42 protein-coding genes and 1 tRNA gene (1 of these 43 only partly in view) are annotated in these 47,285 nt (G+C 57.5%); 29 read left to right on the top strand and 14 right to left on the bottom strand.

Annotation, left to right across the window (positions count from 1 at the left end; genetic code table 11):
* Window positions 1-18: 18 nt before the first annotated feature.
* The 5 genes from ACP2AU_RS12395 (at window position 19) to ACP2AU_RS12375 (ending at window position 8,463) form a co-directional block, all read left to right on the top strand.
* Window positions 19-2,139 carry a type VI secretion system Vgr family protein gene (locus tag ACP2AU_RS12395; protein WP_426376517.1) on the top strand — a complete coding sequence of 707 codons (2,121 nt, stop codon included), beginning with the start codon at window positions 19-21 and terminating at the stop codon, window positions 2,137-2,139.
* Complete coding sequence (locus ACP2AU_RS12390; protein ID WP_426376514.1) at window positions 2,136-5,459, top strand: hypothetical protein; 3,324 nt, start codon at window positions 2,136-2,138, stop codon at window positions 5,457-5,459. The genes ACP2AU_RS12395 and ACP2AU_RS12390 overlap by 4 nt, the downstream gene beginning before the upstream one ends.
* Window positions 5,456-6,529 (top strand): hypothetical protein, encoded by a 1,074-nt coding sequence (locus ACP2AU_RS12385; protein WP_426376513.1) that lies wholly within the window; start codon window positions 5,456-5,458, stop codon window positions 6,527-6,529. The genes ACP2AU_RS12390 and ACP2AU_RS12385 overlap by 4 nt, the downstream gene beginning before the upstream one ends.
* A 776-nt stretch (window positions 6,530-7,305) precedes the next feature.
* Window positions 7,306-7,899: a hypothetical protein gene (locus tag ACP2AU_RS12380; RefSeq protein WP_426376512.1), complete on the top strand. Its 594-nt coding sequence runs from the start codon at window positions 7,306-7,308 to the stop codon at window positions 7,897-7,899.
* A gap of 39 nt (window positions 7,900-7,938) precedes the next feature.
* Window positions 7,939-8,463, top strand: coding sequence for a hypothetical protein (locus tag ACP2AU_RS12375; RefSeq protein ID WP_426376511.1), 525 nt, complete (start codon window positions 7,939-7,941; stop codon window positions 8,461-8,463).
* 92 nt (window positions 8,464-8,555) lie between these two features.
* Here ACP2AU_RS12375 and ACP2AU_RS12370 read toward each other — a convergent pair whose 3' ends face one another.
* A complete protein-coding gene (locus ACP2AU_RS12370; RefSeq protein WP_426376510.1) occupies window positions 8,556-8,996 on the bottom strand; it encodes a VOC family protein in 441 nt (146 codons plus the stop codon).
* Between the two features lie 64 nt (window positions 8,997-9,060).
* On the opposite strand from ACP2AU_RS12370, the gene ACP2AU_RS12365 reads away from it, so the two are divergent.
* From ACP2AU_RS12365 to ACP2AU_RS12355, 3 genes are all read left to right on the top strand, one after another.
* Entirely contained in the window at window positions 9,061-9,972 is a 912-nt protein-coding gene (locus tag ACP2AU_RS12365) for a DUF1853 family protein (protein ID WP_426376509.1), read from the top strand.
* Between the two features lie 133 nt (window positions 9,973-10,105).
* The gene (locus tag ACP2AU_RS12360; protein WP_426376508.1) at window positions 10,106-11,509 is read left to right on the top strand and encodes a hypothetical protein; all 1,404 of its coding nucleotides are present in this window, start codon (window positions 10,106-10,108) and stop codon (window positions 11,507-11,509) included.
* Entirely contained in the window at window positions 11,481-11,855 is a 375-nt protein-coding gene (locus tag ACP2AU_RS12355) for a hypothetical protein (RefSeq protein WP_426376507.1), read from the top strand. The genes ACP2AU_RS12360 and ACP2AU_RS12355 overlap by 29 nt, the downstream gene beginning before the upstream one ends.
* Window positions 11,856-11,928: 73 nt before the next feature.
* On the opposite strand, the gene ACP2AU_RS12350 is transcribed toward ACP2AU_RS12355, so the two are convergent.
* A complete protein-coding gene (locus ACP2AU_RS12350) occupies window positions 11,929-12,468 on the bottom strand; it encodes a cold-shock protein (protein WP_426376506.1) in 540 nt (179 codons plus the stop codon).
* A gap of 121 nt (window positions 12,469-12,589) precedes the next feature.
* Here ACP2AU_RS12350 and ACP2AU_RS12345 point away from each other — a divergent pair, with 121 nt between their 5' ends.
* A complete protein-coding gene (locus ACP2AU_RS12345; protein ID WP_426376505.1) occupies window positions 12,590-12,808 on the top strand; it encodes a SlyX family protein in 219 nt (72 codons plus the stop codon).
* Window positions 12,809-12,841: 33 nt separating this feature from the next.
* Here the strand turns inward: ACP2AU_RS12345 and dapE are convergent, their stop codons facing one another.
* From dapE to map, 6 genes are all read right to left on the bottom strand, one after another.
* Complete coding sequence (gene dapE, locus ACP2AU_RS12340) at window positions 12,842-13,972, bottom strand: succinyl-diaminopimelate desuccinylase (protein ID WP_426376504.1); 1,131 nt, start codon at window positions 13,970-13,972, stop codon at window positions 12,842-12,844.
* An 82-nt stretch (window positions 13,973-14,054) separates the two neighbouring features.
* Window positions 14,055-15,083, bottom strand: a complete 1,029-nt coding sequence (dapD, locus tag ACP2AU_RS12335; RefSeq protein ID WP_426376503.1) for a 2,3,4,5-tetrahydropyridine-2,6-dicarboxylate N-succinyltransferase — start codon at window positions 15,081-15,083, stop codon at window positions 14,055-14,057.
* Between the two features lie 41 nt (window positions 15,084-15,124).
* Window positions 15,125-15,466, bottom strand: coding sequence for an ArsC family reductase (locus tag ACP2AU_RS12330; RefSeq protein ID WP_426376502.1), 342 nt, complete (start codon window positions 15,464-15,466; stop codon window positions 15,125-15,127).
* Window positions 15,463-16,665, bottom strand: a complete 1,203-nt coding sequence (gene dapC, locus ACP2AU_RS12325; RefSeq protein WP_426376501.1) for a succinyldiaminopimelate transaminase — start codon at window positions 16,663-16,665, stop codon at window positions 15,463-15,465. Before dapC ends, ACP2AU_RS12330 begins: the two co-directional genes overlap by 4 nt.
* The gene (locus ACP2AU_RS12320) at window positions 16,662-19,307 is read right to left on the bottom strand and encodes a [protein-PII] uridylyltransferase (protein ID WP_426376500.1); all 2,646 of its coding nucleotides are present in this window, start codon (window positions 19,305-19,307) and stop codon (window positions 16,662-16,664) included. Before ACP2AU_RS12320 ends, dapC begins: the two co-directional genes overlap by 4 nt.
* Window positions 19,308-20,078, bottom strand: coding sequence for a type I methionyl aminopeptidase (gene map, locus ACP2AU_RS12315; protein WP_426376499.1), 771 nt, complete (start codon window positions 20,076-20,078; stop codon window positions 19,308-19,310). It abuts the gene before it with no gap.
* Window positions 20,079-20,352: 274 nt separating this feature from the next.
* Between map and rpsB the strand changes: the two genes are divergently transcribed.
* From rpsB to ACP2AU_RS12230, 17 genes are all read left to right on the top strand, one after another.
* Window positions 20,353-21,105 (top strand): 30S ribosomal protein S2, encoded by a 753-nt coding sequence (rpsB, locus tag ACP2AU_RS12310; RefSeq protein ID WP_426376498.1) that lies wholly within the window; start codon window positions 20,353-20,355, stop codon window positions 21,103-21,105.
* A 93-nt stretch (window positions 21,106-21,198) separates the two neighbouring features.
* Window positions 21,199-22,068 (top strand): translation elongation factor Ts, encoded by an 870-nt coding sequence (gene tsf / locus ACP2AU_RS12305; protein ID WP_426376497.1) that lies wholly within the window; start codon window positions 21,199-21,201, stop codon window positions 22,066-22,068.
* Window positions 22,069-22,248: 180 nt separating this feature from the next.
* Window positions 22,249-22,977 (top strand): UMP kinase, encoded by a 729-nt coding sequence (pyrH, locus tag ACP2AU_RS12300; RefSeq protein ID WP_426376496.1) that lies wholly within the window; start codon window positions 22,249-22,251, stop codon window positions 22,975-22,977.
* Between the two features lie 67 nt (window positions 22,978-23,044).
* Window positions 23,045-23,602 (top strand): ribosome recycling factor, encoded by a 558-nt coding sequence (gene frr / locus ACP2AU_RS12295; RefSeq protein WP_426376495.1) that lies wholly within the window; start codon window positions 23,045-23,047, stop codon window positions 23,600-23,602.
* A 62-nt stretch (window positions 23,603-23,664) separates the two neighbouring features.
* A complete protein-coding gene (locus tag ACP2AU_RS12290) occupies window positions 23,665-24,435 on the top strand; it encodes an isoprenyl transferase (protein ID WP_426376494.1) in 771 nt (256 codons plus the stop codon).
* A 19-nt stretch (window positions 24,436-24,454) separates the two neighbouring features.
* The gene (locus ACP2AU_RS12285; RefSeq protein ID WP_426376493.1) at window positions 24,455-25,300 is read left to right on the top strand and encodes a phosphatidate cytidylyltransferase; all 846 of its coding nucleotides are present in this window, start codon (window positions 24,455-24,457) and stop codon (window positions 25,298-25,300) included.
* A complete protein-coding gene (gene ispC / locus ACP2AU_RS12280; RefSeq protein WP_426376492.1) occupies window positions 25,297-26,481 on the top strand; it encodes a 1-deoxy-D-xylulose-5-phosphate reductoisomerase in 1,185 nt (394 codons plus the stop codon). Before ACP2AU_RS12285 ends, ispC begins: the two co-directional genes overlap by 4 nt.
* A 49-nt stretch (window positions 26,482-26,530) precedes the next feature.
* Complete coding sequence (gene rseP / locus ACP2AU_RS12275) at window positions 26,531-27,880, top strand: RIP metalloprotease RseP (protein ID WP_426376491.1); 1,350 nt, start codon at window positions 26,531-26,533, stop codon at window positions 27,878-27,880.
* Between the two features lie 45 nt (window positions 27,881-27,925).
* Window positions 27,926-30,244 (top strand): outer membrane protein assembly factor BamA, encoded by a 2,319-nt coding sequence (gene bamA / locus ACP2AU_RS12270; protein ID WP_426376490.1) that lies wholly within the window; start codon window positions 27,926-27,928, stop codon window positions 30,242-30,244.
* Between the two features lie 40 nt (window positions 30,245-30,284).
* Complete coding sequence (locus ACP2AU_RS12265; RefSeq protein ID WP_426376489.1) at window positions 30,285-30,782, top strand: OmpH family outer membrane protein; 498 nt, start codon at window positions 30,285-30,287, stop codon at window positions 30,780-30,782.
* A gap of 42 nt (window positions 30,783-30,824) precedes the next feature.
* Window positions 30,825-31,850 carry a UDP-3-O-(3-hydroxymyristoyl)glucosamine N-acyltransferase gene (gene lpxD, locus ACP2AU_RS12260; protein ID WP_426376488.1) on the top strand — a complete coding sequence of 342 codons (1,026 nt, stop codon included), beginning with the start codon at window positions 30,825-30,827 and terminating at the stop codon, window positions 31,848-31,850.
* An 11-nt stretch (window positions 31,851-31,861) separates the two neighbouring features.
* Window positions 31,862-32,299 carry a 3-hydroxyacyl-ACP dehydratase FabZ gene (gene fabZ / locus ACP2AU_RS12255; protein ID WP_426376487.1) on the top strand — a complete coding sequence of 146 codons (438 nt, stop codon included), beginning with the start codon at window positions 31,862-31,864 and terminating at the stop codon, window positions 32,297-32,299.
* Entirely contained in the window at window positions 32,299-33,090 is a 792-nt protein-coding gene (lpxA, locus tag ACP2AU_RS12250; RefSeq protein ID WP_426376486.1) for an acyl-ACP--UDP-N-acetylglucosamine O-acyltransferase, read from the top strand. Before fabZ ends, lpxA begins: the two co-directional genes overlap by 1 nt.
* Before the next feature lie 18 nt (window positions 33,091-33,108).
* Window positions 33,109-34,287 carry a lipid-A-disaccharide synthase gene (gene lpxB / locus ACP2AU_RS12245; protein ID WP_426376485.1) on the top strand — a complete coding sequence of 393 codons (1,179 nt, stop codon included), beginning with the start codon at window positions 33,109-33,111 and terminating at the stop codon, window positions 34,285-34,287.
* Complete coding sequence (rnhB, locus tag ACP2AU_RS12240) at window positions 34,287-34,973, top strand: ribonuclease HII (protein ID WP_426376484.1); 687 nt, start codon at window positions 34,287-34,289, stop codon at window positions 34,971-34,973. The genes lpxB and rnhB overlap by 1 nt, the downstream gene beginning before the upstream one ends.
* A 69-nt stretch (window positions 34,974-35,042) precedes the next feature.
* A tRNA-Met gene (locus ACP2AU_RS12235) sits at window positions 35,043-35,119 on the top strand.
* Between the two features lie 271 nt (window positions 35,120-35,390).
* Window positions 35,391-35,828 (top strand): fibronectin type III domain-containing protein, encoded by a 438-nt coding sequence (locus tag ACP2AU_RS12230; protein WP_426376483.1) that lies wholly within the window; start codon window positions 35,391-35,393, stop codon window positions 35,826-35,828.
* Window positions 35,829-35,846: 18 nt separating this feature from the next.
* Here the strand turns inward: ACP2AU_RS12230 and ACP2AU_RS12225 are convergent, their stop codons facing one another.
* The 4 genes from ACP2AU_RS12225 to ACP2AU_RS12210 form a co-directional block, all read right to left on the bottom strand.
* The gene (locus ACP2AU_RS12225) at window positions 35,847-38,411 is read right to left on the bottom strand and encodes a CHASE2 domain-containing protein (RefSeq protein WP_426376482.1); all 2,565 of its coding nucleotides are present in this window, start codon (window positions 38,409-38,411) and stop codon (window positions 35,847-35,849) included.
* Window positions 38,412-38,432: 21 nt separating this feature from the next.
* A complete protein-coding gene (locus ACP2AU_RS12220; protein WP_426376481.1) occupies window positions 38,433-40,067 on the bottom strand; it encodes a FecR domain-containing protein in 1,635 nt (544 codons plus the stop codon).
* Window positions 40,060-40,788 (bottom strand): response regulator transcription factor, encoded by a 729-nt coding sequence (locus ACP2AU_RS12215; protein WP_426376480.1) that lies wholly within the window; start codon window positions 40,786-40,788, stop codon window positions 40,060-40,062. Before ACP2AU_RS12215 ends, ACP2AU_RS12220 begins: the two co-directional genes overlap by 8 nt.
* Window positions 40,789-40,900: 112 nt before the next feature.
* Entirely contained in the window at window positions 40,901-43,069 is a 2,169-nt protein-coding gene (locus ACP2AU_RS12210) for a DNA topoisomerase III (protein ID WP_426376479.1), read from the bottom strand.
* Between the two features lie 135 nt (window positions 43,070-43,204).
* Here ACP2AU_RS12210 and ACP2AU_RS12205 point away from each other — a divergent pair, with 135 nt between their 5' ends.
* Window positions 43,205-43,561 (top strand): BolA family protein, encoded by a 357-nt coding sequence (locus ACP2AU_RS12205; RefSeq protein WP_426376478.1) that lies wholly within the window; start codon window positions 43,205-43,207, stop codon window positions 43,559-43,561.
* Window positions 43,558-44,181, top strand: coding sequence for an L-threonylcarbamoyladenylate synthase (locus ACP2AU_RS12200; RefSeq protein WP_426376477.1), 624 nt, complete (start codon window positions 43,558-43,560; stop codon window positions 44,179-44,181). The genes ACP2AU_RS12205 and ACP2AU_RS12200 overlap by 4 nt, the downstream gene beginning before the upstream one ends.
* Before the next feature lie 20 nt (window positions 44,182-44,201).
* Here the strand turns inward: ACP2AU_RS12200 and ACP2AU_RS12195 are convergent, their stop codons facing one another.
* Window positions 44,202-44,861 carry a hypothetical protein gene (locus ACP2AU_RS12195; RefSeq protein ID WP_426376476.1) on the bottom strand — a complete coding sequence of 220 codons (660 nt, stop codon included), beginning with the start codon at window positions 44,859-44,861 and terminating at the stop codon, window positions 44,202-44,204.
* A 268-nt stretch (window positions 44,862-45,129) separates the two neighbouring features.
* On the opposite strand from ACP2AU_RS12195, the gene ACP2AU_RS12190 reads away from it, so the two are divergent.
* Entirely contained in the window at window positions 45,130-46,746 is a 1,617-nt protein-coding gene (locus tag ACP2AU_RS12190) for a methyl-accepting chemotaxis protein (protein WP_426376475.1), read from the top strand.
* A 23-nt stretch (window positions 46,747-46,769) separates the two neighbouring features.
* Here ACP2AU_RS12190 and ACP2AU_RS12185 read toward each other — a convergent pair whose 3' ends face one another.
* On the bottom strand, window positions 46,770-47,285 hold the 3' portion of the coding sequence (locus tag ACP2AU_RS12185) for an MBL fold metallo-hydrolase (RefSeq protein WP_426376474.1). It continues 132 nt past the right edge of the window; only the last 516 of its 648 coding nucleotides appear in the window; its start codon lies off the right edge, out of view; its stop codon occupies window positions 46,770-46,772.

Below are 47,285 nucleotides of genomic sequence, written 5' to 3'. Positions count from 1 at the left end.
TCTTCAGGGACCGAAGTCATGCCCCAGGCAAGCGGATTGCAGTTCACCGCCCGTGTAGGCGAATTCCCCTCCGATCATTTTGTCGTGGTTGGCTTCGCGCTGACCGAACGGCTGTCTGATCTGTTCCATGGCCGGTTACAGCTGGCCAGCACCGACCCGGATGTAGCCGCCGCCGACGTACTGGAACAACCGGTCGACCTGGTGGTGTGGCAGAACGGCCAGCCCCTGCGCCGGTTCACCGGCGTGGTGAACGAATTCGTTCGGGGCGACACCGGCCACCGCCGCACCCGCTACGAAGTGGTGATTCAGCCGCCGTTATGGCGCCTGGGCCTGATGCACAACAGCCGCATCTTCCAGACCCAGGCCACCGACGCCGTCGTGCGCACCCTGCTCGAAGAGCGGGGCATTGTGGATTCCATCTTTGACGTCAAACGCCCACCGGAAGAACGGGAATACTGCGTCCAGCACCGGGAAACCGACCTGCAGTTTCTGGAACGGCTGGCCGCCGAAGAAGGCTGGCACTACCGCTACCAGCACGGCAGCGTGGATGGCGAAGAACAACCGGCGTTAATCCTCGCTGACCACCATGGCGACGCCCCGAAACTGGACCCGGTTACCTGCAACACCAAAGCCGGTGGTAGCACAAAGCAGGCCTGCGTGTTCCAGTTCGCCTACCAGGAACGGGTGCGGGCTTCATCGGTGGCGATGAAAGACTACACCTTCAAAAACCCCGCCTACGCCCTGATGCATGAACACAGTGCTGCCAACGCGAATCACCGGGAAGACTACCAGCACTACGACTACCCCGGCCGCTACAAAGCCGACGCCAGCGGCCAGCCGTTCACCCAGAACAAACTGGATGCCTTGCGAAACGATGCGTCTATGGCCAACGGCAAAAGCAACCGCCCGGACTTCACCCCCGGCGCCAAAGTGGCACTGCAGGGCCACGACAGCCAGACCCTGAACCGGGAATGGCTACTGACCGCCATCACCCACACCGGCAAACAGCCCCAGGCCCTGGAAGAAGAGGGCGGCAGCGAACCGACCAGTTATGCCAACGAATTCACCGTCATCCCGGCGGACAAAACCTGGCGGCCGTTGTGCAACCACAAACCGCTGATGGACGGCCCCCAGATGGCGCTCGTCACCGGTCCCGAGGGTGAAGAAATCCACTGCGACCAGTATGGCCGGGTGAAGGTAAGATTTCCGTGGGATCGATACTCAAAGAACGATGAACACAGCAGTGCTTGGCTGCGCGTGACCCAGGGCTGGGCCGGTGGCCAATATGGCTTCATGGCCCTGCCCCGAATCGGCCACGAGGTCATCGTCAGTTTCCTGGACGGCGATCCGGACCAGCCCATTATCACCGGTCGCACCTATCACGCCACCAACACACCGCCGTACGCGCTGCCGGAGCACAAAACCCGCACAACATTGAAAACCAAAACCCACAAGGGCGAGGGCAGCAACGAACTGCGCTTTGAAGACGAAGCCGGCGAAGAGCAGATCTACGTGCACGCCCAGAAAGACCTGGACCTGCTGACGGAAAACAACCGCACCGAAGTCATCAGGAACGACAGCCACCTGACGGTGGAAAACAACCGCTTCAGCCACACCAAAGCGGCAGACCATTGCACCACCGACGGCGAAAACCGGCTGTCCGTTGGCGCAGACTGCAGCCAGACCGTGGGCGGCACCTACCATCAGAAAACCGCCCGTACCATGGCCTCGGAAGCCGGCACCGAAGTGCATCACAAGGCCGGTGCCAAGGTTGTGCTGGATGCAGGTGCTGAGCTGACGATTTCCGGGGGTGGAAGCTTTATCAAGCTGGACCCCAGCGGCGTGACCTTGAGTGGGCCGGGGATCAAGATTAATTCCGGGGGCAGCCCGGGGAGTGGTTCGGGGCAGAGTTCAGTTGCTCCGGAACTGCCTGCAGTGCTTGATAGAGATCGGGCAGCAATGCAGCAGTCTCCTGAACTGGCAATGGTTCGTCAGCGTAAAGGTGCCTCTCCCGAGCAAACGGAGTTTGAACAGTTACCGGGCTCTGATCGAAAGCTGATTATTGATGTGATTGGTGGGCACTTGGAGCGGGATTCAGTAGAGGCGGTGAAAGGAAGCGAAGGAGGGGAGAGCGTATGACGGACACGGTGGATTTCTCAGATGAGTCTCTGGATCGCTCAATTCTCAGAAGAGCGGATTATGACGATACAGATCCCAAAGACCTGGTGCTGACGATCCCCAAGCGTGACGGCGGCAAGATATCTGTTCCTCTTCTCAAGCAGGCAAGATCCAATATTGAGCGGGACGATTATCAGGAAAATACGCTGCTTCGAGTAAAGCCTCTGGCGGAGATCGCCAGTAATCTGCCGGTCAACAGTGGCGGCGTTAACGTTTATCAGGGCAAAGCTGTGGCAATGCTTCGTCCCGGGTATTTGTACATTTTTCGCAAAGGCCGACTCTGGCGAGAGCTGGAGATCGACGAAAAATCGCGTTTTAGTGACGTGGATCTTGAGGCCGTTCGCGCGGAAGTGATGGACCCTGGCTCTGGTCTTCGGATTATCAGGCCCTCCAGTGGCGATTGGCTCGACGATCTATTGATACCGGTTTTCCTCCAGGGACAGGCTGTCATGCACGACTTCCGCATGGCGTACAGCGAAGTTCAGTGGGATTGGTCCTATATCGAGCAGCTTGAACAGAACGAACCCGCCTGCAAGGCTAGAACAACCGGTGTAGGTCCAGCCTGGGCTACATCCAGTGTAGAGGGCCTGAACTTCGAAAGCGGCTTTGTGGCGTCCAGGGTTGAGGATGTATCGGAACTTAGGGAGAGGGACCTTGGCATCGAGTTGATGCTGGAGAACCCGAGTAATTATGTGTTGGGTTTTGACGGTCCGGCAGACGTTGAACTTTGCGTCAAGCTCGGCCGGCTGCTTGAAGCACCGTTCGACCTAAGTTGTGAGCCAGGCGAGGACCAGTTGGGCGCTTTGAGACAGCAACCGGGGATTGCCTGCCTGGCGCTGCCAGATCCTTTGTTCGAGGTCCGGCACTCCTTGTCGCAGCTTCATCTTGCCCTGCATTATATGGATGCCGTGGATGCCTCCATTCGGGACAATCCGATGGCGCACTCTGCAATGCTTATCCGCCAGGCGATTTTCGACCCTCGACCCAATGGCCAAAACCCCTTCGCCCAATATGCATCGGCTGTCGACCGCTCCAAACTGGATCAAACCCTTAAAACTGAAGAAAAGCAGTATGCCATCGCTGTGATTGACCGGCACCTCGACACGCTCCGCCGACTGCTGAGCAGCGGCGATTACGATGCAGTGCTCGAGGATTACCGGACCTGTCAGGATGTAGCAATTTGCGAGGGATACCTGTTGGTTGCGGATAACCTTAATCTGCTTCAGCAAATTCCGGGCGTGCTCCAGGCCCAGGGCGTTGTCGGTAGGGACTGGGTTCTGCAGGAGCTCCGCCGCTGGGTTCTTGAGGGCGCATTTTTGAGTAAGTGGGCTCCTGAAACTGCAGAAGAAGGTGCCGAACCTTTGATGCAAAGCCTTGAAAAGCTGGTTCAGGATACGGCAGACATCGATGAAGAGCGGTTGAATCGGCTGAATATGCAGTCTTTGGTTTACCTTGAGAAACAGTTAAACGAGCAGCACAGTGAGACCGAGTCCGGGATCAGAGGCGTCGCTAATGCGGGTAAAGTGAGCGGTATGATCGCAGGCTCACTCAACGAGTGGAGTTCGGCACTGCTTGCAGTTGGTAAGCGCCTGATGGAAGGCGGGCATATTCAGGAAGTTGAGCTCCCAAGAATCATGCAGGGAGCCCGCTCAAACTTCGCACTCGGGGACCCCAGCCTGAGGCGCATCGATGTAATGACGCGGGCGGATGCGACCCTTTCCGGCTCTATCGTCGGTGTTTACAGCAACGGAATGAAACGCGGTCTGACAGACTTTGATCGAACTGAGGGTGTTCTCACAAGAGCCAAGGATTACCTGTACGCCGACTTGATGGATGATTCTGGCCGGATGGTAGGCTCCACAAGCCCCGCGCGGATGTCCGACGAGATCGAGGAATCGATCCAAAGGGTCGCTGGCACAAGCTCGGTATTCGTAGCACCAGATGATCATCCAGAGGCTCGAAAGTTGAGTTTGTTGAAGGTTGATTTTGCGAAGCGCGCAAATGAGGTGGTTGACGGGCCTGCGGTGTCTAGAGGGTTGGTGGTTTTAGCGGCTTTTAACGTTTTCCTTGAATTTCAATCCTTCTTGAAGGCTTACGATTCAGAACAAAGAAATGCCACGTTGTCTTTTGCAAAGGCAGCAGGCGGCGCAGGATCAGATTTGATTGCCGCGTCATTAAAACTCAGTGAAATACTAGGTCGATCCGCTGCGGCAAACGGTGGAACTACGGGACTAGCCTACAAAATAGCGTCTCGCCCTTTGTTCGATATGAAAAATTGGCTTTTAGTAGGAAAACGGCTCAGGGCTGTCAAAGCCGGAACTTTGGTTAGAGTTGCAGGCTTAGCTACGTTCGTCGCAGGCGCGATCGGCGCCGGATTGAGTTTCTGGGAGATGCGCATCAGTCTTTCAAATCGGGATTTCGATGCTGCCACAGGACACGCCATCGCAATGACTGGTAGTTTAATTGTCCTTGCCTCCCCGCTCATGCACACGTTGTTGGCAATTCCCGGCTGGGGATGGGCTATTTTTGGTCTAGCTATGGCGGTTGGTGGTGGTCTCTATGCAGGTTCAGTAACTGACAACACCTTCGAACAGCTGATCAAGCGAGGTCCCTGGGGAACTCATCCTGACGACTCGCTGCCTGGCCGGGACGATAAAGCGTATTATAGTCAGTTGCTTGCGTTGCTCTCACCAATTGAAGTGGTAGCGCATCGATATGCTGACGTGGAGCCGGACCCAGGGTTGGTGCATCAGGCCTATCCACCAGAGCCAGAGGACTACGTAATTACTATTCGCCTACCGCTAGTCAGCCGTCTTAGGTTGCAACAGGAATGCACTGAGGGCCTACCTGCTAGCCCCTTCAGATTGGTGGTTCAGGAAATCGCATACCTATCAACGACAACTACTGTTCCCTCTCAAGGATTAATGAATTCACACACCACCACCAAGGTGGTTGATGCAACGCCCCTCATTAAAGTAACTGCCCGTCAGTCGCTGCCCCAGCAATCAGCGGTGCGTTTCTTGGTCAAGCGTGAGATTCAAGATAGCCATTACCAGCGTCCCTATCTTGAAGAATCTGTGACTACCCGCGTTAGAGTGGGACTACAGGCAACACTCGACACAGAGTTAGGGCCACTGGTTTTTCCCGCACCTCTGTTTGAGAATTATGAGCCGTTCGACGTTGCACGGCACGGCCAGCCACCTTCCAAAGAAATGAACGTTTGGAATACCGATATCCAACCACAATCTCCGTATTGGTACTTTGCTGAGGTCACTGCATGAGTGAGGGTTTGAATATCTCCTCGTATTCTAGCGAGGCATTTCGCGCCAAAAATATTAACCCCCTGCCGGTATCTCCTGGCAGTCGGGAGAGGATTGGAGAAGAATTGCAGCCCATTGGTGTCTATGCGGGCGCAATCCCTTATCTTGGAACCATTCAGGACGTCGCGGCGCTTCAAGATCATGAGACGTCTGATCCGGAGTTTACGTCAAGTGACTGGTGGTGGAACCACCAACGCATTCGGTTTCTGAATGAGAAGTTTGGGTTTAAACTTTTACTGTTAATCGTTCCTTTTGTCTGGATCTTGACGCTGGTCATTGGTGGGATGGCATTAATCGGGTGGGGTGTGCTCACGATTGCCGGTGTGTATGACCTACCAGGCCTCCTTGTTGGTATTTTAGGTTTGATACTCGTACCAGGATGGATGTTGATCTCGTTCTGGATCGCGAGGCCAACCACAAACTGGCTCATGAGCACCGGAATGGGCTTCGTATTGAAGCCCTTCGAAAAAGCCATCAACAAAAGCCTGGACAAGACCCTTGACGACGGCTGTAGCGAATTCAACCGAATCACCGGCCAGGTTCAGCTGGCCCTGGGAGGAGGGCGCTTTTTCCGGGCGCCGTTCGTGGAGTTTGATGCCTATGTTGACCGTGTTATCCAACAAAGCGGTGTCTTCTACCGTCTGATTCTGGTGCATCGTTACACCCAGAAGTCCTTTCATAAGATGGCGTTCAGCTCCATTGAGCCCAGCAAATCAGAGGTACTGGCCACCTGGGATATGCTGCAGACCTACATGGATGTGACGCAGCCCCTGCCAGATGTACCACGGCTGGAACCATTCCGACACCTGGATCCTGTCACCGCTGAACATGACCTGCACACCTGCCGTAACCCTCGCTTCTGGCGCGATCTGGATTTGGAAGCCTGGAGGGAAGGAGAGGGCAAGGAATGGCTGAAGCGGCAGGAGGAATATCCCTGGAATAAGCGCAAGTGCCGGCTCACGCCGCAACTCGGTAAGATCTCGATGGCGGAATACCGAAAGCTACGCCCGGCAGATGCCTGGCCGGTTTGAAATGCTATGGCGAGGCAGTCCCTGCCTCATGAATCCGCCGTGCGTTTTTTGGTTAAACGAGAACTCCAGAGCAGCAGCTTCCAGAGTTTTGGGTATCAGGAGGAGGTCAGCACAGTGGTACGTGTTGGCTTGCAGGCCGTGGTGGATACGGAACTGGGCCCCGTAGTCTTTCCCGCGCCTGTCACGGGGAATTACGAGCCCTATAATGATACCCGCCATGGCCGTGCACCAGATAAACCCAGCCGTATTGTTAATCCGCGTTCTGAGCCATTAGCACCGTATTGGTTTTTTAGGGAAGTTTCTGTATGACCATGCCAATGGAGACACAACATTACGCTTCGACTGCCTATCGGTCTGATCAGGTGATCGAGCTACCGGAAACTCGGACTAAACGAGAACGAACGGGTGACGAGCTTCAGCCGTATGGTGCTTACGCGAACGTTAATCCGTATCACCGAATCGTGGGGGATATTGATACCGTTCAGTCCAGTGAACGAGACGATCCAGAATTCTATAAGGAACACTGGTGGTGGGATCACCAGCGATTGCGTTTCCTAAATGAAAAAATGGGGCTCAAATTTCTGATATTGCTGGTGCCATTTACTTGGATATTTACACTTCTTATCGGGGGGGTGGCTTTAGTTGGTTGGAGTATAATTAGTGTTTCTGACTATTTTGAGTTGCCAGCCTTTCTTTTCACGCTATTGCTCGTAGTCTTAGTGCCTTCATGGATTTTCTTTGCATTCTGGATCATCCCCCCTACCACCAATTGGCTTATGACCAACGTCGTTGGCGCCCTCCTGAAACCCTTTGAGAAAACCCTGGAAAAGAAGTTAGACGAAACTCTGGAAGACGGCTGCAGCGAGTTCAACCGGGTTGCCGGGCAGGTAAAGTTTGCCTTGGGCAAGGGGCGTGTTTTTGAGGCCCCGTTTGTGGAGTTCGATGCCTACGTGGAGCGCGTGGTGCAGCGGGGCGGCATCTTCTACCGACTGATGTTCGTGCATCGGTACACCCAGAAGCAATTCAATAAAACGTCTCTGAGTAATATCGAGGCAGAGAAAACCGAGGTGCTGGCCCTGTGGGATATGTTGCAACGCTACATGGACGTCACCCAGCCCCTGCCAGATATGCCCCGGCTGGAGCCGTTTCGTCACCTGGACCCGGTGACCGCCAAGTACGACCAGACGATTGGCCGTAACCCCCGCTACTGGCGAGACCTCGACCTGGAGGAATGGCAGGAGGAAGCGGGAGCGGAGCTGTTGAAAAACCAGCGGCAGCATGCCTGGGGCCGTAGGCAATGCAGAGTCACTCCGCAATTAGGCAGTGTGGATATGCCCACCTATCGCCAGAGTCGGCAGGAAACGGCCTGAGGGTGCTTGGCCAATTTAACGTTACAAGGAGAGTAAACAATGGACTATCAAATCAAAGAACTCATGAAGCAGGGCTTAAGCCGAAACGAAATCTTCGAGCAGCTCAAAAAGCAGTCGGGCAATCAAATGCGTCTGGCTAATAAGATCGCAACGTTCGAGCATGGCTCACCGTCTATGCAAACCGTCCTGCTTAACCGGATCCTACTGACGCTCTGCCTGCTTCAGGCGTGTTTTGGGATTTGGGTGATCTACTCCAACGTGGTCCCGATGGATGAGGAGTTCGGCTGGCAAGCCATCGTCGCAACGTTCATTCTAACGATTTTCTATTTTGTCGGCCTGTTCAGAAAGTCTTTCACCGGGTATGCCTCATTTATTCTGCTCTGTATCACTGTTGCTGCTGGCTATGTCTATTTCTTCAACCATTTCCCGGTCGTCTCGATCGTGGGTGTTTTGCTGGCCGTTGCCGGGGGGGCGCTCTCGTACACGAACAAGGTCCGACTGTTTCCTCACATGGGATTTATGGATGTGAGGAAGTGTAAAAGTGGGACGTACATCTTCGAGTAACGGCTTCTTACTCGGGCGGGGCCGATTTAAAAAGGTTTTCGGTTCTGTCATGGCCCATCGAACACCGGCGCCATGACAGAATCAACGGGGCTTTACCAGCTCCCGACATTCTCCATGCTTGCCCAGGGCTCCCGAGCCGGCAGTGCCTCGCCTTTCTGCAACAATTCAATAGAGATACCATCCGGCGTTTTGATGAACGCCATATGGCCATCCCGTGGCGGGCGGTTGATGGTTACGCCGTTGGCCTGGAGTTTCTCGCACAGGGCGTAGATGTCGTCAACGCGGTAGGCCAGGTGCCCGAAATTTCGGCCGCCGGTGTATTCTTCCGGGTCCCAGTTGTAGGTCAGTTCGATCATGGGCGCTTTGTCTTCCCGGGCCCGGGCTTCGTCTTCCGGGGCGGCGAGGAACACCAGGGTAAAGCGGCCTTTTTCATTGCTTTTGCGGCTGATTTCCACCATGCCCAGCAGGTCGCAGAAGAAGTGGAGTGTGTCGTCCAGGTTGCTCACCCGAATCATGGTGTGCAGGTATTGCATAAGGTTCTCCTTCACTTGCATCGTTCTGAATGGTGTCTGCACCAGTTTACGGTATTCTTCGGCTATGACTAAAAATGAAATGATCGAGACGTTGCTGGCGTTCAAGATACCTGCTGTCCGACACCTTGCCTGGTTGTGTCTGGCGCCTCAGTTATTGCGGCATGAGTTCAGCTTCAATCCGTCGGCGCATCTGGCACCCGGGTTTCTGACGATGCTCAAAGAATGGGAGAAGAATCCTGAGGCTCTGCCTCCGCGGTTGGCGGAAAGCCCGGAGCGCCGGCTTGGCCATTATGTCGAGCGTTTGTACGAGGTGCTGCTTCGGGATCTGCTTGGGTGGGATATTATCCTGCAAAACCAGCAGATTCGTGCGGGCGACCGTACTCTGGGGGAGCTTGATTTTCTGGTCCGCAATCGCGAGTCGGGGCAACTTGAACATCACGAGATTGCCATCAAGTTCTATTTGGGTTTCCGGGGGGAGGAAAGCCAGACCCGATGGTTCGGCCCCAACGCCCGGGATCGTCTGGATTTAAAAACGGATCGGCTGGTGAACCATCAAAGCCAGCTGTGCCGGAGGCCTGAGACGCTGGATTTATTAGCCAGTCTCGGCATTTGCGAACCTATCGTTCCCCGCATCTTCATGCCGGGGTACTTGTTCTATCCGGATGAACAAACGGTACCGGCACCTCCGGCTCAGGCACCGGCGTCTCACCTTCGCGGCCGTTGGCTGTGGGTTGACGAGGCGCGGCAGCAGAACCGCACCTGCTGGGTGCCTCTGGATAAACCGAACTGGATTGGCCCTTGGGCCCAGCCGCAGGCTCCGGATGTGTCTTTGGGGAAGAGGGCGCTTGAGCGTGTTGAGGCACTTGGCACGCCCCAGTTGTTCGCGATTCTGGGTGAATGCGAGGACTCCGGTTCTTGGGTGGAAAAAGATCGGGTGTTTGTGATGCCGTTGCCATGGCCGAAAGTGGCCGACTAATACCATGGCAGTAGCCGCCCTGTTCACAGAAACAGGTCCCGGGCGTTGTCAGCGGGAACGACGGATTTTAGAATCCATCGCTGTCAGAGCGGCGTCAGGACGATGCCGGCAAGCCAGGGAAGGAGAATAATCAATGGAAGATTGGCAAGGATGTCTGTCTCCCGAGTGTCAGACCGCGTTGTTGATGGCCCGTGACAACGTTGTGCGCCGGGGTGGCTCGGTGATTACCGCTGAAGATTTTTTGCTGGCATTACTCGATGCCGTCCCCGCCATTCCGCCGTTTCTTCAGCGCCAGAGTATTGATCTGGACGAACTGGTACGCACCATTCAGGGTGAACAGCCGATTGTGACTGAGGTAGCCGGGGATGGAGACCTGTCCTCCCAACTGATCTACTGGATCGCTTCGGCAAGAGAGAATGCCCGGGAGTCTTGGCTGGATTGGCCAGGTTTGTTGCGGGCGCTCACTGCACAGTGTGAGCGTTTGCAGGATAAAGCCTATGTGGCTGTTCTGGAACTGGTTGGCCACTGGCCGGCGGCCAGTGATGTGTTCACCGCAGCCGGGTCTGACCCGCTTTTTGATCCGGTAGCTATCACCGATACCGGTTGGTTAGGGTTGTCGGAAGACGTGGCGGTGGCACTGGCTGCCAATCCCGAGGCGCTGATTTGGGTCCGCGGCGTGAGGGGTGCCGGCAAGACCGCCTGGCTGCAGTCCCTGCTTGCAACCCCGGGGCTGTCCTGGGTGCAGGTTGATCCGCGACGGGAATCCGAAGTGTTGTCATGTGACCAACCGGTTCTACCATCCGGGGGTGCAGCGGCGGACCACTGGCCGGCGTTGGTGTTGGATAATGTCAGCCCGGAAGATTTGTTGGTATTGATCGCAGAGCCTCTGGGGCTGATGCGCACTCTGGTTTCCGACTGGAGCGGGCCTATTCTGTTGGTGGGGTGCGGTTCGGAGCCGGATTCGGGTGCTGGGGCACGGTTGGGCCGGATACTGGGCCGGGATCTCGAGGTTCTGGAATTGCCGATGGTGAGTTCATACCAGCGAAAGGCGATTCTGACCGCGCATCAACCGGCCATTGAAAAACGCTGGGGTGTTCAGATTTCACAGGCTGCTCTGGATTACGCGGTTTCCAGGCAGAGCCGCTGTGTGAGCAGCCCGGGAGGCTTGCTTCAGTGGGTTCGGCGAGCCTGTGCGCGGCTGGATTTATTCGCCAACCGGGGCTCGGTGTCGGCGCTGTCGCTGGCAGGCCAGAGAGAAACCTGTCGCCGTCAGTCCCTGGTTGCCATGGCTCGCGGGGAAGATGCCATCACTCCGGAGCAGGAGGCCGAGGCGTTGAGGATTGACCAGGTTGCAGCGGATATCACCTGGCATGAGCGCAAGCGCAACGGAACCTTGCGAAGATTGCTGGTGGAAGACCTGCGAGAGGAACTGGAGCGGTGGGTTGCAGCGAGGCCCGGGCCGGTTCACTATGTGCGGCATTGCGAACAACAGCAGGGAGAATCCTTGGGTGCAGGATCTGGAAATCTACATTCGTGACCTTGAACCGGCCGCCGTGTCTGGCTGGCTGGAGGGGCAGCTTGATGAACTGCGTCTGGACGACGCTGATGTCGGTTCCGTGGTTAAGGGAAGCGCCCGGTATAGCGGAAATCGAGTGCGAATTACGCTTTACCCGGGCGCTTTTGGCAAACGTTTCACCTCGCTGCTGTTGGAGGGGGATGAATTGCCCTGGAACAGCGACCTGGATTGTGCCCGCAGTGCCTGGCGCGCCATGGATACCGAAATCCGTTGTAGCCCGGGCGAGTGGAAAGAGGGAGATCCGGTGGAGGATGAAAAGTGGTGGCGGCTGGATCAGCGTGGTGAGCAGTTAGTGGTCTGGAACTGAGAAGCATAGATTCCTGTACGAAAAAAGCAGCCTTGAGAGGCTGCTTTTTTCTTGGCGTGAGGGGCTGAGAGGCTCAGTCGCTCAGGATAGACACATTGTCTGCCTGCAGGCCTTTGTCCGCTTCAACCACGTTAAACCGGACCAGCTGGCCCTGGCGCAGCACGCGACGGCCACGGCCACGAATGGCGCGGAAATGCACAAAAATCTCATCGCCGCTGTCACGTACGATAAAGCCGAAGCCCTTTTTGACGTTGAACCATTTGACGGTGCCTTCCTCGTTACCTTCGGGAGTGCTGTCGTCAAAATCGTCCTCTTCATCGTCGTATTGGTTGCTCGGCTGGGCAGCGCGAGCAGGCGCTTTGCGAGCGGTTGAGTTCTGTGTGGCAGGCTGCTTGCCGGCGACGGCAATTGCGAGAAACGCGGCTACGGCGAAGATCACAAAAGCAAACAGATAGGCTGCTACGCCTCCCTGGCTGCCCAGAGCTTCCAGGCCTTGGCCCAGTGCCAGGATTTTGAGAGGTTCTGGTGTGGTGGTAAGCAAAAGCCCGAGTACAAAAGGCGCCGGAATTGCGATCAGAACGGCAACAAGGATCGCTTTGGCTGGATTACGCATTGGTTCTTTATTCTCCATGGTTTAACACTGACGATAAAAAGCCGGACATCGGGTAAAATGGCATGCCTGGCCGGTAAAAGCCGGCATGATACCAGATTAAAGAAAGGGCTGACCAAATCTCATGAGCAAAACCTCCCTGGAAGATCGACTGGCAGAACTGGAAATGCGACTTGCGTTCCAGGATGAGCTGATCAACACATTGAGTGATCAGGTGGCCAAGCAGGAAATGGATATCCGGGAACTGTGGGACGCCAAGAAGCTTCTGCATAAGCAGTTAAAAGACATCTCGCCGTCGAACATCCGCCCGGAGGAAGAGGAAACGCCGCCACCACATTACTGATCAGGGGCCCGGCAAGGGCCCCTGGTTTGTTTTTTACCCAAGCAGCTCCACAAGAATCTGTTCGTAGATCTCTGACAGCGTGTCCAGATCTTCGGCTTTTACGCACTCATCCACCTTATGAATGGTGGCATTGATCGGGCCGAGTTCCAGTACCTGGGCCCCGGTGGGAGCAATAAAACGGCCGTCTGAAGTACCGCCGGAAGTAGACAGTTCGGTTTTGCGGCCGGTGACAGAGCGAATGGCGTTCTGGGCGGCAGACACCAGCGCGCCTTTATCGGTCAAAAATGGCCGGCCACTGAGGTGCCATTGCAGATCGTATTTCAGGTTGTGGCGGTCGAGGATGGCAACCACCCGTTCTTCCAGACTTTCCGCGGTGTTTTCGGTGCAGTAGCGGAAGTTGAAATGCACCAGGCATTCCCCGGGCACAATGTTGCTGCCCACGCCCGCTTCCATGCGGGTGATCTGGAACGTGGTGGGTGGGAAGAAGTCGTTGCCGTTGTCCCAGAATTCTTTGGCCAGCGCGTCCAGTGCGGGTGCAACGCTGTGTACGGCATTTTCCGCCATATGTGGATAAGCCACGTGGCCCTGAACACCGTGAACCGTCAAATAGCCGTGCAGTGAGCCGCGGCGGCCATTCTTGATTACGTCGCCCACCTCATGCGTGCTGGACGGTTCGCCGATCAGGCACCAGTCCATTTTTTCGTTCCGGGCCTCCAGGGTCTCTACCACTTTCACGGTGCCGTCCTGGGCAGGCCCTTCTTCGTCACTGGTGATCAGCAACGCCAGCGAGCCCCGGTGATTCGGATGATTAGCCACGAAACGTTCGCAGGCGGTGATGAACGCCGCCAGGCTTCCTTTCATGTCGGCCGCGCCGCGGCCGTATAGATAACCGTCTTTGATGACGGGGTCGAACGGTGCGTACGCCCAGCTTTTCTCGGGTCCGGTGGGCACCACATCGGTGTGGCCGGCAAAGGCCAGCACGGGGCCGCCATCGCCCTTGCGGGCCCAGAGGTTGTCGGTTTCGCCAAAGCGCAGGCTTTCCCCGCTGAAGCCCAATGGAGCGAGACGCGACATCATGAGTTCCTGGCAGCCCGCATCGTCCGGCGTCACAGACTGGCGGCGGATGAGGTCCATGGCGAGTTCCAGGGTGGGCGAGAGAGACATAGAGAAAAACCTGTTCGAATGGAATCGGAAATAAAACCACAAAACCCGCGATGCCGGCGGGTTTTGTGGCAGAGCGGCGGCCTTAGTTGTTGGCGTGCAGTTCTTCGTTCAGTTCGATCGCGGATTTGTTGGTTTTGCACTCCACGGCACCGGTCTGGCTGTTACGACGGAACAGAAGGTCGTTCTTGCTGGCCAGATCCCGCGCTTTTACAACTTCTACCAGTTGGTTGTGGTCGTCCAGCAGGGCCACCTTGGTGCCCGCCGTGATGTACAGGCCAGCCTCGACAGTGCAGCGGTCGCCAAGAGGGATACCAATACCGGCGTTGGCGCCCAGCAGGCAGTTTTCGCCCGCCGAGATAATGATGTTGCCGCCGCCGGAGAGGGTGCCCATGGTGGAGCAGCCGCCGCCGAGATCTGAACCTTTACCAATCATCACGCCGGCGGAAATGCGGCCTTCGATCATGCTGGTGCCCTCGGTGCCGGCATTGAAGTTGATAAAGCCTTCGTGCATAACGGTGGTGCCTTCGCCTACATACGCGCCCAGGCGCACACGAGCGGTGTCGGCAATGCGCACGCCTTTGGGCACAACGTAGTCGGTCATCTGCGGGAACTTGTCGACCGATTTTACTTCCAGGATGCGGCCTTCGATGCGCGCCTGCAGCTGCCGCTCGGGCAGTTCGTTCAGGTCGATGGCGCCTTCGTTGGTCCACGCCAGGTTCGGCAGCAGGCCAAAGATGCCGTCCAGTTTGAGGCTATGGGGCTTGGCCAGGCGATGGGAAATCAGGTGCAGCTTCAGGTACACCTCCGGCGTGCTGGAGGCGGTATCATCCGTTGCCAGTACGGTTACCACCACGGGGCGCTTGCTCTCGGCGGCCGTCTCGGCCAGTTTGGCCTGGTCTGTCCGGCCCAGCTGGCGCAGGGCGTTGGCGAACTGAACCAATTGCTCTGCCTGCACGCTGATGGCCTGGTTGCCGCCCTGGTAATCCAGCGCGGACTCAACCACGTCGATCAGGTCTCTGTCGGGTGTCATGATCGGCTGCTGGTAGTAAACCTCCAGCCATTCGCCCTGGTTGTTCTGGGTGCCGATTCCGATACCGAATGCAAAACTCATCGGGTGCTTGCTCCTGTTGTCATCAAATAGTCAGAAAGTGTTCAGCTCAGCCACGCAGCCCAGTCGTCTGCATTGAATCCCACGGTTACATCGTCACCACGCTCTACAACGGGACGTTTGATGATCGAAGGATTCTCGAGCATGATCTGGTGGGCAGATTGGGCGCTAATGGTATCACGAACCTCGTCCGGAAGTTTCCGCCAGGTGGTGCCGCGCTTGTTCAGCAGCGTTTCCCAGCCAACGGCCGTTTCCCAGTGGCTGAGTTGCTCCCTGGTGAGGCCGTCTTTCTTGAAGTCGTGAAACTGGTAGTCCACGCCTTGTTCATCCAGCCATTTCCGGGCTTTCTTGACGGTGTCGCAGTTGCGGATGCCGTATAGCTTCATTGCTCAAAACCTTTTACAAACTCAACAATACGTTTTGCGGCTTCCACGCATTCCTCCAGCGGAGCCACCAGCGCCATGCGTACGCGGTTTTCACCCGGGTTGCGGCCGTCAACCGTGCGGGATAAATAGCGGCCGGGCAACACGTGCACATTCTGCCGGGCAGACAATTCCCGGGCGAAGGTTTCGTCGTCTATGGGTGTTTCCGGCCAGAGGTAGAAGCCGGCATCGGGAAAGTCGACGTTCATGACCTCCCGGAGAATGGGGACAACGGCCTCGAACTTCGCCCGGTAGGCCGACCGGTTTTCCCGGACATGGTCCTCATCGTTCCAGGCCGCGATGCTGGCCAGTTGGTTGTGAACCGGCATGGCGCAGCCATGGTAGGTGCGGTACTTCAGGTAGCCGGCCAGAACATCGGCGTCACCGGCGACAAAGCCGGAGCGCAGGCCGGGCAGGTTGCTGCGCTTTGACAGGCTGTGGAACACAACGCAGCGACTGAAATCGTGACGGCCGATGGCGGCGCAGGTTTGCAGCAGCCCCTCCGGCGGGTTGTTTTCATCCGGGTAGAGCTCTGAATAGCACTCGTCCGAGGCGATCAGAAAGTCGTGCCGGTCGGCCAATTCAATCACTTTGATCAGGGTTTCCCGGGGGATCACAGCACCGCTGGGGTTTCCGGGAGAGCACAGGAACAGAATCTGGCAGTCTTGCCAGACCGATTCGGGGACGGCATCAAAATCCGGAATGAAACCGTTGCTGCCGTCGCAGGGCAGATAGACCGGCGTCGCCCCGGCCAGAAAAGCCGCCCCTTCGTAGATCTGGTAGAAAGGGTTGGGGCTGACCACGGTCGCCGGTCTGGTGGTGTCTATAACCGCCTGAACCAGCGCGAAGATGGCTTCTCGGGTGCCGTTGACCGGCACCACGTGTCGCTGCGGATCGAGCGAACCTGCTGTCAGGTTAAAGCGCTTCGTTGCCCAGGTTGAAATGGCCCCGCGAAGTTCGTCTGTGCCTTTGGTGGTGGGGTAGTTTGCCAGTTTTTCCAGGTTGTCAGCGATGACCTCTTTTACGAAGGCCGGCGACGGGTGTTTGGGTTCGCCAATCCCCAGGGAAATCGGCGCCAGGTGTTCGGGGCCTGAAATGCCGGCCTTTAATTTGGCCAGTTTCTCAAAGGGATAGGGGTGAAGTCTTTCCAGATTGGGGTTCATTGAATCTCGTCCAGCATTTTACAGAGGTCCTGTTGCAGGGCCTGGCACACGCCCGGGTCACGCAGGGGTTCGCCCTGTTCGTCGGTGATGAAGAACACGTCTTCAACCCGCTCTCCCAGAGTGGCAATCTTGGCGTTGGTCAGCCGCACACGGTGTTCCAGCAACACCTGGCCAAGCCGCGCCAGCAGACCGGGGCGGTCCGGCGTGATCAGTTCCATCACCGTGCGCTGATTGATGGTGTCGTTGGAGAAGGTCACCTCGGTCGGGAACGCAAAGTGTTTCAACTGCCTTGGCGTTCTGCGATGGATGATGTCCGGATAGTCTTCCGGGTCGTCCAGTTCTTCAATCAGTCGCTTGCGTACGCGCTCCTTCCGGGCCGGGTCGATACCCAGCGGCTGGCCCTTGTCATCCAGAACCACATAGGAGCTGATGGAATAGGGACCTTCGGTGGAATTGATGCGGGCATCCACAATGTTCAGGTTCAGCTGCTCCAGAACAGCGGTGGTGGCGGCAAACAGGGCGACACGATCTTTCATGTAGATGATGATCTGGGAATAGCCGTCAGTCGGGCCACCCCGGGTGTCCCGGATCAGCACCAGAGGATCCGGGTTGTCGCCGTGGCGAATGATGGCGGCTGTTTGCCAGGCGATATCGACAGTGGAATCCTGCAGGAAGTATTCGTCGTCCACGGTATTCCAGATCTGGTCGATCTGTTCATCGGTCATGTTCTGGGCGTGGAGGATTTCCCTGGCTTCCTCCTGGGTGGCCCGGATCCAGGACTGCCGGTCTACCGGATTGTCAGTGCCGCGGCGCAGCGCCCGTTTGGTTTCTATATAAAGCTGGCGCAACAACGACGCGCGCCAGGTGTTCCACAGTTTGGGATTGGTGGCACTGATATCGCAAACCGTGAGGATGTAGAGATAGTCCAGGTGGGCGAGGCTGGGTACCGCGCGGGCAAAGGCCTGAATGATGTCCGGGTCGGAAATATCCTTGCGCTGCGCGGTCATCGACATCAACAGGTGGTTTTCCACCAGCCAGGACACCAGTTGGGTGTCCCGTTCACTGAGATGGTGCCGCTCGCAAAAGGCTTCGGCATCAATGGCGCCAAGCTCGGAATGGTCGCCGCCCCGGCCTTTTGCCACGTCGTGGTAGAGGCCGGCAATAAACAAGGTTTCCAGTTTGGGTAGCCGGTGTATCAGGCGCGAGGCCAGGGGGTATTCGGTTCTGGCCTCGGTGCTGTTGAGCCTCACCATGTTGCGGATCACCCGCATGGTGTGGGCGTCTACCGTATAGATATGGAAAAGGTCGTGCTGCATCTGGCCAATGATCTGGCCGAACTCCGGCAGGTAGCGGCCCAGCACGTTGTACTTCTTCATGGCCGACAGGGTCTGGTCCAGGGCATGGGGCGTGCGTAGCAGCTCCATAAACAGCGTGGTGACGGCCAGGTCAGAGCGGAACGCGTCATCAATCAGATGCCTGTGGGCCCGGAGTGAACGAATCGTAGTGGCCCGGATGCCTTTGATCTCCGGGTGTTGCGCCATCAGCACGAAGATTTCCATGATCGCGTACGGGGCGTAGGCGAACACCTGATTGTTTACCGCTTCAATGTAAAGGTTGCGAACCTGGAAACGCTTATTCAAGGGGCGGATTTCATCTTCTCCGCCGCTGCCAATGATGGCCTCGTCATAATACTGCAGGATTACGTCCGCCAGCTCCGCCAGTGCAAGCACGGTGCGGTAGTACTGCTGCATCATCAGTTCCACACCCAGGCGTTTGCCTTCGTCCTGGTACCCGAGCATTTGCGCCAGCGCTCGCTGGTGGTCAAACAGCAGGCGATTTTCGTTGCGGTCGGCCAGTAATTGAAGACCAAAGCGGAGCTGCCAGAGGAAGGTCTCTCCCTGATACAGAATCTGATGCTCTTCTTCGGTCAGGATGCTGAAACGGGTGAGGTCGGCAATATTCTGCAGGCCAAAATGCCGTTTCGTGATCCAGCCAATGGTCTGGATGTCCCGGAGGGCGCCGGGTGACCCTTTGACGTTGGGCTCCAGATTGTACTCGGTGTCGCCGTATTTTCTGTGGCGTTGCTGCTGCTCTTCCCGTTTGGCGAGGAAGTAGTCGCGGTCTGAGCTGACGTCGTCTGAATACACCTGCTCACTGAGCTCGGCCCGTAAACCGTCCGGGCCGGCAATGGTTCGCGTCTCCAGCAGGTTGGTCAGAATGGTGATGTCTGTCCGGGCGGCCTGCACCGATTCTGACAGGCTGCGAACACTGTGGCCGATGTCGAGTTTCAGGTCCCAGAGCAGAGTGATGAACGCGCTCAGATCATCCTGCCAGCTCTCTTCTATCCCGACTCGGGTCAGAATCAGCAGGTCAATGTCGGAATGGGGGTGCAGCTCCCCGCGGCCGTAGCCGCCCACCGCCACCAGGGCAATGTCAGAGGAGCGGGAAAATGGATAGCGATTCCAGATCAGCCGCAACACCTTGTCGACGGTGTTGGCTCTGGCATGAACCAGAGCCCGGACATCGGCCCCCTGGCGAAAGGCCTCTGCGTCGGCGTTGTAGCTGCCCCGCAGCACTTCGCGCGCTGCGAATACCGGTGAGGTATCGTTAGTGATGCGGGATTCCAGCTCGCTACGATCCACTTAGAAGGACTCTTCCGATCGGCGGGTCAGCACTTCACAGCCATCGGCGGTTACCAGCAGTGTGTGTTCCCACTGGGCCGAGAGTTTGTGGTCTTTGGTGACCACAGTCCAGCCGTCTGCCATCAGCTTGGTCTGGTATTTACCCTGGTTGATCATGGGTTCGATGGTAAAGGTCATACCCTCTTTGAGTTCCATGCCGGTGTCGGGCTTGCCGTAATGCATCACCTGGGGCTCCTCATGGAACACTTTGCCAATGCCGTGGCCGCAGTAGTCGCGCACGACTGAATAACGATGCTTTTCGGCGTGCTGCTGAATGACGTGGCCGATATCACCCAGGCGGGTTCCCGGTTTGACCAGCTCAATGCCTTTATAGAGACATTCCTGGGTGATCTGGATCAGGCGCTCGCTGCCAGGCTTGGGTTTACCCACGATCCACATCTTACTGGTGTCACCGTGATAGCTGTCTTTTATGACAGTCACATCGATGTTGATGATGTCGCCGTCTTTCAGCACCTTTTTCTCCGACGGGATGCCGTGGCAGATCACGTGGTTGACGGAGGTGCAGATCGACTTGGGGAAACCTTTGTAATTCAGTGGGGCAGGGACAGCCTGCTGCGTATTCACGATGTAATCGTGGGCAATGCGGTCGAGTTCTTCGGTGGTGATGCCGGGTTTGACGTGTTCGTCGAGCATTTCCAGAACATCGGCAGCCAGTCGACCGGCCACGCGCATCTTTTCAATCTCTTCGGGGGTCTTGATAGTTACCTGCATCACGCTTCCTGTTGATTTGTGTCAAACCCGCATTTTAAGGGGCGGCGACATAAGGTACAAGGCACCGGCGGGCTATGCTGGCGATAGTGCGGCGCTAAAAGTAATGGCGTTACGGCCGGCAGTTATGGTATAAACGCGCCCGCCGGAAACGAATCCGGCAAATTCACACACGTGTCGGCACGTTGTCCCAGGGTGCCTTTGCTGCTGTTGAAGCAGTTCAGGTTGGGTCAATCGGACGCGTGGAGGACTAACCCGAAGCTAAAAGGTAACTATCATGGCTCAGGTAAATATGCGTGACCTGCTCAAGGCAGGTGCTCACTTCGGTCACCAGACTCGCTACTGGAACCCGAAAATGTCGAAGTTCATCTTCGGCGCCCGTAACAAGATTCATATCATCAACCTGGAGCAGACTGTTCCGGCCATGAATGAAGCGCTTAACTTCATTCAGTCACTGGCTGAGAACAAGAACAAGATCCTGTTTGTTGGTACCAAGCGTGCGGCTTCCAAGATTGTGAAAGAAGAAGCTCGTCGTTCCGGTCAGCCGTACGTTAACCACCGCTGGTTGGGTGGTATGCTGACCAACTACAAGACCATCCGTCAGTCTATCCGTCGCTACCGTGACCTGGAAACCCAGAGCCAGGACGGTACTTTCGACAAGCTGACCAAGAAAGAAGCCCTTGAGCGTACCCGTGAAATGGACAAGCTTGAGCGTTCCATTGGTGGTATCAAAGATATGGGCGGCCTGCCCGACGCACTGTTCGTGATCGACGTAGACCACGAGCGTATCGCCATCAAGGAAGCCAACAAGCTGGGCATTCCGGTTATTGGTGTTGTTGATACCAACAGTGATCCCGACGGCGTTGACTACGTGATTCCGGGTAACGATGACGCTATCCGCGCTATCCAGATCTACGTGAAAGCGGTAGCCGACACCTGCATGGAGGCGTCGCAGTCTTCAGGCGCCGGCGCTGACGAGTTTGTTGAAGTCAGCGAAGATGCCGCAGGCGCCGCTCCGGCCGCTGAGTAACATCCCGGCCTGGCGTTTGAGTTGTAAGATGTGCCCGCCCGTTTATGCGGGCATATCTCCCCACCGAATTCGGAATAGACAAGAGGATTGAACATGGCTGCAATTACCGCCGCAATGGTCAAAGAACTGCGTGAGCGTACCGGCCTTGGCATGATGGAGTGCAAAAAAGCACTGGTTGAAGCTGGCGGCAGCGTTGACGCTGCGATTGAAGAGCTGCGTAAGTCATCCGGTCTGAAAGCCGCCAAGAAAGCCGGCCGCACCGCCGCTGAGGGCGTGTCACTGATCAAGGTGTCTGACGACAATACCGTGGCGTTCATTCTGGAAGTGAACTCCGAAACCGACTTTGTCGCCCGTGACGACAACTTCATGGCGTTCGCTGACGATGTCCTGAACGTTGCCTTCGAGAAAGGCGAAACAGACGTTGCCAAGCTGATGGAAGGCGATCTGGAATCCAAGCGTGAAGCGCTGGTTCAGAAGATCGGCGAGAACATCACTGTGCGTCGTGTTGTGAAAGTGGAAGGCCCGGTTGTGGGTGGTTACGTTCACAGCAACAGCAAGATCGCTTCTGTTGTTGCCCTGAGTGCTGGTGATGCAGAGCTGGCCCGCGATATCGCCATGCACGTTGCTGCGGTTAACCCGCGCGTCGGCAAGCCCGAAGATATGCCGGCTGAAGAGCTGGAAAAAGAGGAAGCCATCATCAAGGCCCAGCCCGATATGGAAGGCAAGCCTGCTGAAATCGTTGAAAAGATGATGGGTGGCCGCATCAAAAAATTCCTGGCTGAGAACAGCCTGGTTGAACAGCCGTTCGTCAAGAACCCGGACCAGAAAGTGGGTGATCTGATCAAGGCCGCCGGTGGCGAGCTGGTCGACTTCGTCCGCCTGGAAGTGGGTGAAGGCATCGAGAAAGAAGAAGTGGATTTTGCCGCAGAAGTAGCTGCTGCTGCCGGCACAGGCAAGGCCTGATTCCGCTTTAAGGCACTGATGCACTATGCACAGTGCCACCTGAGTCTGCCACGTCAGTCGGGTTCGCCCGGCTTTCGTGGCGGGCTTGTATCTGAGATACCCCTTTTCTGAGGAGTATGTCAGATACAAGCCTGCAGCGGGTTTGACGCCGGATAGCCAACAGACGAGAAGGGGATCATCATGCCGACAACTTCGAAGAACCAGCCCAGATACAAGCGTGTTCTGCTCAAGCTCAGTGGCGAAGCCCTGATGGGAGACCACGGTTTCGGTATTGATCCCAAAGTCCTTGATCGCATGGCCCTGGAAATCGGTGCGCTGATTGGTATTGGTGTCCAGGTGGCCCTGGTGATCGGTGGGGGTAACTTGTTCCGTGGGGCAGCCTTGAACGCAGCCGGCCTCGATCGTGTGACGGGAGACCACATGGGGATGCTGGCCACGGTTATGAACGGGCTGGCCATGCGCGATGCGCTGGAGCGCTCGAATATCCGGACGCGCGTGATGTCCGCCATTCCCATGAGTGGTATTGTTGAACATTACGATCGTCGTCGTGCCGTGCGGGACTTGAAAGAAGGTGACGTGGTGATTTTCAGTGCGGGAACCGGTAACCCGTTCTTTACCACAGATTCCGCGGCCTGTTTGCGTGGCATCGAAATCGAAGCCGATGCGGTGCTCAAGGCAACGAAGGTGGATGGTGTTTATTCCGCTGATCCGCACCTCGATCCCGCTGCAGAAAAATACGATCACCTGACTTATGATGAGGTTCTGGACAAAAAGCTGGGCGTGATGGATCTGACGGCGATCTGCCTGGCGCGGGATCACGGTATGCCGCTTCGCGTCTTTGACATGAATCGTCCCGGCGTTTTGACCCGCATTGTAACCGGCGAACGGGATGGCACACTTATCGAGTGAGCCCGGGCGCGGCGCTAAGGGTGCCGGTGCCTGATTAGAATCAGACAAACGAATTGAGGAAGCTTACGTGATTAACGATATTAAAGCTGACGCCGAGAAGAAGATGAAAAAGAGCCTGGAGGCTCTGCATTCGGCTTTTAACAAAATCCGCACCGGCCGGGCGCATCCGTCCATTCTCGATAGCGTGATGGTGAACTACTACGGCCAGGAGACACCGTTGAAGCAGGTGGCCAGTGTGAACGTGGAAGATAACCGCACACTGACAGTGTCGCCCTGGGAAAAGAACCTGGTGCCCACCATTGAAAAGGCCATCATGACGTCTGACCTGGGCCTGAATCCCGCCACCAGTGGCGACATCATCCGGGTGCCTATGCCGATGCTGACCGAAGAGACCCGTAAAGACATGGTCAAGCAGGCCAAGGCAGATGCAGAGCATGGGCGTGTGTCTATCCGTAATGCGCGTCGTGACGCAAACTCCATGATCAAAGAGCTGGTCAAGGACAAGGAAATCAGCGAAGACGATCAGCATCAGGGTGAGGATGAGATTCAGAAGCTCACCGACAAATACGTTGCTGAAGTTGAAAAGATGCTGAAGTCGAAAGAAGAGGACCTGATGGCGGTTTGATCGCCCGGGTTCGTTGAAGCGAAAAACCAGCAGCGGGAATGTCCCGCTGCACAGAGGATTTCATGACGGCAAAGGTAACCGCAGAAATTCCGGTGGCAGCAGACAACTGCCCCCGACACGTGGCGATCATCATGGATGGCAACAATCGGTGGGCGAAGGCGCACCGGCTGAAGGGAGTGGCTGGCCACAAGGCAGGGGTAGACGCGGTTAAGGCGGTGGTGGAAACCTGCGCCAGGCAGGGGGTTGAAGTCCTCACGTTGTTTGCCTTTTCCAGCGAAAACTGGCGCCGTCCCAAGGATGAGGTCTCGGCTCTGATGCGGCTGTTCCTGATTGCATTGGAGAGAGAGGTGCGCAAGCTGCACCGCAACAACATCCGCCTGCGTGTCATCGGAGACCGCTCGGCCTTCAGCCAGGTTCTCAGAGACCATATGGACAAGGCTGAAGCCCTGACCCGCGACAATACCGGCATGACACTGGTGATCGCAGCCAACTACGGTGGCCACTGGGATATCACCCAGGCGACCCGCCAGGTAGCTGAGCTGGTTCGCAGTGGGCAGCTTGAGCCTTCTGATATAACCGATGACCTGATTCAGGAGCGTTTGAGCATCGGTGACCTGCCCATGCCGGATCTGCTCATCCGGACTGCGGGCGAGCAGCGCATCAGCAATTTCCTGCTCTGGCATCTGGCCTATACAGAGTTCTATTTTTCTGACGTTTTCTGGCCCGATTTCAAGCGCGAACAAATGCTCCAGGCGCTTGACGCCTACGCCCATCGTCAGCGCCGTTTCGGTCAGACCGACGACCAGATTGCCGCTCGCGCTGCACAACAATAACGACCAAGCGACCGATACTGTGCTTAAAACCCGAATTATTACCGCGCTCATATTGGCACCGATTGCAATCGGTGGTATTTTTTTTCTCCAGCCCCTCGGCTTCGCTCTTTTTACCGGTGCCATCATTACGCTGGGCGCCTGGGAGTGGGCGAATATGTCGGGGATCGACAGTCAGCCCGGTCGCGTGGGCTATGCTGTTGTGCTGGCGGCCCTGCTGTTCATTGTCAATCAGATCCCGGCCATGATGGTGCTGTGGCTGGCCATAGCCTGGTGGCTTGTCTGTTTCTGGCTGGTGCGGCAATATCCGGTTGGTTCCGGGCGTTGGGGAGCGACACCGGTCAGGGCGCTGATGGGTTGGATGGTTCTGGTTCCGGCTTGGGTAGGGTTGAATCATCTCCGGAATGGCGACTTTCAATTCGGTGACGTATCCAACAGCCTGATGGCCATTCTCTATATTTTTCTGGTGGTCTGGGTGGCAGACATCGGTGCCTATTTTGCTGGCCGGGCCTTTGGTAAAGCCAAGCTTGCGCCGCGTGTGAGCCCTGGTAAGTCCTGGGCCGGCGTGTGGGGCGGTCTGGCTGCCGTTGCCCTGCTGGCCGTGGTTGCCAGCGTGCTGGCGGACGCCGACATGGCAAACGCCGTGCTTCTGACAGTGGCCACGCTGGTGACCGGGTTTGTTTCGGTACTTGGTGATCTGCTTGAGAGTATGCTGAAGCGATTCAGGGGTATCAAAGACAGTAGCCAGTTGTTACCCGGCCATGGTGGTATCATGGATCGCATTGATAGCCTGACGGCCGCCATCCCTGTATTTGCTTTGATCATTACCTTGCTGGGGTGGCTGACCGCTGGTCAGGGTTTGGCATGATAAAGCGCTCTCTCACCATACTTGGCGCGACCGGCTCCATCGGTCTCAGCACGCTTGATGTTATCCGCCGGCACCCTGACCGTTTCTCATTGTTTGCGCTGACCGCCGGAACCCGGGCAGAAGAAATGGCGACACTGTGCCGCGAATTCCGGCCGGCTGTGGCCGTGATGGCGGATGCCGCCGCGGCAGCGCGCCTGCAAGAGCTATTGAAAGAAGTGCCGGAGACCCGTGTACTCAGCGGTGAGGCCGGCCTGTGCGAGGTGGCGTCGTCGGCCGGATCAGATACGGTAATGGCGGCGATTGTGGGTGCGGCCGGCCTGGCCCCGACTCTGGCCGCAGTCCGGGCAGGCAAGCGGGTGCTTCTGGCGAACAAAGAAGCACTGGTGATGTCTGGCCAGTTGTTTATGGACGCGGTGGATCGCTGTGGTGCGGAACTCTTGCCGATCGATTCCGAGCACAATGCTATTTTTCAGTGTATGCCCCCGGATCAGGTTCGTGATCCCCGTGCTGCGGGCATCACCCGGATCTTATTGACAGCCTCTGGTGGGCCGTTCCGGGAGTACGCCGCCGAAGATTTGCGGGCGGTAACTCCGGCTCAGGCCTGCGCCCATCCCAACTGGTCCATGGGGCAGAAAATTTCGGTGGACTCTGCAACCCTGATGAACAAGGGGCTGGAGCTAATCGAGGCCTGCTGGTTATTCAATACCACTCCCGAGCATATTCAGGTGCACGTGCATCCTGAGAGCATTATCCACTCGATGGTCGAGTACGCCGATGGTTCGGTGCTGGCGCAGTTGGGCAGCCCGGATATGCGCACGCCGATTGCTAACGGTCTGGCCTGGCCCGAGCGTATCGAGGCGGGCGTCGCGGCGCTGGATCTGTTCGCCATTGGTCGGTTCCACTTCGAACGGCCCGATGTGCAGCGCTTCCCCTGTCTCCGCCTGGCTGCCGAGGCCTTCGCGGCAGGCGGTACGGCGCCGGCTGTGCTGAATGCGGCCAATGAGATTGCCGTCGCCGCATTTCTTGACGGGCAGCTGTGCTTTACCGATATCCCCGTTATCATAGAGCGAACCCTGGCAGCCACTGAGGTGGTGTCGGCGGGCAGTTTTGAGGTTATTTTCGCCAAAGACAGCGAAGCTCGCCGCCGGGCGGGGGAACAGATAAGCCTGCTGGCTGTCTGATTCTCCCGGGCCTGACAGACTGCCCATTCAGCCACAAACCGGAACGTCTATGCAGATTATTCAAACCGTACTGGCACTGGCGCTAACGCTTGGAATTCTGGTCACGCTTCACGAATACGGACACTTCTGGGTGGCGCGTCGGTTCGGTGTCAAAGTGCTCCGCTTTTCTGTGGGGTTTGGCAAGCCTCTATTTTCCTGGTACGACCGGCACGGCACCGAGTTTGCGGTGGCGGCCATCCCCCTGGGCGGTTACGTCAAAATGCTGGATGAGCGCGAAGGGCCTGTGCCCGAAGCACTGCGCGATCAGGCGTTTACGGCGAAGCCACCGTCACAGCGTATTGCCATTGCGGCCGCAGGCCCGGCTGCTAACTTCCTGTTTGCGATTCTGGCCTACTGGGTACTGAGTGTAGTGGGTGTTACCACGGTCGCGCCGGTGATTGGCGAGGTTGCCGAGGAAAGTGTCGCTGAGCGGGTGGGGCTGGCACCCGGTATGGAAATCCATGAGGTTGATGGGCATCGGGTGAACTCCTGGCGGGATGTGAATATGCGCCTGCTGGAGCGTGCGGGTGAGTTCGGCCAGGTGTCACTGCAGATATCCCGGGACGGTTCCCGCGGCACGGTATCCGGCACGCTGGATGGCTGGCGGCTGAGTGACGATACGCCAAACCCTCTGGCGGAATTCGGGCTGTCGCCATGGCGGCCCGATATTCCGGCGGTGCTGGGGGAAATTGCTGCCGATGGTCGGGCCCGTGCTGCAGGGTTGCAGAGTGGTGATCGCGTTCTGGCCGTTGACGGGGAACCGGTTTCAGACTGGTTTGCTCTGGTAGAGCATATCCGTAATGCTCCGGAACAGACTCTGGAGCTGACCGTAGAACGCGACGGCACCGAGATGAACCTGGCGGTAACGCCGGCCTCAAGAACGGCCGATGATGGCCATGTGATCGGTTTCGTCGGCGCCGGGGTGACCGCCGTATCCTGGCCGGAAGGTGTGCTGAGAGAGGTGCGCTATGGCCCTCTTGCGGCCATTCCGAATGCGGTCAGCGAAACCTGGGCCGATACCCGCCTGACCCTGGTGGCGATCAAGAAGATGGTAACGGGCCTGTTGTCGCCAACCAACCTGAGTGGCCCGATAACCATTGCCCGGGTTGCAGAGGCCAGCGTGAGCTCGGGCTTCGAGGACTTTGTGCGTTTCCTGGCGTATCTCAGTGTCAGTCTTGGCGTGCTTAATCTGTTGCCGGTTCCCGTTCTGGACGGTGGTCATATTGTTTATTACACCATCGAGGCGATTCGCCGGAAACCGCTTTCCGAGCAGGCTCAGGCCTTCGGATTACGAATTGGTATGGCTTTGATCCTGACTTTAATGGTGTTTGCTCTTTACAACGACCTGATGCGGTTGTGAGAATTGCGAGCTCCTTACCGCACATTAACCAGGCGAAATAACTGAATGAGACGTTCCCTCCTAGCTGTAGCCGTTGGCCTCGCAATTACCGCAACCGGTATGAAGCCAGCGCTGGCGGATGAATTCACGGTTGCGGACATAGAGGTAGAAGGCCTTCAGAGGGTTTCAGCTGGTTCTGTTTTTTCTTCGTTTCCGATCAATATCGGCGAACGAATGGATGAGACCCGGCTGGCCGGTGCTATCAAAAACCTTTTTCGGACCGGTTTGTTCACCGACATCCAGGCGAGCCGCGACGACGGTGTGCTGATTCTTTCGGTGCGGGAGCGTCCATCCATCTCGTCCATCGAGATCGAGGGCAACAAGAACATTGAAACCGGTATGCTGATGGAGGCGCTGGCTGGCGCCGGACTGGAGGAGGGCCAGGTGTTCCGGCGCGCCACGCTGGAAAAGCTGGAGCTTGAGATACTCCGCTCCTACATTGCCCAGGGCCGCTACAATGCGCGGGTCAAAGCCACCGCTGAAGAGCTGCCGAGAAACCGGGTGGCTATTCGTCTGGATATCAACGAGGGCACGGTTGCCGCAATCCAGCACATCAATATCGTGGGCAACGAGGATTACACCGACGACGAACTGATTGATCTGTTCGAGTTGCGCACCAGCAGCTGGTGGAACTCCCTCACCAACAAAGACAAGTATGCGCGGGAACGTCTGAGTGGTGACCTGGAGTCACTGCGCTCGTTCTATCTGGACCGTGGCTATCTGGATTTCAGCGTTGAATCCAGCCAGGTGTCGATCTCCCCGGATAAACAGGATGTCTTCATTGCCATCGCGCTGAATGAAGGCCCCCAGTACACCATCTCGGATATCCGGTTGCGGGGCGAATTGATTGTCGGAGAGGAAGAGCTGCGCAAGTTCATTCCGGTTGAAGAAGGCGATGTGTTCTCCCGTGCCCAGATGACGGCAATCTCCGAGGCGCTGTCGTTCCGTCTGGGCCGCGAGGGTTACGCGTTCGCCAACGTCAATGCCGTGCCTGAACCCGGTAAAGACAATACCGCGGCGGTCACGTTCTTTGTCGAACCTGGCAAGCGGGCCTATGTCCGCAGGGTCAGTTTTTCCGGCAACGTATCGACCAAGGACGAAGTGCTTCGTCAGGAAATGACCCAGATGGAAGGTGGCGTTGCTTCGTCTGACCGCATCGAATTCTCGAAAACCCGTCTCGAGCGCCTGGGTTTCTTCCAGACGGTCGACGTGGAAACGGTTCCCGTGCCGGGCACGGATGACCTGGTGGATGTTAACTACAGTGTCCAGGAACAACCCACGGGCAGCTTGTCGGCATCCGTAGGTTTCTCGCAGAACTCCGGCGTGATTCTCGGGGCGTCTGTTTCCGAAAATAATTTCTTTGGCACCGGCAAACGCGTGTCCTTTGGTGTGAATGTCAGTGATTCGGTAAAAAGCGCCAATGTCTCCTACCTGGACCCTTATTTCACCGTGGACGGCGTAAGCCGCGGCTTCAGCCTGTTTGCCCGGGAGACCGATTATGAGGAAGAGGACATCTCCTCCTATCTGCTCGACGAGTACGGTGGCCGGGTCACGTTCGGTTACCCGACGGACTCCATCACCCGGCTGAATTTTGGTGCCGGCGTAACCCAGTCGAACATCAAGCCGGGTGTGTTTTCCTCTCAGGAAGTACGTGACTTTGTTGCCGACGAGGGGGATTCGTTCACCAATTACTTCCTGTTTGCCAGTTGGCGCCGCAGCACTCTGAACCGCGGTATACTGCCAACCAATGGTTACAGCCATTCCTTGTCGCTGGATGTGGCCGTGCCGGGCAGTGACCTGACGTTCTACAAGGCTACCCATAAAACCGATTTTTACTTTCCGCTCACGGATTCGTCCAGATGGGTCTTCCGGGCGCGCTCTGAAATCGGCTACGGCGATGGCTATGGGGATCGCAGCCAGATGCCGTTCTTCGAGCATTTCTATTCCGGCGGGTATGGTTCGGTTCGGGGGTATGAAGCAAACTCGCTTGGTAACAAGGCTCAGTTGGCCGAGGGTGATTTTTCCGATCCGGACCCGTTCGGGGGCAACGTGCTGACCGAGGGTGGTCTGGAGCTGATTTTCCCAACGCCGTTTGCGGGTGATACCCGGTCGATGCGTACCTCGTTTTTTGTCGATGCCGGCCAGGTGTTCGATACCGAGCGTGGCTTTGATCCCGAATTGGATGAGGTGCGGACGTCGGCCGGTATCAGTTTTCAGTGGATAACCGCCGTTGGCCCACTGGCATTCAGTCTGGCGAAGCCGCTCAACGACCAATCCGGTGATGATACCCAGGTCTTCCAGTTCTCACTGGGCCAGACGTTCTAACCGGATAAAAAAAGAAAGAATGAAACAAAGGAGACGATGAATGACACGTATGAAGACCTTGATCGCAGCGGTTTTGATGGCTGTCTCAGTGCAGGCGGCGGCAGAAACCCGGATTGGTGTGGTGGATCTGCGGCAGGCCGTGTTTTCTTCCAATGATGCCCAGGCTTTCAGTGAAAAGCTTCAGCAGGACTTCGCAGGAGATGAAGTCAAGGTTCGCGAAGCGCAGGACGCCGCGCGCAAGCTCGCAGAGCGCCTTGAAAAAGACGGCGCCATGATGAACGAAGCCGAGCGGAAGCAGTTGACTGCCGAATTCCAGAAAAAAGTGCAGGAGTTCAACTTCCTCAAGGAACGCCTCAACTCCACGGTCAATCAGCGCAAGCAGGAGTTTCTGGAAGGCGCACGCCCAGAGGTGGACGTTGCTGTTAAAGAGCTTCTGGAGGAGCACAGCCTGGACCTGATTCTTCCCAGCGAAGCGGTGGTTTACGTAAAGCCCGAGATGAACCTGACCGAAGCACTGCTGAAAAAACTGAACCGTTGATATAAAAGGGGGCTCCCCCGGCCCCTGTGTTAGGAGACAGAAATGACACAGACGTCCTTTCGGCTGCAGGAAATTGCAGACGCGCTGGGAGCCGACTTGAGGGGAGACCCCGATACCCGGATTACCGGCCTGGCAACGCTCCAGGCGGCCGGGCCCGGGCAGATCAGCTTTCTCGCAAATCCGGCTTACGCAAAATACCTCGGTGACACGGCTGCCTCAGCGGTGATCGTGTCCGACGCTGCAGCCGGGGACGTTCCGACCAATGTCCTGTTACTGGACAATCCCTATCTCGGCTATGCTCACCTCAGTCACTGGTTTGATCCGGCCCCCAGAGCTGCTCAGGGCATTCATCCAAGTGCGGTTGTTGATGAAACCGCCAGCATCCCGTCATCCGCCTCCATTGGCCCCCATGCCGTTATTGAAGCCGGCGTTTGTATTGGTGAACGGGTAGTCATTGGCGCCGGCGGGTTTGTGGGGGCACGTGCTCATATCGGTGACGACTGTGTTCTGCGCCCCCGGGTAACGCTGGCACACGATGTGGTGGTGGGAAAGCGCTGCCATATTCTCAGTGGCGCGGTGATTGGCTCTGATGGCTTCGGGTTTGCCAATGAGAAGGGCGTTTGGCACCGCATTGCGCAACTGGGCGCCGTGGTGCTGGGGGACGATGTGGAAGTGGGTGCGAACACCACGATTGACCGCGGTGCGCTGGACGACACGGTCATCGGTAACGGCGTCAAGCTCGATAACCTTATTCAGATAGCCCATAACGTTCACATAGGCGACCACAGCGCCATGGCCGCAAAAGTCGGTATCGCCGGCAGTACCCGCATCGGGAACCATTGCGTGTTCGGAGGGGCCTCCGGGGTTGCCGGTCATCTTGAGATTGCCAGCCAGGTGCATCTCACAGGCATGACGCTGGTGACGGGAGATATTCGTGAACCGGGCGTGTACTCCTCCGGAACCAGTGCCGATACCAACCGGCAGTGGCGTAAAAATGCGGTCCGTTTCCGTCAGTTGGACGCCCTGGCGCGACGGGTCAGGGAACTGGAAAAGAAATTAGAGGGCTGAGGCCGATCAAGATGATGCATATCGATGAAATTCTGGAGTACCTTCCACACCGTTATCCGTTTTTACTGGTGGACCGGGTAACCGAGGTCGACAAGGGAAAGTCGATCAAAGGGTACAAGAATATTTCGTTTAACGAGCCCTTTTTTGCCGGCCATTTTCCGGATAATCCGATTATGCCCGGTGTTTTGATTATCGAAGCCATGGCCCAGCTCTCCGGAATTCTCGGTTTTGTGACCGTGGAACGGAAACCGGCTGACGGCGTGGTACAATATCTGGCTGGTTCCAGCAAAGCGCGGTTTAAGCGCCCGGTGTTACCCGGAGATCGTTTAGATATGGAGTCCGAGTTTATTTCGGGTAAGCGTGGGATCTGGAAGTTTGATTGCCGTGCTCTCGTTGATGGCGAGGTGGTTTGCGTGGCAGAAATACTCACCGCTGAGAGAGAAGTTTGATGGCGACAAATGACTGGTCGGGTGTCCATCCTCAAGCGATTGTGGACCCGTCAGCCAAACTGGCGGACAACGTAACGGTAGGCCCCTGGAGCTATATTGGCCCAGGCGTGGAGATTGGGGAAGGCACCGAGATACTCTCTCACGTGGTGGTCAAGGGGCCAACCGTTATTGGCCGCAATAACCGGATTTTCCAGTTCTCCAGCATTGGCGAAGAATGCCAGGATAAAAAGTACGCGGGTGAGCCGACCACACTGGTAATTGGTGATGACAATGTCATTCGTGAAAACTGCACCATCCATCGCGGCACCATCCAGGATCGTGGCGAGACACGCATTGGCAGTGGCAATCTGTTGATGGCTTACGTCCACGTCGCCCACGATTGCATCGTTGGTAATCACACCATTTTGGCGAATTGCGCGACTCTGGCAGGGCACGTCTCGGTGGGCGACCACGCCATTCTTGGCGGCGGTACCATGGTTCATCAGTTCTGTCATATCGGGCCCCATAGCATGGCCGCAGGCGGCAGTATCGTGCTCAAGGACATTCCAGCCTACGTTATGGCCAGCGGGCAGTCTGCGCAGCCTCACGGCATGAACGTGGAGGGGCTGAAGCGCCGTGGTTTTGAGAAGGCGACACTGCTGGCGCTTCGCAGAGCCTACAAAGTGGTTTATCGCCAGGGCCTGACTACGGAGCAGGCCGTGGAGGAGTTGGAGCACAGTTTTGCCGATGTACCAGAGATCCTTCCGCTGATCGACTCGCTCAAGGGAGCGGATCGCGGCATTATTCGTTAAGCCAGCCGGAGATCGCTGGTGACACATCCACAGGCCGGTTCGGCCTCCTTATCGGTAAAAACCATTGCCATCGTGGCGGGTGAGGCCTCCGGGGACATACTCGGTGCGGGTCTTATCCGGGCATTGCGCAGGCGGTATCCCGGCGCGCGCTTTGTGGGTATCGGCGGCGACGAGATGATTGCGGAAGGGTTTCATTCTCTGGTGCCCATGGAACGACTGTCGGTGATGGGGCTGGTGGAAGTGCTCGGCCGCCTTCGCGAGTTGTTCAGCATCCGGGCCCGCCTGCTGGACTATCTGTTTACGACGCCTCCCGATGTGGTCATCGGCATTGATTCGCCGGACTTCACGCTGGCCATTGAGCGGCGCTGCCGGGAGGCGGGCATACCTGCCGTTCATTACGTCAGCCCCTCGGTCTGGGCGTGGCGGCAAAAGCGTATTTTCAAGATTGCCAAGTCGATTGATCTGATGCTGACGCTGTTTCCCTTTGAGGCGCGGTTTTACGAGGAACACCAGGTGCCTGTGTCGTTTGTCGGGCATCCCCTGGCAGATCGCATTGCTCTTGAGACCGATACCGCAGGGGCCAGGCAAGGTCTCGGGCTGGCACTCGACAAACCGGTGCTGGCGATTCTGCCGGGCAGCCGGGGTGGTGAGGTTGAAAGACTGGGCACGCTCTTTCTCGAGACGGCCCGATGGTTGCAGGTGCGCCGGCCGGACCTGCAACTGGTTATTCCCTGTGTTAACCGTGATCGTGAGCGACAGGTGCGAGCGTTGGTCGAGTCGCTGGAAGTCAGTTTGCCGGTGACGCTGGTTCGGGGGCGTTCACGGGAGGTCATGGCCGCCAGTGATGTGGTATTGCTGGCGTCCGGCACGGCCACGCTTGAGGCTATGTTGCTGAAGAAACCGATGGTGGTGGGTTACCGCCTGAGTAATCTCAGCTATAAGGTGTTATCGCGGTTGGTGAAAGTGCCGTGGGTGGCGTTGCCCAATCTCCTTGCCCGAGAGTCGCTGGTCCCCGAGTTGTTACAGGATGATGCCACACCCGAGAAGCTGGGGGCCGCGGTATTGGAGAGGCTTGAAAATCATCAGGAGCGTGCCAGGTTGCACGAAGCCTTTACCGTGTTGCACCAGACGCTTCGCCAGGGAGCGGATGAGCGCGCTGCAGACGCTGTCAGCCGCCTGCTGGGTGCGCAACTCTGATGGCTGCCAGGGCTCCTTTGCCGCCGTTTGAGTGCGCGTATCGCGGTCGATTGCTGGCTGGTGTCGATGAGGTGGGGCGTGGCCCCCTGATTGGTGCGGTTGTCACTGCCGCCGTAATTCTGGATCCGGACCGCCCTATCCCGGGCCTGGCGGATTCGAAAAAACTGACCGAGAAAAAACGCCTGCAACTGTATGAGGATATCGTGGCGTCTTCAGCGGCCTGGAGTCTTGGCCGCTGTGAAGCTCATGAGATTGATGAACTGAATATCTATCAGGCGACCATGCTTGCCATGCAGCGGGCTGTTGAGGGCTTGTCGATGGCTCCCGAGTATGTCCTGGTGGACGGTAACCGGTGCCCGGATTGGCAGTGGCCGTCCGAGCCGGTAGTCAAGGGGGATGGCAGGGTAGAGGCAATCAGCGCCGCCTCTATTCTGGCCAAGGTTACCCGGGACCGGGAAATGGCCGAACTGGATCTTCGATATCCGGGATACGGGTTGGCCCGGCACAAGGGGTATCCCACGCCAGTGCATCTGGAAGCACTCAATCGTCTGGGGGTTACGCCGGAGCATCGCCGGTCTTTCCGGCCGGTTCGGCAAGCGCTCGAGCACGCGGGCGTTTATCTGGGCTCCGAGCCGGAAACGGCGGAGCCGGGCTATCCGGTGGATTTATTTGAAAACATGGATTGACAGTGGCAGGAGGCGGCGGTAATATACGCGCCACGTTGACAGGGGTAACCCGGTTAACAACCAGTTTGATGCGGGGTGGAGCAGTCTGGTAGCTCGTCGGGCTCATAACCCGAAGGTCGTTGGTTCGAATCCAGCCCCCGCTACCAATTTAAAAGCCAGCTTATGCTGGCTTTTTTATTATCTGCGTATTCTTTATGTTGTTTTTTCTAAAGGGCAGGTCGGCGTCAGCTGGTCTGCCTTTTGTATTTTGCCCGCCTGTGTTTAATTCTTCCTCCCGGGTTTTCCGGACTTCGGGTTGCCCCGTAATGACAGAAAAATGACAGTTTTTTATCTTCAAAAATGACGGTTTTCTCATCATCATCAGCGTCGATTTTATAGAATTTCACAAACTCGACGGAAAATAGATGGTGGAAGACCATGAAACGCGTCATTTATATGTCAAAGGCATGGATTGCCGCGTTGCTGTTAGGGATGGTGCTTGCGGGCTGCGGAGGCGGTGGCTCCGGTGGCGGAGCTGAGAATAATCAGCAGGAAAGCGCAGAGTCATCAACCGGGGGTAGCGATCAAGCGGTTGGTGAGCGGGCAGCGGTATTGAGCTGGTCCGCACCGATGACACGGGTAAATGGTGAGTCGATCGCCATGGGCGAATTGGACCGATACGTCATCCGTTACGGCCAGGATACCGATGACCTGAGCCGGGAAATCACTGTGGACGGCGCGAGCGGACAGCCCGAGATGTCGTATGTTGTCGGTAGTCTTGAGCCCGGAACCTGGTACTTCACCATTCAGGTGCAGGATACGGCGGGTTTGTTGAGTGAGCCGTCTGAGCCTGTCAGTAAAACCATCCGGTCCTGAGCGCTGGGCGGGGGCACATTAAAGCATCGGGTTGGCGATGGGCAGTTTCAGTGTGAAAGTCGTGCCTTCATCCGGTTTTGAGTCCACCCCCAGCTCGCCACGGTGCTTTTCCACCACGGTTTTTACAAACGACAAGCCGAGCCCGGTCCCATGAGTGCCTGTGGTTTCGCTGCGTTTCTGCCGATGATACCGGTCAAACAGTAACGGCAGTTCCTTCGGGTCTATGCCGTAGCCTTCATCGGAGATGGCCAGGCAGGCCAGATGGGCGGCCTGGTAGACGTAAACACTGATAGCCGAGTTCGCCGGGCTGTATTGCACAGCGTTTGTCAGTAAATTGATGACGGCTCTTTCCAGAAGCTCGGCGTTACCCTTCAGCCAGAGATCCTCGGTGCCATTGAGCAGTATCGAAATGCCTTTTTCCTGGGCCTGCTCGCATACGCTGTCCCGGGCATTCTCGACAATCGCCAGCAGTTCGCATTCGTAGAAGCGGGTTTCTGTCAGTTGTTCGGCCCGGGCCAGTTGAACGAATTCTTCCGCCAGATGATAGCTGCGCCGTGCCAGCCTGCCCAGGTGATCCAGTTGCTGAATATCTATGTGGCTCGGGTCCCTTTTGAGCTGCTCGATCAGAGCCAGCTGGGAAACCAGGGGCGAGCGAACGTCATGGGAAATAAAGTCAATGGCCTCCCGATGCTGGCGCTGTTGTTCCCGGAGATCGGAAATGTCGGATACGTTGGCAATAATGCCAAACTGATGGCTGTTCGGTAAGGCAAAAGGCGCGAGGTGAAGGAGAAAGTCCTTACCATTGACTGTCAGGTCCAGGGTTCGGCTTTGCCTGATGGTCAGCGTCTCGGAGATGGCTTCGTACCAGGCGGGAAGCGCTCGTGGGTCGTGTCCTTCGAGCAGCGTTGCCAGGGGCATGGCTTCCAGGCTTGGCATGGGTTCCCGGAACCAGTCTTCAATGTGTCGATTGGCAAACCGGATAACGCCGAGTTCGTCGGTTACGATGATGCCATCGGGCATATGCTCGAAGCTGTGACGAATAAAAGCCTGCATCTGGCCCAGTTTCTGGGTGGAGATACGGACCTTCTCGATGCGGGCAGAAATGTTTTCTCGGGGGCCGTGTTGTTCGTCGTCATAGCTGCCTGGCTTCAGGTCCAGTTGATTCAGGTACCGCTGGATGACCTCGCGACTGAGGTCATTGGGAAGGGTTAACCCGAGAAGGTAGGATGCGCCGCCCTGGGTCAGCCGAATCCAGCTCTGGTTCTGCTGGTGTTCCCAGTGGCCGGCTGTCTCGGTGGGTGGTGCCTGGGCCAGCGTCATGTCTTTCACTTCCAGAAGATCCCGTTCTTCCGCCAGCAGCCAGCCTGGCGGGTTCAGAAGTGCCCGAAGGTGGTTCAGCAATTGTTGCGGCGAGCGCGTTGAGGGCTCGGGTAATGACAGGCGAGGGGTTTTGGCCATGTCATCCAGTTGGCGGTTCAGAAAGCGGTTGGTCATCGCCAGGCGGAGTGCGCTGGCAATGGGAATGGCGGCCATTGGCAGCAAAAGGGCGTTCGCGACAGGCAGCTGAACTCGGGTGCCAATGAGAAGTAGCACATAACCGCCGAGGAGTCCTGCGGTTATGGACAGGCAGGCGAGCAGGGTGGGCGCGGGACGCAGTCGCGGTAGAAGCAGAGCCAGTAACAGGAGTACCAGGGTGTTCAATGCGGGCGATGCCCAGGCTTTTGCCGGGGTGATCAGGATATTCTGGTGATTCGCAGAGTAAACGTTGGCATGGAATTCGACGCCGGACATCGGCCGGCTAAGGCCTGAAAACGGTGTGGGCAGTATATCGCCGAAACCGGCCGCGGTTGCGCCGATAAACACGGTTTTACCGGCAAAAGCGTCCCGGGAGGGCGGGTGGCTCAGCACACTCGTGTAGGAGTAGGTGGGCAGCGTTCCGGCACCGCCTGCCAGTGGCACGCGCCGATAATCCTGTCTCACGTTGAGGTAGTCGGGCAGATGTGAGGCGTTTCGGGTTGAAGCCGGCAAACGAGAGGCCAGTGACAGGGCTGGCCACAAGCGGCCGGAAAGCCCGTTATAGAGGTAAAGCCCGCGGGCAACGCCGTCGTTGTCCAGTTCAATATGGGCGTGACCCAGGGCCGCGGCGGCCTGGGCCAGCGCCGGTATGGGTAACTGTTCGGTGATCAGGCGTTCCCGGGTTGGGGCTGTGAGGTAGGCAGGCAGTACTACTTTGCCATGCTGCCTCATGGCAGCGGCGAGTTCGTCATCCCCGGGGCCGGTTTCTGAAAACAGAATATCCAGCACGATGGTTTCCGCGCCGGCACGGTTCAGGTTATTGATCAGTTCGGCGTGCAGGCTCCTGTCCCATGGCCAGCGGCCACGTTGCTCGAGGCTGAATTCGTCAATGGCGATGATAGCCACCGTCTCATCCACAGGGGCCGGCCAGGTTGTGATCGCCCTGTCGTAGATCCAGTCATTGATGCGGCTGGGGAGTCCGGTCGTCTGCAGTAATAGCAGCGAGACGGCAAGCAGCAGGCCCAGGGACCAGGGTGTTGTTGTTATGGGTAACCAGTCCCGTTGCATCGGCCTTGCTGTCTTTAAATATTAGTCGAGATAAAGCTCCCTGCCCGGGCCCCAGCGACTGGCAAGCGGGCCGTCAGAAAGCGCTTTAACGCGCACAAAATACCTTCTTCCGGGAATCAGGCGCAAGGCCGCTGTTGTATCGGCGATATCAGCTTCCTTGATAATGTTGCGAAAACCGGGCTCTTCAGCCAGTTGCAGCCGGTAGTTGTTGGCGGTTTCAACGTCCTCCCAGAACACGCGAACCTGACTGTCGAGGTAGTTCACGCTGATAATCCGAACGGGCGGCAGGGTTCCGTTTATCACCATGCTGCGGGCGTCTGAGGTGGCAACCGAACTGCCTCCGGCCTCGGTGACAACCCGCCAGAAATACTGCCCGGGGCTCAATGGCCGGGAGGGCAGCGCCTGGCTTTCGGGAGCCCACTCACTGGTGGTAACCAGTTGCCGGAAACTCTCATCTTCCGCAATTTCGACCCGGGCGACCTCGTTTTCGCCATTGAGTTGCCAGCGGAATTCGGGCATATCGTCATTTATTTTGGCGCCTTCATCGGGTGAGACGAGGGCGGGTTTTCGGGCCTGGAGATCAATTTCCAATTTGCTGGTCCCCGGCATACCGGCAATGCCTTGCCGATCCACCGCGGCCAGCTGTATTTCATAGCGGCCGTTGTCGAGCTGGGCAATATCGAAGCGGGTGTCTGTCACCTCATGGCTCTGAACCCAGGTGCCTGCGGCCTGATCAAAAATGTCGAGGCGATAACGCGGGTAGCCGGTGTTATCCCAGGTCATCTCGGCGGGCAGTCGTGTCAGAACCGGAGGTAAGGGAGCAATAGCGGGTGCCGGCGGAAGCTGGCGAATATTCACTGCACCGGCGTTGGTGGTCGAGATACTGGCGCCGTAGCCGGCGGGGATGCGGCGGGTATTGCCCGGCTGGCCAAAATCGACCACACCCTCACTTACCTGTACGCTGCTGCCATTGGCTGAGGCTTGCATGGCGAAGACCGTGCCGCGTACGGCGGCGACGGCTGAAGGGGTTTCGATTTCAAAGCGAGCACCGCCTTCGATGAGCGGGCGAACCCGGGTATGTACCTCTCCCCGCTGGAGGCGCAGCCGGGTATCAACCATGCCGGATTTTCCATACTGGGTCAGCCGGTTGAACATCAGTCGGGAATTCGGCGAAATGCGCAGTTCGGAGCCATCGGCAAGGGCAATGGTTGCTGACCCGGCACCGGCAAGTATCTCATCCCCCACCCGGATAGTGGAGGTCTCGGTGAGGGGTAGTTTCCGGCCATCCATGCCCGAAATCAACTGCACGTGCCCGGTCACGGAAATGACGCTGGCGGGCTCCGGTTGCCGCTTCAGCCAGTTTACCGGGATGCGCACAGTGTCGCCGGCAGAGAGCTCTGCGTTGCCCGCAAGGCCGTTGTAAGCCAGTAGCCGTTGGCCCGACATGGATTGGGAGAGCAGTGTCCGGGTCACGCTGGCGAGAGTGTCCCCGTCCCGTAAGGTGTATACCCATTCCTGAACGCTTTCCTGGGGGGTGGAAAGTGCTGCTCCCGAACCCCGCGTGATGGAGAGCTCTGCGATTGCTGTCGCCGGTACCAGTACCGACAGCAGCAGAACCGCCAGGTTTTTGAGAATGGCGCGCAAGGCTTCAGGCATGGGCAATGTGGTCTTGGGGGGTGTCGTTGATATCATCAGGCTTGATGGCTTCGAGCCGATAGCCACGCTGATAGATGGTCTTGATTCGAAATCCGTTTTCAGGATTCAGCCCAAGCCTTCTTCGGAGTCGGCTCATGTGGGTATCGACCGTGCGGGTATTGATATCCCGGGCCAGCCCCCAAACCCGCTCGAGCAGCATTTCCCGGGTCAGCAGGCGACCCTGGTTCTGGAACAGGAAAAAAGTCAGGTCGAAATCTTTATCGGTAAGTGCCAGAGGCTCGCGATGCAGGTGGATGGTGCGCTGGTGGGTATTGACCTCGAACGGGCCGAACACCAGGACTTCTTTTTCGCTTTCCGGGTTGCTGCGACGGGCCAGAGCATTAATGCGGGCCACCAGTTCCGCTGCACGCGCGGGCTTGGCAATGTAGTCGTCTGCGCCGGCATCAAGCGCGCGTACGATATCGGCCTCACTGTCGCGCTGGGTCAGAAACACCGCCGGGATGGCCCAGTTCAGTTGTGCCCGCACGCTCTCAAGCACCTCGATTCCGGTCATATCCGGAATCTGCCAGTCCAGAATGAGCAAGTCATAGCTGCGATGCAGCACGGCCCCCAGAAATGATTGGCCGGTAGAAAAGCTGTCGCAGTCGTGCCCCCGTTCAGACAGGATGGACCGAATGTGCTGCGCCTGTTCGTGTTCATCTTCCAGCAGAGCAATGCGCATTGAGCCAGAACCTCGATCATGTTGCCTGAGTGGTATGTCCTCGGGCAAAGTTACCTGATGTAACCCTGCCCATCCGATATTATCCCAAAAAAAGAGCGTTCATTCAGTATCGTTATGTAGAATTCCGTAAGTCCACAGCCGGTTTGCCGCTGTGGTCATCCACTGTTTGTCGGCAGCCGGGGAAATTGCTGCAGCCCCAGAACCAGCCTTTTTTACTTTTCCGCCTGACCAGAGGTGAAAAACAGGCCGGGCAGGGGACCGGTTTCTGGCTCGTGCCATCGGAGGGGGTGTGGTCTTCCAGTGGCCGGGTGCCTTTGCAGGCGGGGTAACGGGTGCAGGCAAAAAAGGCCCCGAACTTGCCCTCTCGTTCAACCATTGGGGCCCGGCACTTCGGGCAATGTATGGCGTTTTCTGCGGCTGATTTGTGGGCGGGACCGGTCTGCGGCGATCTGTCCATGAACCCGCGGATTTCGTGCTTCAATGCGTCCAGAAACGCTCTCGGGTCGTTCTCACCCCGGCGGATGCCTTCCAGTGTGGCCTCCCAGACGGCGGTGCGGTCTGGCGCCCGGATGGATTCCGGTAAGGCTGCGATCAGGGATTTGCCTTTCTCTGTAGCGCGAATGAAGCGTTTTTCGCGGCACAGGTAGTCCCGGCGGAAAAGCGTGTCGATGATTGCGGCTCGTGTGGCTTCGGTGCCCAGGCCGTCGGTTTCCCGCAAGGTTTTCCGAAGTTCCTTGTCTGCCACAAAGCGCGCGATGTTGGTCATCGCAGAGAGCAGTGTGGCATCGGTGAAATGCTGCGGTGGCTGGGTTTTACGTTCCCGGGTCTGTGCATGGCTGCATAGCACCGGTTCGTCTTTTTCAAGCCGCGGGAGTGGCGCTTTGTCAGGCTCCTGCCCGGATTCCCGTTTGCGAATTTCCAGCAACTTCCAGCCAGGTTGTGCGACTGCCGTTTCGGTCGCGCGAAAACGGTGATTTTGAATGGCGACCGTCAGTTTGCCCTCGCGATGCACGGCGTCTGGCGCGAACTGCATCAGATAAAACCGGCTGACCAGGTCGTAAACTTTTTGCTCGGCCTCCGACAGTTTACCGTTGGGCGCTGGCCGCACGGTGGGAATGATCGCGTGGTGGGCGTCCACCTTTTGGTCGTTCCAGGCGGCGGACTGGCGTTCTGTATCAGCGCTTTCACAAAATCCGGATAACTCCGGAGCCACCCGGCCGATGGCGCGTATCACCTGCGCCCGCTGGCTGAAATGTTCCTCCGGCAGGTACCGGCAATCAGACCTGGGGTAAGTGATTAACTGGTGGCGTTCATAAAGATTCTGGGCAGTATCGAGAACGTCCTTGGCGCCCATCCGGTACAACCGTCCGGCCTCAATCTGCAGTGCGGATAGGGACAGCGGCAGCGGTGGTGCTTCACTGCGATCCCGGAACCGGGCCTCGGCAACACGACCGGGGCGACCGCTGATCTCAGACACAATCTGCTCGGCAATGGAGCGGTCCAGAAGCCGGTTTTCATCGTCAAGATAGTCCTGGAATTCGTCTCCGGGCAGCCAGTGGGTGACGAACGGGGTGCCCTCCGCCCCGGGCTCTCCGGCATGAAAGGTGGCCTCAACCCGAAACCAGGGTTTCGACTGGAAATCCTCAATACTGTTGTCCCGCTCCACCACCAGCCCGAGAACCGGTGTCTGCACCCGGCCGACCGAATATACACCCTGTTCGCCCCGGGTCTGGTAGCTGAGCGTGTAGAACCTCGACAAATTGATGCCGTAGAGCCAGTCGGCCCGCTGACGTGCCAGGGCCGAGTGGGAGAGGGGCCGGAACTCCCGGTTGTCTCTGGGGGTCTGCACCGCGCGGGCGACCGCCTTCGGGGTGAGATCGTTGATCAGCACCCGCTTGACCGGGGCTTTGGCTTCCAGATAACGAAGCACTTCATCCACCAGCAGCTGGCCTTCACGATCCGGGTCGCCGGCGTGAATGATCAGGTCGGCCTTGCGTATCAGGGCTTCGAGTACTTTGAGTTGCTGGCGCACGCTGTCTTTCGGTACCAGCTGCCAGGGCTCCGGAAACAGCGGCAAGTCTTCAAGCCGCCACTTCTTCCAGGACGGGTGGTAACGGGCCGGCTCAGCTGGCTCCAGCAAGTGACCAATGCACCAGCTTACGGTCGCGGCGTCCGGCCCCTGTCCGCAGCGTATCCAGCCCTGGCCTTTTTCGTGGGGGCCAGGCAGTGCGGCGGCTATGGCGCGGGCCAGGCTTGGCTTTTCGGCGATGTACAGATGCATGGGTGTCGGGGGGTTGGTTGCTGGCAGGCGAATGTGTCGGTTTGGGGCTTTTGTGTCAAGGGCTTCGGGGTTTCGCGGCGTACTGTAGTAGACTGGGAAAATTGGTGGAGGCGGCCGTGAAGGAGTTAGTGAACGATGAAAGTACAGAACAGCATTGAAGAGAAGCTGGCCAGAGACTTTAACGCCAGCGTGATTTTGGTGGAAAACGAAAGCCATATGCATTCGGTGCCACCCAATTCTGAAACCCATTTCAAGGTAACGCTGGTGTCGGCGGATTTTGAGGGGCAGATAAAAGTGCGGCGTCACCAGACGATCTACAAGGTACTGGCGGATGAGCTGGCCGGCCCGGTGCATGCCCTGGCGTTACACCTTTATACGCCGGAAGAGTGGCAGGCCAGTGGTCTCGCGTCACCGGACTCCCCCAACTGCATGGGGGGGTCGAAAGGTGACTCTGCAATGGATAAGAAGCTTCAACAGGGAGCAAACGGATGAGCCAGTTTTTCCAGATTCACCCGGAAACACCGCAAAAACGCCTGATCAAGCAGGCGGTTGAAATTCTGCGCAAGGGCGGGGTGGTCGTTTATCCCACCGATTCGGGTTATGCCCTGGGGTGCCATCTTGGCGACAAGCAGGCGGCGGATCGCATCAAGCGGATTCGGCGCCTGGACGACAAGCACAACTTCACCCTGGTCTGCCGGGATCTGTCTGATATCGGTGTCTATGCCAAAGTGGACAACACGCAGTACCGCTTGCTGAAGAACTTTACGCCGGGCCCGTATACGTTCATTCTGGATGCAACCAGCGAGGTACCCCGGCGTTTGCTCCATCCGAAGCGTCGTTCCATCGGAATCCGGGTTCCGGACAACGAAATTGTCCGGGAGTTGCTGGGCGAGTTGGGCGAGCCGATCATGAGCAGCACCCTGATTCTCCCGGGCGAAACCGAGCCGTTAACCGATCCCTACGACATTCGCGAGACGCTGGGGCACGAACTCGACCTCGTTATCGATGGCGGATTCTGCGGCATGGAGGCTACCACGGTGGTCAATTTCACCGGTGATGTACCGGAAGTCACCAGAGTCGGCAAGGGCGACCCGGCGCCGTTTCAGGTCTGACCGGGCAGCCGACCCGGGCTTCAGGCCCGGGTGTTCAGGCTGAAAGCGTAGCGCTGTTGTGCCGTTATGGCGGTGTCTGTCGGCGCTGCCGTGCGGCGCATACTGTCGTAGCGGTGAATCACATCCTGAAGCCCGTTGAACTGCTGGTTTTCGCTGACCAGGGAGTCCAGCAGGGAATTGTTCACGCCGTAAGCCTGGTTGAGCTTGAGGGCGTTATCGACAAAATGCAGTGTCGGTTCGGTCACGCTCAGCCGTTTTAGCGCGTCGCCGAAGCCCCGGTTATTGGCGAGATCCTGTTGCATCTGTTCCCGCACCTGTTCAGGAAGTTTGCCCTCCAGTTGAAGGCCCCCCTGTTCATTTTTGCTTACGCTCAGCGCGGTTGCCGGGTGCACATTGTACTCGGCAAGCTTGTGCCGGAGGGTTTCCCGGACATAAGACAGATCCTGGGCAACGGTTTGTTTGTACTGGCTTAACGGTAGCTGGCGGATTTTCTGGCTGTGGGAGGAGGCATCCTGGCTGTGCGAGGGTGTGAATCGGTCGTCATTGCGGTTTGAAGATTCTGCAGCAGGCGGTTGGGTGTTGTTCATTTGCCCTTCGGGCGCCTCTGGCTGCGCTGCACGGTTGTCCATGGCTTGCTGAAAGCGTGTGCTGGCCTGTATCAGTGATGTCAGCAATGACATGGTTGCCTGGCTCCCTTTGAACGGAAAAACTTTGCCGGATGACACGGAATAATCCGCTACCGGAGTGCCCTAGCAGGTTTCAGGCCAATTCGGCGATGGCTTTGCCGGGAGTCCCCATGGCAAATGTCAAAAACTGCAAGGAGTGTTCCGCAGTCGATGCCAGGATGACCCAGGTCAGAAAAAAACTGATGCATATCTATAAAGTTATGCGTCAATTAGCCGTCACTACATCTTGGATGTAAAGCTCATCTCCAGTTGTCGGGGTAACATGAAAAAACAATACTCAATCCGGTTTCTACTGCTGGCAGCGCTGGCGGCGGCCTTCACGGTCATTCTGGTATTCACCGTGGTTTACAGTGCCCAGTCGCAGCGGGCCCACGTGGAGGAATACAGCCACAAATACGTGGATGGGCTGGCAAAGTCTTTTTTTGATGGTCTGAACACCATGATGGTGACCGGAACCATTAACAACCGTGATGTTCTGCGGGAAAAAGTCATGGCCCCGGACGATGTGCTGGATGTCCGGGTGATTCGCAGTGATCAGCTGAACGCGCTTTACGGAACAGGGAATGCCGACGAACAGCGCCGTGAGCCTCTGGACATGAAGGCGCTTGACGGCGAGCGAGTGGAACATTATTCGAAAAACGACGATGGCCGTATCTATACCCTCATTGAGCCCGTGGTGGCCAGCGCCAACTACCAGGGCGTGAACTGTCTGGGGTGCCATCAGGCCGAGGAGGGGGATGTGCTCGGGGCGATCCGGGTGGATTATTCCCTGGCGAAAAGCGATGCGAAACTGCAACAGCAGCTACTGGTCAGTGGCGGTACCCAGATCCTGATTTTTGCGGTTATTTTCCTGCTGACCATGGTGGTGCTGGGCCGCCTAGTGTTCTCGCGCCTGGCCCGTTTGCACGACCGGATGGACGAGATCTCCCGTAATTCAGACCTGTCCATTGAGTTGGAGGTAACCCGCAACGACGAAATCGGATCTGTTTCCCGTGCGTTCAACCGCATGGTTGCCAAAATCCGCGACAGTATGCATACCGTGATGGATAACGCAGAGCAGGTAGAGGCCGCTGCGCGCACCATTGCCGATAAAGCAGACACCACGGAGCGGGAAGTGCTGGCCCAGAAGGACAATACCGACCAGGTAGCCAGTGCCACCACCGAAATGGCCGCTTCAGCCGTGCAGGTGCGGGAAAACGCCGTCACCACGGCACGTAAATCGGCGGATACAGCCAGTTCGGCGGAAACGGGTGAGCAACTGGCGCGGAACGCGGTTCAGGGAATCGAGTCGCTCAATGCGGAAGTGCAGAACGGCGCCCAGCGTATTGAGCAGCTGGACCAGCGTACAATGGAAATGGCTTCACGACTTGAGCTGATATCGGAAATTGCCGACCAGACCAACCTGCTGGCCCTGAACGCGGCCATCGAAGCGGCCCGGGCAGGCGAGCAGGGCCGTGGCTTTGCGGTGGTTGCGGACGAAGTCCGGGCGCTTGCTTCCCGCACCCAAACTTCCACCGAAGAGATTCGTACCACCATTGAGGGCCTGAAAAAAGAGGTGGTGGATTGTGTGGGCACCATGCGCCACGCCTCTGAACTTGCCCAGCATCAGGTTGACTCCATTCTGAAAGTGGAAACCGAGCTTCAGACCATTGCCGCAGCCGTTCGGGAAATTACGGGCCTGAATGAGGAGATGGAGAGCGCGGCCAACGAGCAGAGTGAAGTGTCTGATTCCATCAATCAGAACGTCATTGAGATCAGCCGCTCGGCTGAGCAAACCTCAAGCGACGCTCAGGAGACCGCACAGATTGCCGGCGACCTGCTGGCAATGGCAGAAACCTTGCGGAAAACCATCGAGCAGTTCCGCCTGTCGCAGAGCTGAGAGCGCAGGAAAGACCGGGGCGTTCAGCCCCGGTGATCTGATACGAACGGGTTGCTGGCCCGTTCCCGGCCGAACGTCGACATCGGCCCGTGGCCGCAGATAAAGCTGACATCGTCTCCGAGTGGAAACAGCTTTTCCCGGATAGAATGAATCAGGGTGTTGTAATCGCCTTTCGGGAAATCCGTACGGCCAATCGAGCCATTGAACAGCACATCGCCCACCTGGGCCAGCTTTGATCCGCGATGAAAAAACACGACATGGCCCGGCGTATGGCCTGGCGTGTGGAGTACTTCCAGGGTTTCATTGCCTACCGCCACGGTGTCGCCATCTTCCAGCCAGCGGTTGGGCGTAAACACCTCCGGCGCCGGAAAACCGAACATCTGTGCCTGCATGGCCAGCCCCTGAATCCAGAAGTTATCCTCGATGTGTGGCCCCTCAATGGGCAGCCCGGCGGATTTGGCCAACTCCGCCGTGCCGCCGGCGTGGTCAATGTGTGCATGAGTAAGCAGGACTTTTTCCAGGGCGAGGCCTTCAGCGTC

Source organism: Marinobacter sp. VGCF2001, assembly GCF_049943275.1.
Classification (GTDB): Bacteria; Pseudomonadota; Gammaproteobacteria; order Pseudomonadales; family Oleiphilaceae; genus Marinobacter.
Note: the sequence above shows the minus strand (reverse complement) of the source record. Positions and strands in the feature narration are given on the sequence as shown.

Coding starts and splice junctions, on each gene's coding strand:
- ACP2AU_RS12395 (WP_426376517.1), top strand. CDS start 19: ATGCCCCAGGCAAGCGGATTGCAGTTCACCGCCCGTGTAGGCGAATTC.
- ACP2AU_RS12390 (WP_426376514.1), top strand. CDS start 2,136: ATGACGGACACGGTGGATTTCTCAGATGAGTCTCTGGATCGCTCAATT.
- ACP2AU_RS12385 (WP_426376513.1), top strand. CDS start 5,456: ATGAGTGAGGGTTTGAATATCTCCTCGTATTCTAGCGAGGCATTTCGC.
- ACP2AU_RS12380 (WP_426376512.1), top strand. CDS start 7,306: ATGACCAACGTCGTTGGCGCCCTCCTGAAACCCTTTGAGAAAACCCTG.
- ACP2AU_RS12375 (WP_426376511.1), top strand. CDS start 7,939: ATGGACTATCAAATCAAAGAACTCATGAAGCAGGGCTTAAGCCGAAAC.
- ACP2AU_RS12370 (WP_426376510.1), bottom strand. CDS start 8,996: ATGCAATACCTGCACACCATGATTCGGGTGAGCAACCTGGACGACACA.
- ACP2AU_RS12365 (WP_426376509.1), top strand. CDS start 9,061: ATGACTAAAAATGAAATGATCGAGACGTTGCTGGCGTTCAAGATACCT.
- ACP2AU_RS12360 (WP_426376508.1), top strand. CDS start 10,106: ATGGAAGATTGGCAAGGATGTCTGTCTCCCGAGTGTCAGACCGCGTTG.
- ACP2AU_RS12350 (WP_426376506.1), bottom strand. CDS start 12,468: ATGCGTAATCCAGCCAAAGCGATCCTTGTTGCCGTTCTGATCGCAATT.
- ACP2AU_RS12345 (WP_426376505.1), top strand. CDS start 12,590: ATGAGCAAAACCTCCCTGGAAGATCGACTGGCAGAACTGGAAATGCGA.
- dapE (WP_426376504.1), bottom strand. CDS start 13,972: ATGTCTCTCTCGCCCACCCTGGAACTCGCCATGGACCTCATCCGCCGC.
- dapD (WP_426376503.1), bottom strand. CDS start 15,083: ATGAGTTTTGCATTCGGTATCGGAATCGGCACCCAGAACAACCAGGGC.
- ACP2AU_RS12330 (WP_426376502.1), bottom strand. CDS start 15,466: ATGAAGCTATACGGCATCCGCAACTGCGACACCGTCAAGAAAGCCCGG.
- dapC (WP_426376501.1), bottom strand. CDS start 16,665: ATGAACCCCAATCTGGAAAGACTTCACCCCTATCCCTTTGAGAAACTG.
- map (WP_426376499.1), bottom strand. CDS start 20,078: ATGCAGGTAACTATCAAGACCCCCGAAGAGATTGAAAAGATGCGCGTG.
- rpsB (WP_426376498.1), top strand. CDS start 20,353: ATGGCTCAGGTAAATATGCGTGACCTGCTCAAGGCAGGTGCTCACTTC.
- tsf (WP_426376497.1), top strand. CDS start 21,199: ATGGCTGCAATTACCGCCGCAATGGTCAAAGAACTGCGTGAGCGTACC.
- pyrH (WP_426376496.1), top strand. CDS start 22,249: ATGCCGACAACTTCGAAGAACCAGCCCAGATACAAGCGTGTTCTGCTC.
- ACP2AU_RS12290 (WP_426376494.1), top strand. CDS start 23,665: ATGACGGCAAAGGTAACCGCAGAAATTCCGGTGGCAGCAGACAACTGC.
- ispC (WP_426376492.1), top strand. CDS start 25,297: ATGATAAAGCGCTCTCTCACCATACTTGGCGCGACCGGCTCCATCGGT.
- rseP (WP_426376491.1), top strand. CDS start 26,531: ATGCAGATTATTCAAACCGTACTGGCACTGGCGCTAACGCTTGGAATT.
- bamA (WP_426376490.1), top strand. CDS start 27,926: ATGAGACGTTCCCTCCTAGCTGTAGCCGTTGGCCTCGCAATTACCGCA.
- ACP2AU_RS12265 (WP_426376489.1), top strand. CDS start 30,285: ATGACACGTATGAAGACCTTGATCGCAGCGGTTTTGATGGCTGTCTCA.
- lpxD (WP_426376488.1), top strand. CDS start 30,825: ATGACACAGACGTCCTTTCGGCTGCAGGAAATTGCAGACGCGCTGGGA.
- fabZ (WP_426376487.1), top strand. CDS start 31,862: ATGATGCATATCGATGAAATTCTGGAGTACCTTCCACACCGTTATCCG.
- lpxA (WP_426376486.1), top strand. CDS start 32,299: ATGGCGACAAATGACTGGTCGGGTGTCCATCCTCAAGCGATTGTGGAC.
- rnhB (WP_426376484.1), top strand. CDS start 34,287: ATGGCTGCCAGGGCTCCTTTGCCGCCGTTTGAGTGCGCGTATCGCGGT.
- ACP2AU_RS12230 (WP_426376483.1), top strand. CDS start 35,391: ATGAAACGCGTCATTTATATGTCAAAGGCATGGATTGCCGCGTTGCTG.
- ACP2AU_RS12225 (WP_426376482.1), bottom strand. CDS start 38,411: ATGCAACGGGACTGGTTACCCATAACAACAACACCCTGGTCCCTGGGC.
- ACP2AU_RS12220 (WP_426376481.1), bottom strand. CDS start 40,067: ATGCCTGAAGCCTTGCGCGCCATTCTCAAAAACCTGGCGGTTCTGCTG.
- ACP2AU_RS12215 (WP_426376480.1), bottom strand. CDS start 40,788: ATGCGCATTGCTCTGCTGGAAGATGAACACGAACAGGCGCAGCACATT.
- ACP2AU_RS12210 (WP_426376479.1), bottom strand. CDS start 43,069: ATGCATCTGTACATCGCCGAAAAGCCAAGCCTGGCCCGCGCCATAGCC.
- ACP2AU_RS12205 (WP_426376478.1), top strand. CDS start 43,205: ATGAAAGTACAGAACAGCATTGAAGAGAAGCTGGCCAGAGACTTTAAC.
- ACP2AU_RS12200 (WP_426376477.1), top strand. CDS start 43,558: ATGAGCCAGTTTTTCCAGATTCACCCGGAAACACCGCAAAAACGCCTG.
- ACP2AU_RS12195 (WP_426376476.1), bottom strand. CDS start 44,861: ATGTCATTGCTGACATCACTGATACAGGCCAGCACACGCTTTCAGCAA.
- ACP2AU_RS12190 (WP_426376475.1), top strand. CDS start 45,130: ATGAAAAAACAATACTCAATCCGGTTTCTACTGCTGGCAGCGCTGGCG.